The 56,136-nt window shown below is 71.7% G+C and carries 53 protein-coding genes (2 of these 53 cut by a window edge); 24 read left to right on the top strand and 29 right to left on the bottom strand.

Annotated elements, in window-relative coordinates; translation table 11 throughout:
- The 8 genes from OKJ99_RS33590 to OKJ99_RS33555 all read left to right on the top strand — a co-directional run.
- Positions 1 to 461, top strand: partial view of an SDR family oxidoreductase gene (locus OKJ99_RS33590; RefSeq protein WP_326021921.1) — the 3' portion only. It extends 274 nt beyond the left edge of the window; only the last 461 of its 735 coding nucleotides appear in the window; its start codon lies off the left edge, out of view; it ends in the stop codon at positions 459 to 461.
- 29 nt (positions 462 to 490) lie between these two features.
- Positions 491 to 1,030 carry a GNAT family N-acetyltransferase gene (locus OKJ99_RS33585; protein ID WP_326021920.1) on the top strand — a complete coding sequence of 180 codons (540 nt, stop codon included), beginning with the start codon at positions 491 to 493 and terminating at the stop codon, positions 1,028 to 1,030.
- A 127-nt stretch (positions 1,031 to 1,157) separates the two neighbouring features.
- A complete protein-coding gene (locus tag OKJ99_RS33580) occupies positions 1,158 to 2,441 on the top strand; it encodes an ABC transporter substrate-binding protein (protein WP_326021918.1) in 1,284 nt (427 codons plus the stop codon).
- An 85-nt stretch (positions 2,442 to 2,526) separates the two neighbouring features.
- Positions 2,527 to 3,462, top strand: coding sequence for a carbohydrate ABC transporter permease (locus OKJ99_RS33575; protein WP_326021916.1), 936 nt, complete (start codon positions 2,527 to 2,529; stop codon positions 3,460 to 3,462).
- 28 nt (positions 3,463 to 3,490) lie between these two features.
- A complete protein-coding gene (locus tag OKJ99_RS33570) occupies positions 3,491 to 4,333 on the top strand; it encodes a carbohydrate ABC transporter permease (RefSeq protein ID WP_326021915.1) in 843 nt (280 codons plus the stop codon).
- A 2-nt stretch (positions 4,334 to 4,335) separates the two neighbouring features.
- Entirely contained in the window at positions 4,336 to 5,352 is a 1,017-nt protein-coding gene (locus tag OKJ99_RS33565; RefSeq protein WP_326021914.1) for a LacI family DNA-binding transcriptional regulator, read from the top strand.
- A 51-nt stretch (positions 5,353 to 5,403) separates the two neighbouring features.
- Positions 5,404 to 7,332: a cellulase family glycosylhydrolase gene (locus OKJ99_RS33560; RefSeq protein WP_326021912.1), complete on the top strand. Its 1,929-nt coding sequence runs from the start codon at positions 5,404 to 5,406 to the stop codon at positions 7,330 to 7,332.
- A gap of 3 nt (positions 7,333 to 7,335) precedes the next feature.
- Positions 7,336 to 9,573, top strand: a complete 2,238-nt coding sequence (locus tag OKJ99_RS33555) for a glycoside hydrolase family 3 N-terminal domain-containing protein (RefSeq protein WP_326021911.1) — start codon at positions 7,336 to 7,338, stop codon at positions 9,571 to 9,573.
- Between the two features lie 42 nt (positions 9,574 to 9,615).
- Here OKJ99_RS33555 and OKJ99_RS33550 read toward each other — a convergent pair whose 3' ends face one another.
- Positions 9,616 to 10,569, bottom strand: a complete 954-nt coding sequence (locus OKJ99_RS33550) for a LysR family transcriptional regulator (protein ID WP_326021909.1) — start codon at positions 10,567 to 10,569, stop codon at positions 9,616 to 9,618.
- A gap of 139 nt (positions 10,570 to 10,708) precedes the next feature.
- Here OKJ99_RS33550 and OKJ99_RS33545 point away from each other — a divergent pair, with 139 nt between their 5' ends.
- Complete coding sequence (locus tag OKJ99_RS33545; protein ID WP_326021908.1) at positions 10,709 to 11,830, top strand: PrpF domain-containing protein; 1,122 nt, start codon at positions 10,709 to 10,711, stop codon at positions 11,828 to 11,830.
- A 77-nt stretch (positions 11,831 to 11,907) separates the two neighbouring features.
- Positions 11,908 to 13,161, top strand: coding sequence for an SLC13 family permease (locus OKJ99_RS33540; RefSeq protein WP_326021906.1), 1,254 nt, complete (start codon positions 11,908 to 11,910; stop codon positions 13,159 to 13,161).
- Here the strand turns inward: OKJ99_RS33540 and OKJ99_RS33535 are convergent.
- Positions 13,156 to 13,866 carry a 3-keto-5-aminohexanoate cleavage protein gene (locus tag OKJ99_RS33535; RefSeq protein ID WP_326021905.1) on the bottom strand — a complete coding sequence of 237 codons (711 nt, stop codon included), beginning with the start codon at positions 13,864 to 13,866 and terminating at the stop codon, positions 13,156 to 13,158. The two genes, OKJ99_RS33540 and OKJ99_RS33535, sit on opposite strands and share 6 nt — an antisense overlap.
- 161 nt (positions 13,867 to 14,027) lie before the next feature.
- On the opposite strand from OKJ99_RS33535, the gene OKJ99_RS33530 reads away from it, so the two are divergent.
- On the top strand, positions 14,028 to 14,921 hold the full coding sequence (locus OKJ99_RS33530; protein WP_326021904.1) for a hypothetical protein: 894 nt from the start codon (positions 14,028 to 14,030) through the stop codon (positions 14,919 to 14,921).
- 102 nt (positions 14,922 to 15,023) lie between these two features.
- Here the strand turns inward: OKJ99_RS33530 and OKJ99_RS33525 are convergent, their stop codons facing one another.
- Positions 15,024 to 15,695 (bottom strand): DUF4097 family beta strand repeat-containing protein, encoded by a 672-nt coding sequence (locus OKJ99_RS33525; RefSeq protein ID WP_326021903.1) that lies wholly within the window; start codon positions 15,693 to 15,695, stop codon positions 15,024 to 15,026.
- Between the two features lie 260 nt (positions 15,696 to 15,955).
- Between OKJ99_RS33525 and OKJ99_RS33520 the strand changes: the two genes are divergently transcribed.
- The 4 genes from OKJ99_RS33520 to OKJ99_RS33505 all read left to right on the top strand — a co-directional run bounded on the left by OKJ99_RS33520 (position 15,956) and on the right by OKJ99_RS33505 (position 18,763).
- A complete protein-coding gene (locus tag OKJ99_RS33520) occupies positions 15,956 to 16,690 on the top strand; it encodes a GbsR/MarR family transcriptional regulator (protein WP_326021902.1) in 735 nt (244 codons plus the stop codon).
- A 53-nt stretch (positions 16,691 to 16,743) separates the two neighbouring features.
- Positions 16,744 to 17,751 carry an ornithine cyclodeaminase family protein gene (locus tag OKJ99_RS33515; protein WP_326021901.1) on the top strand — a complete coding sequence of 336 codons (1,008 nt, stop codon included), beginning with the start codon at positions 16,744 to 16,746 and terminating at the stop codon, positions 17,749 to 17,751.
- Between the two features lie 125 nt (positions 17,752 to 17,876).
- A complete protein-coding gene (locus tag OKJ99_RS33510; protein WP_326021899.1) occupies positions 17,877 to 17,999 on the top strand; it encodes a hypothetical protein in 123 nt (40 codons plus the stop codon).
- Complete coding sequence (locus OKJ99_RS33505) at positions 17,996 to 18,763, top strand: class I SAM-dependent methyltransferase (protein ID WP_326021897.1); 768 nt, start codon at positions 17,996 to 17,998, stop codon at positions 18,761 to 18,763. The genes OKJ99_RS33510 and OKJ99_RS33505 overlap by 4 nt, the downstream gene beginning before the upstream one ends.
- Here the strand turns inward: OKJ99_RS33505 and OKJ99_RS33500 are convergent.
- The 7 genes from OKJ99_RS33500 to OKJ99_RS33470 are packed head-to-tail and all read right to left on the bottom strand — an operon-like array spanning position 18,745 to position 26,334.
- Complete coding sequence (locus tag OKJ99_RS33500; RefSeq protein WP_326021895.1) at positions 18,745 to 19,539, bottom strand: SDR family NAD(P)-dependent oxidoreductase; 795 nt, start codon at positions 19,537 to 19,539, stop codon at positions 18,745 to 18,747. The genes OKJ99_RS33505 and OKJ99_RS33500 overlap by 19 nt on opposite strands.
- 4 nt (positions 19,540 to 19,543) lie before the next feature.
- Positions 19,544 to 21,040: an aldehyde dehydrogenase family protein gene (locus OKJ99_RS33495; RefSeq protein WP_326021894.1), complete on the bottom strand. Its 1,497-nt coding sequence runs from the start codon at positions 21,038 to 21,040 to the stop codon at positions 19,544 to 19,546.
- On the bottom strand, positions 21,037 to 21,885 hold the full coding sequence (locus OKJ99_RS33490; protein ID WP_326021892.1) for an ATP-binding cassette domain-containing protein: 849 nt from the start codon (positions 21,883 to 21,885) through the stop codon (positions 21,037 to 21,039). Before OKJ99_RS33490 ends, OKJ99_RS33495 begins: the two co-directional genes overlap by 4 nt.
- Positions 21,878 to 22,945 (bottom strand): ABC transporter ATP-binding protein, encoded by a 1,068-nt coding sequence (locus tag OKJ99_RS33485; protein WP_326021890.1) that lies wholly within the window; start codon positions 22,943 to 22,945, stop codon positions 21,878 to 21,880. The genes OKJ99_RS33490 and OKJ99_RS33485 overlap by 8 nt, the downstream gene beginning before the upstream one ends.
- On the bottom strand, positions 22,942 to 23,820 hold the full coding sequence (locus OKJ99_RS33480; protein ID WP_326021888.1) for an ABC transporter permease: 879 nt from the start codon (positions 23,818 to 23,820) through the stop codon (positions 22,942 to 22,944). Before OKJ99_RS33480 ends, OKJ99_RS33485 begins: the two co-directional genes overlap by 4 nt.
- A complete protein-coding gene (locus tag OKJ99_RS33475; RefSeq protein WP_326021887.1) occupies positions 23,820 to 24,767 on the bottom strand; it encodes an ABC transporter permease in 948 nt (315 codons plus the stop codon). Before OKJ99_RS33475 ends, OKJ99_RS33480 begins: the two co-directional genes overlap by 1 nt.
- Positions 24,768 to 24,783: 16 nt before the next feature.
- Positions 24,784 to 26,334, bottom strand: coding sequence for an ABC transporter substrate-binding protein (locus tag OKJ99_RS33470; protein ID WP_326021885.1), 1,551 nt, complete (start codon positions 26,332 to 26,334; stop codon positions 24,784 to 24,786).
- A gap of 122 nt (positions 26,335 to 26,456) precedes the next feature.
- Between OKJ99_RS33470 and OKJ99_RS33465 the strand changes: the two genes are divergently transcribed.
- The 4 genes from OKJ99_RS33465 (at position 26,457) to OKJ99_RS33450 (ending at position 31,114) form a co-directional block, all read left to right on the top strand.
- Positions 26,457 to 27,887 (top strand): amidase, encoded by a 1,431-nt coding sequence (locus OKJ99_RS33465; protein WP_326021884.1) that lies wholly within the window; start codon positions 26,457 to 26,459, stop codon positions 27,885 to 27,887.
- Positions 27,884 to 28,654: a FadR/GntR family transcriptional regulator gene (locus OKJ99_RS33460; RefSeq protein ID WP_326021883.1), complete on the top strand. Its 771-nt coding sequence runs from the start codon at positions 27,884 to 27,886 to the stop codon at positions 28,652 to 28,654. Before OKJ99_RS33465 ends, OKJ99_RS33460 begins: the two co-directional genes overlap by 4 nt.
- Before the next feature lie 5 nt (positions 28,655 to 28,659).
- Positions 28,660 to 29,775: an NAD(P)/FAD-dependent oxidoreductase gene (locus tag OKJ99_RS33455; protein ID WP_326021881.1), complete on the top strand. Its 1,116-nt coding sequence runs from the start codon at positions 28,660 to 28,662 to the stop codon at positions 29,773 to 29,775.
- Positions 29,776 to 29,923: 148 nt separating this feature from the next.
- A complete protein-coding gene (locus tag OKJ99_RS33450; RefSeq protein ID WP_326021880.1) occupies positions 29,924 to 31,114 on the top strand; it encodes an acyl-CoA dehydrogenase family protein in 1,191 nt (396 codons plus the stop codon).
- Positions 31,115 to 31,117: 3 nt separating this feature from the next.
- Here the strand turns inward: OKJ99_RS33450 and OKJ99_RS33445 are convergent, their stop codons facing one another.
- From OKJ99_RS33445 to OKJ99_RS33415, 7 genes are all read right to left on the bottom strand, one after another.
- Positions 31,118 to 31,690, bottom strand: coding sequence for a GAF domain-containing protein (locus OKJ99_RS33445; protein ID WP_326021879.1), 573 nt, complete (start codon positions 31,688 to 31,690; stop codon positions 31,118 to 31,120).
- Positions 31,691 to 31,706: 16 nt separating this feature from the next.
- On the bottom strand, positions 31,707 to 32,306 hold the full coding sequence (locus OKJ99_RS33440; RefSeq protein WP_326021878.1) for a GTP-binding protein: 600 nt from the start codon (positions 32,304 to 32,306) through the stop codon (positions 31,707 to 31,709).
- Positions 32,284 to 32,661, bottom strand: coding sequence for a DUF742 domain-containing protein (locus OKJ99_RS33435; protein WP_326021877.1), 378 nt, complete (start codon positions 32,659 to 32,661; stop codon positions 32,284 to 32,286). Before OKJ99_RS33435 ends, OKJ99_RS33440 begins: the two co-directional genes overlap by 23 nt.
- A 3-nt stretch (positions 32,662 to 32,664) precedes the next feature.
- Positions 32,665 to 33,090, bottom strand: a complete 426-nt coding sequence (locus tag OKJ99_RS33430) for a roadblock/LC7 domain-containing protein (protein ID WP_326021876.1) — start codon at positions 33,088 to 33,090, stop codon at positions 32,665 to 32,667.
- Positions 33,091 to 33,093: 3 nt separating this feature from the next.
- Positions 33,094 to 34,998, bottom strand: coding sequence for a sensor histidine kinase (locus tag OKJ99_RS33425; protein WP_326021875.1), 1,905 nt, complete (start codon positions 34,996 to 34,998; stop codon positions 33,094 to 33,096).
- A 93-nt stretch (positions 34,999 to 35,091) separates the two neighbouring features.
- On the bottom strand, positions 35,092 to 36,657 hold the full coding sequence (locus tag OKJ99_RS33420; protein WP_326021874.1) for a hypothetical protein: 1,566 nt from the start codon (positions 36,655 to 36,657) through the stop codon (positions 35,092 to 35,094).
- Positions 36,658 to 36,877: 220 nt separating this feature from the next.
- On the bottom strand, positions 36,878 to 38,806 hold the full coding sequence (locus tag OKJ99_RS33415) for a primary-amine oxidase (RefSeq protein WP_326021873.1): 1,929 nt from the start codon (positions 38,804 to 38,806) through the stop codon (positions 36,878 to 36,880).
- A 201-nt stretch (positions 38,807 to 39,007) separates the two neighbouring features.
- On the opposite strand from OKJ99_RS33415, the gene OKJ99_RS33410 reads away from it, so the two are divergent.
- Positions 39,008 to 40,573 (top strand): aldehyde dehydrogenase, encoded by a 1,566-nt coding sequence (locus tag OKJ99_RS33410; protein WP_326021872.1) that lies wholly within the window; start codon positions 39,008 to 39,010, stop codon positions 40,571 to 40,573.
- Here OKJ99_RS33410 and OKJ99_RS33405 read toward each other — a convergent pair.
- The 6 genes from OKJ99_RS33405 to OKJ99_RS33380 form a co-directional block, all read right to left on the bottom strand.
- Positions 40,563 to 41,327 carry an SDR family NAD(P)-dependent oxidoreductase gene (locus OKJ99_RS33405; protein ID WP_326021870.1) on the bottom strand — a complete coding sequence of 255 codons (765 nt, stop codon included), beginning with the start codon at positions 41,325 to 41,327 and terminating at the stop codon, positions 40,563 to 40,565. The genes OKJ99_RS33410 and OKJ99_RS33405 overlap by 11 nt on opposite strands.
- Before the next feature lie 11 nt (positions 41,328 to 41,338).
- Positions 41,339 to 41,701 carry a hypothetical protein gene (locus OKJ99_RS33400; RefSeq protein WP_326021869.1) on the bottom strand — a complete coding sequence of 121 codons (363 nt, stop codon included), beginning with the start codon at positions 41,699 to 41,701 and terminating at the stop codon, positions 41,339 to 41,341.
- 75 nt (positions 41,702 to 41,776) lie between these two features.
- On the bottom strand, positions 41,777 to 42,922 hold the full coding sequence (locus tag OKJ99_RS33395) for an acyl-CoA dehydrogenase family protein (protein ID WP_326021867.1): 1,146 nt from the start codon (positions 42,920 to 42,922) through the stop codon (positions 41,777 to 41,779).
- Between the two features lie 126 nt (positions 42,923 to 43,048).
- Complete coding sequence (locus tag OKJ99_RS33390) at positions 43,049 to 44,551, bottom strand: PAS domain-containing sensor histidine kinase (protein ID WP_326021865.1); 1,503 nt, start codon at positions 44,549 to 44,551, stop codon at positions 43,049 to 43,051.
- 6 nt (positions 44,552 to 44,557) lie between these two features.
- On the bottom strand, positions 44,558 to 45,190 hold the full coding sequence (locus OKJ99_RS33385) for a response regulator transcription factor (RefSeq protein WP_326021863.1): 633 nt from the start codon (positions 45,188 to 45,190) through the stop codon (positions 44,558 to 44,560).
- Positions 45,187 to 46,680 carry an APC family permease gene (locus OKJ99_RS33380; RefSeq protein ID WP_326021861.1) on the bottom strand — a complete coding sequence of 498 codons (1,494 nt, stop codon included), beginning with the start codon at positions 46,678 to 46,680 and terminating at the stop codon, positions 45,187 to 45,189. The genes OKJ99_RS33385 and OKJ99_RS33380 overlap by 4 nt, the downstream gene beginning before the upstream one ends.
- A gap of 155 nt (positions 46,681 to 46,835) precedes the next feature.
- Here OKJ99_RS33380 and OKJ99_RS33375 point away from each other — a divergent pair, with 155 nt between their 5' ends.
- Entirely contained in the window at positions 46,836 to 47,846 is a 1,011-nt protein-coding gene (locus OKJ99_RS33375; protein ID WP_326021859.1) for an AraC-like ligand-binding domain-containing protein, read from the top strand.
- A 28-nt stretch (positions 47,847 to 47,874) separates the two neighbouring features.
- Here the strand turns inward: OKJ99_RS33375 and OKJ99_RS33370 are convergent, their stop codons facing one another.
- Entirely contained in the window at positions 47,875 to 48,414 is a 540-nt protein-coding gene (locus OKJ99_RS33370) for a flavin reductase (protein ID WP_326021856.1), read from the bottom strand.
- A gap of 210 nt (positions 48,415 to 48,624) precedes the next feature.
- Between OKJ99_RS33370 and OKJ99_RS33365 the strand changes: the two genes are divergently transcribed.
- Positions 48,625 to 49,143 (top strand): hypothetical protein, encoded by a 519-nt coding sequence (locus OKJ99_RS33365; protein WP_326021855.1) that lies wholly within the window; start codon positions 48,625 to 48,627, stop codon positions 49,141 to 49,143.
- A gap of 8 nt (positions 49,144 to 49,151) precedes the next feature.
- Here OKJ99_RS33365 and OKJ99_RS33360 read toward each other — a convergent pair whose 3' ends face one another.
- The 5 genes from OKJ99_RS33360 to OKJ99_RS33340 form a co-directional block, all read right to left on the bottom strand.
- A complete protein-coding gene (locus OKJ99_RS33360; RefSeq protein ID WP_326021853.1) occupies positions 49,152 to 50,531 on the bottom strand; it encodes a C1 family peptidase in 1,380 nt (459 codons plus the stop codon).
- Positions 50,532 to 50,666: 135 nt separating this feature from the next.
- Positions 50,667 to 51,053, bottom strand: coding sequence for a VOC family protein (locus OKJ99_RS33355; protein WP_326021851.1), 387 nt, complete (start codon positions 51,051 to 51,053; stop codon positions 50,667 to 50,669).
- A gap of 111 nt (positions 51,054 to 51,164) precedes the next feature.
- Positions 51,165 to 52,703, bottom strand: a complete 1,539-nt coding sequence (locus tag OKJ99_RS33350) for a tripartite tricarboxylate transporter permease (protein WP_326021849.1) — start codon at positions 52,701 to 52,703, stop codon at positions 51,165 to 51,167.
- Positions 52,704 to 52,706: 3 nt separating this feature from the next.
- A complete protein-coding gene (locus OKJ99_RS33345) occupies positions 52,707 to 53,522 on the bottom strand; it encodes a tripartite tricarboxylate transporter TctB family protein (RefSeq protein ID WP_326021847.1) in 816 nt (271 codons plus the stop codon).
- On the bottom strand, positions 53,519 to 54,565 hold the full coding sequence (locus OKJ99_RS33340; RefSeq protein ID WP_326021845.1) for a tripartite tricarboxylate transporter substrate binding protein: 1,047 nt from the start codon (positions 54,563 to 54,565) through the stop codon (positions 53,519 to 53,521). The genes OKJ99_RS33345 and OKJ99_RS33340 overlap by 4 nt, the downstream gene beginning before the upstream one ends.
- A gap of 243 nt (positions 54,566 to 54,808) precedes the next feature.
- Here OKJ99_RS33340 and OKJ99_RS33335 point away from each other — a divergent pair, with 243 nt between their 5' ends.
- Both OKJ99_RS33335 and OKJ99_RS33330 read left to right on the top strand, forming a co-directional pair.
- Entirely contained in the window at positions 54,809 to 55,879 is a 1,071-nt protein-coding gene (locus OKJ99_RS33335) for an ArsR/SmtB family transcription factor (protein ID WP_326021843.1), read from the top strand.
- 162 nt (positions 55,880 to 56,041) lie between these two features.
- Positions 56,042 to 56,136, top strand: partial view of a PHB depolymerase family esterase gene (locus tag OKJ99_RS33330; RefSeq protein ID WP_326021842.1) — the 5' end (the start) only. Its footprint extends 763 nt past the window's final position; 95 of the gene's 858 nt are visible here — the first part of the coding sequence; its start codon is at positions 56,042 to 56,044; its stop codon lies off the right edge, out of view.

The raw sequence follows: 56,136 nt of genomic DNA, 5'->3' as shown, positions 1-56,136 counted from the left end.
GGATCGGACCGATCTCCCCGCTGGACGACCTGCGCGTCGAGGACTGGGAGAACATGATCGACGTCAACTTCAAGGGTGTCCTGTACGGGATCGCGGCCGCGCTGCCGGTCTTCCGAGAGCAGGGCTCGGGCCACTTCGTCAACGTCGTCTCCACCGCCGGGCTGCGGATCGTCCCGACGCAGGCGGTGTACGCGGCCACCAAGAACGCCGTGCGCACCCTCTCCGAGGGCCTGCGCCAGGAGGCCGGTGACAGTCTGCGGGTGACGGTCGTCTCGCCGGGCGTCACCCGCACCGAATTCTCCGACCACATCGCGCCCGAGGTACGGGACCGGCTCACCTCGTCCATGGGCGACATCGGCATCCCGCCGGAGTCCATCGCGCACGCCATCGCCTTCGCCGTCGAGCAGCCGGCCCATGTCGACGTGGGCGACATCGTCGTACGGCCCACGGCACAGGGGTAGTTGGCGCAGCTGCCTGTTAGCGTGCGCCGATGGAAGAACTGGGACTCACCGGCTGGCCGCCGGAGCCGGTCAGGACCGAGAGGCTCGTGCTTCGCGGGTCCGAGGCCCGGGACCGTGCCGCGTTCGTCGAGTTGCTCGCCTCGCCGGAGGTGCACACCTACCTCGGCGGGGCCCGGCCGCGTGCGGCGCTGGAGCGCGAGTTGCCCGGGGTGCCCGAGCGGTGGCCCGGGAGCTTCGTCGTCGAGCTCGACGGGGCGATGATCGGCCAGATTCTGCTCCGGAGGGCCCCGGCACACCAACGTCCGGCCGCCGCGGGGAAGGCCGATCTCGGCTATCTGTTCCTGCCGCGGGCCTGGGGTCTCGGTTACGCGTCCGAAGCGTGCGCGGCGGCACTGGACTGGCTCGACGGCGCCCTTCCCGGCGAACCCGTGGTGCTCACCACCCAGAGCGCCAACACCGGCTCGATGCGTCTCGCGGCGAAGCTGGGGTTCGTCGAGGTCGAGCGGTTCGAGGCCTGGGGCGCCGAGCAGTGGCTCGGCATGCGGGCCCCGGTCGCGCCGTCCGGCTGAAACCTCCCCGACCCACCCACGTAACTCCTCCTCCGCGCCAAAGGGTTGACCGCGCTCCGCTTCCTGCTTACGGTGCTCGCACCCCGAAGGTATATCGATATACCAACGCGACAGGAGGCCTCCCGCCTTGCGCTCCCCGATGAATCGACGCGGCTTCATGGCTCTGGGTGCGGGCCTTGCGGCGGTGCCCGCGCTCAGTGCGTGCGGCGCCTTCTCCGGCTATGGCTCCGACCCCGACACCCTGGTGATCCACAGCCAGATGGGCGGGAACGCGCCCGGCTCCCCCACGTTCCGCGCGGTCGTGAACCAGTTCCGCAAGGAAAACCCGGACATCACCGTGAAGAACCTGATCAACGGCGATGACCTCGGGCAGGTCTACGAGACCTCACGGCTCGCGCGCGCCGAGGCCGATGTCGTGATGGTCAACCTCTACGACAAGACCCTGTCGTGGACCGAGGTCGGCGCGACCGTTCCAGTCGGCGGCTATCTCGACGGCTGGGGGCTGCGCGAGCGCGTCATCCCGAAGGCCGTCACCGAGTGGACCGACACCGAGGGCCGGCTGCGCGCCTTCCCCTACATCGGGACGAACTGGCCGATCGCCTTCAACCACGCCCTCCTTGAGCGCGCCGGTGTCGACGCCCCGCCGACCACGTCCGACGAACTCGTCGCCGCCGCGCGGAAGTTGAGGGGCAAGGGCATCACGCCGTTCACGGTGGGCGGCAACGACTGGACGGGACAGAAGCTGCTCGCCCAGATCATCCAGACGTTTCTGACCCCGGCCGAGGCCCGACACCTGTACCGCGAGGGTGACTTCAGCGGCTCGCGCGGCGCGCAGGAGGGCATCGCGTACTTCGTGGATCTGCGCGACGCCGGAGTGTTCGCCGACAAGGCGCAGGGTCTGACGTCGGACGCGATGACGACGCAGTTCAACACCGGTCACGCGGCCATGCAGTCGGCGATGTCCTCCGCCCTCGCCAGCGTCCCCGACAACGTTGTCAAGACCACCTCCGTAGGCGGCTTCCCGCTCACCGACGGCGCCGCGCAGAAGAAGCCGACGATCCTGCGCACGTACACCGTCTCCGGCTTCTGGATCAGCCCGAACGGCACGAAGAAGCTCAAGACGGTGGAGCGGTTCATCCGGTTCATGTACCGGCCCGAGGTCGTGGACCGGTTCGTCACCGAGGGCGGCCGCGACATGTCGGTGGTCACGGACGCGCTCAGCACGGACTTCCCGCTGGTGGCGAAGGCGCAGCAACTCAACGACTCGGTCGGCCAGGTGGTGCTGCCGGACCAGTACATCCCGGCCGCCGCCGCGCAGCCGCTGATCCAGGCCACCTCGACCGCCTTCACCCCCGGTACCTCCGCGCGCACCATCCGCACGGCGCTGGAATCCGCGTACCGCTCCGCCTGAGCCCGCCCGTCGAGAACGCCGTGAACACCGTGAACACCGTGAACACCGAGAGCGCCAAGAACGCCGAGAACGGAAGTCGCCCCCGATGACGATCACAACGCCTCGGCCCGCCGCCACCACGGGCCGGGCCCCCTCCCCCGTAAAGCCCGGCAGCAGCCGCAAGGGCGGTCGGGGCAGCACGATCCTCGCGCTGCCCGCGCTCGTCTGGTACCTGCTGTTCATGGTCGGCCCGATGGTCGCTATCTTCGTGATCGCGGCCCTGCACTGGCCGGGCATGCTCCAGCCGGTGTCCTTCGCGGGGCTCGACAACTTCCGTACGGTCTTCGCCGATCCGGCCTTCTGGGCGGCCGTGCGCAACACGGCGGTCCAGTTGGTGATCGCGCTGCCGGTGATGATCGTGTGCGCGTACATGATCGGCTACTACGTGGCGCAGCGGCCGCCGGGCCATCGCGTCATCCGGTATCTGCTGTTCGTGCCCGGCCTGATCTCGACGCCGGCGAAGGCGATGGTCTTCTACGCCGCCCTCTCCCCCGACGGACTGCTCAACGGCGCCCTGTCGGGGCTCGGCCTCGACTCGCTCACCGACGCGTGGCTGGCCAGCCCCTCGACGGCCCTCTACTGCCTGATCGCCATGGACATCTGGGCGGGCATCGGCTTCACCGCCGTGCTGTTCGCTGCGCGCCTGTCCAGCGTTCCCGAGGACCTCGGTGAGGCCGCGCAGTTGGACGGGGCGGGGCACTGGCGGACCATGTGGCGCATCCACTTCCCGGTCGTGCGGGACTACGTGGGTGTGGTGACGATGCTCCAGCTCCTGTGGACGCTGTTCGGTTCGGCGCAACACGTGCTGCTGCTCACCCAGGGCGGCCCCGGCACCTCGTCGACGACGCTGTCCTTCCTCGTCTACCAGAAGGCGTTCATCGAGGCGGATCTCGGATACAGCCAGGCCGTGGGCGTGATCCTTTTCCTGTCCGGGCTCGTGGGCCTGCTGACCGTCCGCCGTGTCTTCCGCGCCAGCCACTGAAGCCTGAGCCGATCGGAGCTGTTTCCCCATGAACAAGAGCCATGCGAAGTTCGGCCGGTCGTGGTGGCCCGCGCACATCCTGGTGTGGGGGTACGCGGTGCTGCTCGCGGTGCCGCTGTACTACTTCGTCGCCTCCTCCTTCAAGTCCAATGACGCGATCTTCGGCAGCCCGCTGGCGCCGCCGACCTCGTTCGGCCTCGACAACTTCACGACGGCCTTCAGGACCGCGGGCCTGGGCACCGCGGTGGTCAACTCGGCGCTGGTGACCGTGGTGGCCCTGGCGTTGACGCTCGGGCTCGCGGTCCCGGCGGCGTTCGCGCTCGCCCGTTCCGAGGGCCGGGCGGCGTCGGTGATCGAGAAGGTGTTCTCGCTCGGGTTCCTGATCCCGAGGTTCGCCGCCCTGTTCCCGACCTTCCTGCTCGCGGCCGCCGCGGGCCTGTTCCACACCCGTACGTTCATGGTGCTGCTGCTCCCGGCGACCGCGCTGCCGCTGTCGGTGGTGATCCTGGTGCAGTTCATGCGGACCATCCCGAAGGAGATGGAGGAGGCGGCACGGATGGACGGTGCCTCGACCTTCGCGGTGCTGCGCCACATCTATACGCCGATGTGTCTGCCCGGCATCGCCACGGTGCTCCTCCTCAACTTCCTGAGCTTCTGGAACGAGTACCTGTACTCCCTCGTCCTCATCGGCCCGGACCCGGACCTGCGCACGATCCAAGTCGCCCTGCCCACCCTGAAGTCGGTGACCGGCACGGACTACGGTGTGCTGACGGCGGGCACGGTACTCACCCTGGTGCCCGTATGGATCGTCTACACCATGCTCCAGAAGCGCATGCAGACGGCCCTCGTCAGTGGCGCGGTGAAGATGTGAGCGTGCCGAACAGGAGCAGGCGCCCCACCATCAAGGACGTGGCGGCCGAGGCCGGGGTGTCTCCGGCCGCGGTGTCGAAGGCGTTCAACGGCACGGGCCGGATCTCCGAGCAGACCCGACTCCGTATCCAGGAGGCGGCCACCGGCCTCGGCTGGTCGCCGAACGCGGCGGCGAGCGCCCTGCGCCGCTCCCGCAGCCACACCATCGCCCTCGTGGTGCGCCGCCCCAGCGATGTCCTGGGCACGGACCCGCACTTCAGCGAGCTGATCAACGGTCTGGAGAGCGAGCTCGCGCCGCGCGGCTACGGTCTGCTCCTCCACCTCGTCGCGGACGGTGACGAGGAGGGCCGGCTGTACGAGCGGCTCGCCGCCGAGGGCCGGGTGGACGGCGCGGTGCTCACGGAGAGCCGTATCGACGACCCGCGCCCCGTTCAACTGCGGCGCCTGGGGCTGCCGTTCGTGCTGCTGGGCGGCCCCGACGGGGTGATGCTCAGCCATCAGGAGACCGGTGTCACGGAGGCCGTGGAGCATCTGCTCGCCCTCGGCCACCGGCGGATCGGCTATGTGTCCGGGCCGCCGGAGCTGGTCCACTCGCGCTTCAGGCAGGGCGTGTTCACCGATGTGCTCGACCGGTCCGGGCTCGCGCCGGTCGCCGTGATCCCCACGGACTTCGGCGCCGAGGCCGCGATCGCCGCCACGGAGCGGCTCCTCGCCCTGTCCCCCCGCCCCACGGCGATCGTGTACGCCAACGACTCGATGGCGATGTGCGGCATCGGCGCCGCCCAGCGCGCGGGCCTGTCGGTTCCGGGCGAGCTGTCCGTCATCGGCTACGACGACCTGCCGCTCGGTCGCTGGCTGCATCCACGGCTGACCACCGTCGACCAGCGGGTGACCGTGGTGGGCGCGGCGGCCGCGCGGGTGCTGCTCGCGGAGGTCGGCGAGGAGCGCGTGCCCGCGCCCGAGCTGGCGGAGAGCCCCCGGCTCGTCGTCCGGGAGTCGACGGGACCGGCCTCCCCGTAGCCCCAACTCCCCTTACGTTTCCACCTTTTCGGCACCGTCTTCTGGAGCACCATGCGTCGCCACAGCGCCCAGCTGTCCCACCACCCGTCCGTACTCCCCTGGCTCGGCACCAACTACTGGTCGCGCACAGGTGGCCCGCTCATGTGGCGGAACTACGACCCCGCCGTCGTACGCGAGGAACTCACGATCCTCCGCGACCACGGCCTGAACATGACCCGGTCGTTCTTCTACTGGCCCGACTTCCACCCGGAGCCGCACCGGATCGACGAGCAACTCTGCGACCGCTTCCGGGACTTCCTCGACGCGCACGAGGAGCTCGGCATGGGGTCCGTGCCCACCTTCATCGTCGGGCACATGTCCGGCGAGAACTGGGACCCGGCCTGGCGCGGCAATCGCGACCTGTACGAGGACGTGTGGATGGTCGGCCGGCAGGCCTGGTTCGCGAGTGAGATGACGCGCCGGTTCAAGGACCACCCGGCGGTGACCGGCTGGCTGATCACCAACGAGATGCCGGGGTACGGCCGGATCTACCAGGTCGACCCGCCGTCATCCGACGTGGTGACGGCCTGGGCGCAGTTCATGTGTCAGGCCGTGGTGGCGGCCGGGGCCACGCAGCCGGTGTCGCTCGGCGACGGCGCGTGGGGCATCGAGGTCACCGGCAAGGACAACGGCTTCTCGCTGCGCGACACCGACGCCTACGTGGACTTCGTCGGCCCGCACGTCTACCGCTCGGACACGGACCGGCCGCGCCAGCACTACCGGGCGGCGTTCGAGTGCGAGCTGGCGGCGGTCACCGGGAAGCCGGTGATCCTGGAGGAGTTCGGCGTGTCCACGGACACGGTGTCCGCGCGCAACGCGGGCGTCTACTACCGCCAGACGCTGCACAACTCGCTGCTCGGCGGCGCGACCGGCTGGATGGCGTGGAACAACACGGACTACGACGACCTGTGGGAGCAGTCGCCGTACGACCACCACCCCTTCGAGATGCACTTCGGGATCACGGACAGCGCGGGCCGACCGAAGGAGCCGCTGCGTGAACTCGCAGCGTTCGCCGATGTGTTGAGGACCGTGGACTTCCCGCGCTGCCGGCGCACGGACGCGGGCGCGGCGCTCGTCGTCCCGGCGTTCCTGGAGAAGGGCTACCCGTACAGCCGCCCCGCCGACCGGCCGCTGATCTTCACTTCGCTGCACCAGGGTTACGTCGCCGCGCGCGGCGCGGACCTCCCGGTGGGGATCGTCCGCGAGGTCGACGGGCTGCCGGAGGACGGTGACGTACAGCTGTATCTGCTGCCGTCCACACGGCAGTTGACGACGCGTACGCGGCGTGGTCTGGAGCAGCGGGCGCGCGAGGGGGCGACGGTGTATCTGTCGTTCTGCTCGGGCGAGCACCCGGGCACGCGCGGGCCGTGGTTCCACGACCTGGACGGCCTGTTCGGGGTCGAGATGCAGCTGTCGTACGGGGTGGCGGAGCCGATCGAGGACGACGAGCTGGCGATGACGTTCACCGAGGACTTCGGCGGTGTGCGGGCCGGTGAGACGTTGCGCTTCCCCGTCGCGGGGAACGAGGACAGCCGTGCGTGGCTGCCCGTCGTCCCGGACGGCGCGCGGGTCGTCGCGACGGACGCGCACGGCCGTCCGGCGCTGCTCGTCAACGAGATCGGCGCGGGCCGGGCGGTCCTCGCCACGTATCCGCTGGAGCACATGGCCGCGCGGACCGCACATGTGAACCCGGAGCAGACGCACCGGCTGTACGCGGCGCTCGCCGAGGTCGCGGGCGCGGCCCGGCCTGTGACCGTGGACACGCCGCTGGTCAGCGCGGACACCCTCGTGCACGAGGACGGGCAGCGGTTCCTGTGGCTGGTCAGCCAGGCGGACGAGGAGCTGACGGTGCGGCCCGTGGACCGTCTGGGCAAGCCGCTCGACGAGGTCACCCTCGCACCGTACGGGGTGCGGGTCCTCGAACTGGACACGGAGGCCTGACCCATGGAGCTGTACCAGGACGCGGACGCGCCGGTCGCCGACCGGGTGCGTGACCTGCTCGCCCGGATGACACTCACCGAGAAGGTCGGCCAGGTCAACCAGCGGATGTACGGCTGGGACGCGTACGAGCGCACGGCACAGGGGCATCGACTCACGGACGCCTTCCGCGAGGAGGTGGCACGGTTCGAAGGGATGGGCGCGCTGTACGGGTTGCAGCGGGCCGACCCGTGGTCCGGTGTCACCTTCGGCGACGGCATCACGGCGGCGGACGGGGCGCGCGTCGCGGACGCGGTGCAGCGGCATGTCATCGAGAACACGCGGCTCGGCATCCCCGTCCTGATGGTGGAGGAGGTGCCGCACGGCCACCAGGCCCTCGACGGCACCGTGCTGCCGGTGAATCTCGCGGTCGGCGCCACCTGGGACCCGGACCTGTACCGGGAGGCGGCGGCCGCAGCGGCGGCCGAACTCCGGGCCCGTGGCGGGCACATCGCGCTCGTCTCGGCGCTCGACCTGGTGCGGGATCCGCGCTGGGGCCGCGCGGAGGAGTGCTTCGGCGAGGACCCGTACCTGGCGGCGCGGCTCACCGAGGCGCTGGTCGAGGGGATGCAGGGCACGGGTGAGGCCTTCGGTGCGGACCGGGTGGCCGTCGTGCTCAAGCACTTTGCGGGGCAAGGGAGTTCGGTGGGCGGGCGGAACAGCGCCGCCACCGAGATCGGCGCCCGCGAGCTGCACGAGATCCATCTCCCGGCGGCCCTCGCGGGGGTGCGGGCGGGGGCGGCGGGCGTGATGGCCGCGTACAACGAGTTCGACGGCCTGCCGTGCGCGGCCTCGCACGACCTGCTCTCCGGGCTGCTCCGCGAGCGCTGGGGCTTCGAGGGCCTGGTGATGGCGGACGGTTGCGCGCTCGACCGCCTCGTGCGGCTGGCCGGCGACCGGCCGTCCGCGGCGGCGCTCGCGCTGTCGGCGGGCACGGATCTGAGCCTGTGGGACGGGGTGTTCCCGGAGCTGGGGACGGCGGTGGAGCGCGGTCTCGTCCCGACCGGTGTGCTGGACACGGCGGTGGCCCGCGTCCTGACGCTGAAGTTCCGACTCGGCCTCTTCGAGCGGCCATACGTGGCTGAAGGCCCCGAACGGGCCGCCCACACAAGGGAGTTGAGCGAGCGGATCGCCCGCGCGTCGATCACCCTCCTGCACAACGACGCGGCGGTGCTCCCCCTCGCCCCCGAGGCTAAGCGCATCGCCGTCATCGGCCCGAACGCCGACTCGATCCCGCAGCAGATCGGCGACTACACGGCGCCGCAGCGGCCGGACAGTGGTGTCTCGGTGCTCGCCGGGCTGCGGGAGGCCGGTGCGGACGTGACGTACGCGCGCGGCTGCGACCTGGTGGGCGACGACCGTTCGGGGATCGCGGAGGCCGTTGCCCTGGCCGCCGCGTCCGATGTCGCGGTGCTCGTGCTCGGCGGCTCCAGCGCACGCGAACACGACACACGCTTCGACGACAACGGTGCCGCGATCATCGCCACCGGCAACCCGACGGAGATGACCTGCGGCGAGGGCGTCGACCTCGCCGACGTCCGGCTCGGCGCCGGGCAGCGGGCGCTCGCCGAGGCGGTGGCGGCGACCGGCACACCGTGCGTCGCGGTGCTGATCCAGGGCCGTCCGCACGCGGTGTCCGAACTCGCGGAGCAGGCAGGGGCGTTGGTGAGCGCCTGGTATCCGGGGCCGTGGGGCGGCCGGGCCGTCGCGGACGTGCTGCTCGGCGCCTGCGAGCCGAGCGGACGGCTGCCCGTCTCGGTGCCGCGCTCCTCCGGCCAGCTCCCCGTCTTCTACAACTCCAAGGACCACGGCTTCCGCGGCTACGTCGACGAACCGGGCACGCCCCTGTACCCCTTCGGCCACGGACTGTCGTACACCACCACCGAGTTCGGCTCGCCGCACGTGTCCGACGGGGTGTGCGAGGTCGAGGTCACCAACACCGGCGACCGGCCGGTCCGCGAGACCGTGCAGCTCTACGTGCGCCGGGTCGGCGGCGCGACGTCCTGGCCGCGCGTCCGTGAGCTGCGCGGTTTCCGGCGCGTGGACCTGGCGCCCGGCGAGAGGGCCACGGTCGCCTTCCCCCTCGACGACACGGTCCTGGCCTCGGTCACCCGCTCCCTCGACCTGGCCGTGGAACCGGGCACGTACGAGATCGAGACGGGCCGCTCGTCGGACTCCACGCAGTCCGTGACACTCACCATCTGACCGCCCTCTGCGCGCAGGAGTCCGCCCCGGCTCCTGCGCGCCTCAGCCGCGGCGCACCGCTCCGAGCTGCGCCCGGTCGAGGCCCGGCGCCGCGAACCGCCGCGCCACCGTACGCAGGACGCGGGCCATCGCCTGCGCGGGCGGCGTCGCGGGCCGGGAGGTGGAGCGGGCGAGGAGGATGCGGCGGGTCGGCGCGGCGACGTCGGAGGCGAAGGGCAGGAGCCGGACGTCGCTGCGGCGGCTGGTGAGGGCGAGCCGGGGCGCCAGGGCGATGCCGAGTCCGGCCGCGACCATGGCCTGCGCCTCCTGGTAGTCGTGCGAGGCGTAGGCGATCCGTGGTTCGAAGCCCGCCTGCCGGCAGCTGCGGCGCAGCACGTCCGCGACCGGGTGGTTGTCCGCGCGGATGATCCACTCCTGGTCGGCGAGGCCGCCGAGGTGCACGGGCGAGTGGGCGCGCAGCGGGGAGTCGGCGGGGACGACAAGCACCGTGGGGTCGTCGAGGAGATGGGTGAGGGCGAGGGCCGGATCGTCGACCCGGTTCCACTCGTAGTCCCACAGCAGCGCCTGCTCCACCTCGCCCGTGTGCAGCATCTCCCGGAGTTCGGCGAGCACGCCCGCCCGTACCTCGATGCGGATGCCGGTGTGGCTGCGGCGGAACTTGGTGAGCGCCAGCGGCAGCAGCGACGCGCTCGCCGTGGGGAACGATCCGAGTTGCAGCGTGCCCTGGTCGAGGGCGGCGAACGAGTGCAGGTCGGCCTCGGCGGCGCGCAGTTCGCGGCGTACCGCGCGGCCGCGCTCGGCCAGCGCGGCGCCCGCGGGGGTGGGCCGGATGCCGCGGGGCAGCCGCTCCACGAGGGGCTGCCCCGCCTCCTGCTCAAGGAGCGACATCTGCTGGGAGGCGGCGGATGTGGTCATGCCCAGCTCCTCCGCGGCCGCGGTGAGCGAGCCACGCTCGGCGGCCTCGGTGAGGAGCAGCAGGCGGCGCACGTTCAGCATGGGTGTCACTTTAGCGCAGCTTAACCCGAGTGAAGTGAACTGCCATTGTCCCCAAGTCGCGGCTCTGCGATGGTCGTGGCAATCGCCGGAACGGCCCGTTCCGCCGGCGTTCCCTCCTGATCAAGGAAGAGCCTCAGACGTGCACATCCCTGCGACTTTGGTGCGTGGCGGCACCAGCAAGTGCTGGTTGTTCCACCAGGTCCATGTCCCCGCGGATCGCGGCGAGTTGGCGCGGATGCTGGTCGCCGCGTACGGCGCGGCGGACCCCGTGGAACTGGACGGGGTCGGCGGCGCCACCCCCACCACCTCCAAGGCGGCGATCGTCAGCGCCTCGCCCGCGCCGGGCGTCGACATCGACTATCTCTTCGCCCAGGTCGGCATCGGCGACGCCACCGTGGAGTGGACCAGCAACTGCGGCAACTGCGCCACGGGCGTCGCCCTGTACGCGGTGGCGAAGGGGATGGTGCCGATCGCGGGCGACCGGACCCGCGTGGTGATGCGCAACACCAACACCGGCGCCGTCCTTGAGGGGATCGTGGACACCACGGGCGGCGTGGTGCAGCACTTCGGACGGCAGACCGTTCCGGGCACGCGTGCCGGTGGTGTCGCCGTCGACCTCACGTTCCGCGACCCGGCGGGCGGCACCACGGGAGCCCTGCTCCCGACCGGGCAGGCCGCACAGAAGCTGCCGGTCCACGACGCCGAACCGGTCCTCGTGAGCATGGTGGACGCCGGAGCCCCGGTGGTCCTCGTCGACGCCGACGGGGCGGGGCGCGGCGGCTCCGAAACCCTGGACCAGGTGCGGGCCGATGTGCCGTGGCTGCGCGCCGTCCGGCATGCGGCGGCGCCGTTGATGGGTCTGGTCGAGCCGGGGCATGCGCCCGGTGACGCGGTGCCGAAGGTGGGCCTCGTCGGGCCTCCGGTGCCGTACACCACGACGCTCGGCGAACAGGTCGCGGCCGAGGACTACGACGTCTCGGTACGCATGCTCTCCATGAACGCGCCGCACCCGGCGATCGGCCTGACCTCGGCCGTCGCCCTCGCCGCGGCGGGCCTCGTGAAGGACTCCGTGGTCCACGGGATCGCGGCCGCCCGGGACGACGGCTGGCTGCGGCTCGGCACCCCGGCGGGCGTGGTGGCGGTCCGCTGCTCCGACGTGCGGGACGGCCGACCCGGCCGGGTCACCGTACGGCGGGCGGCGCGACTGCTCGCCGACGCCCGGATCTACGTACCCGACACCGGCGAGCAGCGCGCCGCCTGACCGGGACGCCCGCACGCGCACCCTCGTACTGCCACCCCCCGACCGTCCGCCCTGTCCCCACCGCACCAAGGACAATGATGTCTGCTGAAGTGATATCCATAGGCGCCCTGTTGGTGATGTTCGTGGTCGGCACCGTGCTGCCGATCAACCTGGGCATCCTCGCCTTCGTCGCGACCTTCCTGGTCGGCACCGTCTCGCTCGGCCTCACCCAGGAGGAGATCTTCGAAGGGTTCCCCGTGGATCTCTTCGTGACGATCGTCGGGGTCACCTATCTGTTCTCCGTGGCCCGCCGCAACGGCACCATCGACTGGCTCGTCACCGCGGGCGTGCGGCTGGTGCGCGGAAAGGTGGCGCTCATTCCGTGGGTGCTGTTCCTGGTCGCGGCGCTGCTGACGGCCTTCGGCACGTTCACCCCGGCCGCGGTCGCGCTCCTGGTTCCGATCGGCATGAACTTCGCCCACCGTTACAAGCTGAACCCGCTGGTCGTGGGAATGATGGTGATCAGCGGCGGACACGCGGGGGCGTTCTCGCCGCTCGCCGTCTCCGGGGCGCTGGTGCTGGGGGTCGTCGACAAGACCACGCTGCACGTCTCCCCCGTGACCCTGTTCACCGCCAGTTTCGTGATCAACCTGGTGCTGTCGGCGGTGACCTACGCGGTCTTCTCGAAGCGCCCCGCTCCGCTGGCCGAGGACGCCGAAGTGACGTCCGAGGACGAGGACCTGGCCGTCTCGGGCATGCCGGACTGGCGTCAGTGGCTCACCCTCGGCGCCCTGGTCGTCCTGGTCGTCGGCGCGCTCGGCTTCCATCTGGAGATCGGGCTGCTGGCACTCGCGGCGGGCGCGCTGCTCGCCCTGGTGGACATGAAGCGGCAGGAGAAGGCCGTGGACGGGATCAGCTGGTCGACGCTGCTGCTGGTCGCGGGGATGATGACGTACATCGCCATGCTGGAGAAGGCCGGCATCATCGAGGAGATCTCCGAACACGCGGCGGGCCTGGGCGCCCCGCTCCTCGTCGCCCTGCTGCTGTGCTTCACCGTGGCCGTCACCTCGGCCTTCGCGTCCTCCACGGCGATCATCACCGCGATCATCCCCGTGGCCGTACCGCTACTGCTGTCCAGCCACCTCAACGCCGCCGGTCTGATCGCCGCGCTCGCCGTCTCGACGACGATCGTCGACACGTCCCCCTTCTCCACGAACGGCGCGCTGGTCCTGAGCAACGCCCGCGGCGTCGACCCCCGCCGCTTCTACCGCCAGGTCATCAGCTACACCGGCGGCATCGTGGCCCTCGGCCCCGTCGTCGCCTGGGGCGCGCTGGTGCTGCCCTGGTCATAGGGTGCGGGCCGCCTGAACGAGCCGCGCGTTACCGACTGCCGGTGTGCCGTCCGGCAGTTGGAGTACGTCTTCCAGGCCGATCCGTGTGTCCAGGTTCCGGGAGACGGCGAGTCGGAGGACCGGCCAGGCCGACCCGTCCTCGCCGTGCAGGAGGATGCGGGAGGTCGCGGCCGCGGGGCCGAGTTCGTCCAGCAACTCGTCCGCCGCGCCCAGCGCGGCCTGCGGGTCGGTTTCCGTTACCTCGGCCAGGACGCGCAGCACCCGGTGGGACAGGGGCCAGTCGAGGAAGCGTCGCGCCGCGTCGGTTCCGGAGTAGATGCCCGCTTCGACTCCGATGCCCCGGTCCAGGAGGACGGCGGCCACTTCGGTGGCGCCGTCCTCGTGCCAGTTCACCGAGGCGTGGTCGGGCAGCACGGTCCAGGACCGGACCTGAGCGGCACGGGCCTCGGGATCCGGTGAGGTCCAGGCTCCCGTCGTGACGCCGACGGGGACGGCCGGGACCGCGGCCCTGACCGCCTCGACGGCCGCGGCGACGGTGCCGGGGTCGAGGGTGTCCTCGCCGTCGCGGTTCTTGGGGTGGAGGTGGATGTCCCGGGCCCCGGCGGCGACGGCCCCACGGGCGGCCTCCGCCAGCTCCCGTGGGCTCACGGGGACATGAGCGCACTCGGCACGGGTTCGGGCACCGTTCAGGCAGACCTGCAACATGCCGCGATCGTCCCAGGCGGGTCTGACAATCGCCGCTGTTCAGTCGACGGCACCGCCCAGCGGCCGGCTCGGCCGGCTCGGCCGGTGAACCCAATCCGGCTCTGCCGCGTCACAGGGCCACAGGAGTCGGCCGTGGGCCCGGGTGTCGTTCAGGAGGTCATATGGGTATCGGGGCGGTTCGCACCGGCAGGCCGCTGGCGGCGGGCATCGCCCTGTCCGTCGTCGGGCTTGTCGCCGCGGCCGGTTGCGGCAGCGAGAAGATGGCGGAGGACGGCGGGGACGCGCTCGCCGAGCGGGCCCGGCAGGTGGCCGACGCCTGGGACGGTTCGTCCGCGGCCACCGCGTGGCGGGCCGGGTATCACCCCACCGGGGAGGCGGTCCGGCTTCCGCGCGGCGGGCTGCACGACGGCGCCGACCAACAGGCGTACGAGCGACGGAACTTCAAGGTGCGGGGTACGTTGCCGGACGCCGGGCCCAAGGACGGCACGGTGAGCTGGGCGGCGGGTCATTCCGTCACGCGCCCACTGGTGGGGGCGAAGGAGGCGTACGACACCCTGGCGGGGCCGCGCGCCGAAGGGAAGCCGCAACTCGCGGTGATCGGCGTGGAGTTGGGGCGGATGCGGATGTCGACCAGTCGCGGACCGGCGTCGGTCCCCGCCTGGGTCTTCACGCTCGACGGCTACGCCTCCCCGCTCAAGCAGGCCGCCGCCGTCCCGTCGAAGACCCCCCGGTCCCCGGTCAAGGCGGCCCACGATCTCCCGGACCCCCCGCTCAACCGCCTGCTCAAGGTCTCCGCCGACGGACGCGCGGTGACGGTCGTCGCCCTGCACGGCGTCTGCGACGACGGGCCCACGGTGGACGCTCTGGAGACCCGCGGCAGTGTCGTGCTGTCCGCCTCCGTCACGGGCCGGGACCCCGGCCGCATCTGCACGAAGCAGGCAAAGCTGGAGCGGGTCGAGGTGCGGCTGCGGGAGCCCCTGGGTGACCGCGTCCTGCTCGACGCACACTCCGGGAAGCCCGTTCCCTACCGGTGGACGAACGGGCTCGCCCCCTGATCACCGGATCGCGCGTTCGGTGGTCGGGGGGCGGTACGCGCGGGACCCGCGGCCAGTGGGCGGGTCCCGCGCGGAGGTGTGCCGTCGTGCGGTGGTGCGAGGTCACAGGCTGCGGGCGGTGATGTCCCCGTGGCCGGTGGTCGCGTGGATGGTGAGCGGGGCCTTCGCGCCTTCGGCGTTCGTCAGCGAGTTGTGGATCCGGCCGTAACCGGTGCCCGCGTCGAGGGTGGCGGAGACACCGTGGGCGGCGTCGACCGTCACCTGGCCCATCTGGGTGTTCAGTTCGAGCGCGCCCGATGTGGCCTCGGCGATGCGAATGTCGCCCTTCTGCACCTTGATGTCGGCGGGGCCCGTCAGCCGGCCGAGCGTGACATCACCGGCGTAGGAGGACAGCCGCACGCTCGCGGCCTCGTCGATCTTCACGGCGCCGTGCGCGCCCTCGCAGACGAGCTCGCCGAGCCGCCCGACGCCGCGGAACTCGACTGCGGCCGAGATGGCCTCGACGCCGGATCCTGCGGGCAGTTGAACGGTCACCTCGATGGCGCCGGACGCGCCGAGGAGCTGGTTCTTCTCGGCCGGGGCGGTGACCCGCAGGACACCGTCGGCGAACTCGACGGTGGTCTGCTCGGCGGCCTTCACGTCGCGGCCCTTCGAGGAGTCGGCGGGGCGGACCTCGACGGTGGTGTCGGTGCGGTCGGCGGCGATGACCTGGACACGGCCGGCGGGGAGGCGCAGGACGGCGGAGATGGCGGCGGGGGTGTCGAACTTCTGCATCGTGCTCTCCTTGAGCTGTCGGTGTTTCGGTGTTTCGGTGTTTCCGATGAGTGAAAAGCTACGTTGCGTTTCATGATCAATCAACGCACTTGTTGCACTCCAAGAGTCAACTCGCAGGCCAGAGCGGCAATTTCGTTGCAACCGATATAGAACTAACGCAACAGAACCCGCAGTTCCGTTGCAACGAGCTGGCGGTGAACGCTACGCTGACGCGGGTTCGGGTCCACGCGGAAGAAGCGGAAGAAGGAGAGGTGCTCGCGATGCCGGGAGGCCGACTCACCCAGCAGGAACGTCAGCAGATCTCGCTCGGGCTCGCCGACGGGCTCGCCTACGCCGAGATCGCCCGCCGCCTGGAGCGCCCCACCTCGACCGTCACCCGCGAGGTGATGCGCAACGGCGGACCCACCTCCTACCGCGCCGACCTCGCCCACCGCGCCACCGAACGCCGCGCGCACCGCCGCAAGCAGGCCGCTCCGCGGGCGCCCGCGAGCCCTTCCGGGCGGGACGACGAGGCGGTGCGCGAGTACGAGGAGACGTTCACGACCCTCCTCATGCAGCAGGGTCTGCCCAAGATGACGGCGCGCGTGCTGACATGCCTGTTCACCAGCGACGCCGGGAGCGTCACCGCGGCCGAGCTGGTGCAGCGCCTGGACGTCAGCCCGGCGTCCGTCTCGAAGTCCATGGCGTTCCTCGAGGAGCAGGGCCTGATCCGGCGCGAGCGGGACGCCGGGCGCCGCGAGCGCTATCTCGTCGACGACGACGTCTGGTACCAGTCGACGGTCGCGAGCGCCCGCGGCACCGCGCAGCTCGCCGAGGTCGCACGCCAGGGCGTCGGGATCCTCGGCCGCGGCTCCGCGGCCGCCGCGCGGCTCGAGAACATCGCCCGCTTCAGCGAGTTCATCAGCGAGAGCATGCTGCGCGCCGCCGACCAGGTGCGCGAGATCCTGCACACGAAGCCGGAGGCGGGCGAGGACGCGGCGGGCTCGGCCGACTGACCCGTCGGGGATACGGTGATCAACCGCCCTCGCCCACGCGAACAGGAGCACAGGTGCAGAAGGCACAGAACGATCGACCGCCGAGGATCGAGTACATCGGCGCCGACGAGCTGACGAAACTGCTGCCGCCCCGCGAGGCCGTCGCCGCGATCCGCGAGGCACTCATCGGCGGCCTCGACCCGACGGCCGCGGGTCCGCCCCGCTCGATCCTCGAACTCCCCGACTCCCAGGGCCAGTTGCTCGCCATGCCGGCCGCGTCCGAGTTCGGCGTCGGAGTGAAGGCGATCTCGGCCGTCCCCGCCAATGCCGACCGCGGCCTGCCCCGCATCCAGGGCGTCCACCTCGTCTTCCGCCCGCCGTCGTACGCACCCGCCGCGGTCGTCGACGGCGCGGCACTGACCACACTGCGTACGCCTGCCGTGTCGGTGGCGGCGGTGCTGCCGCTGGTGACCCGGCCGGGGCGGCGGTGGCGGGTCGTCGTGTTCGGCGCGGGGCCTCAAGGGGCCGGTCATGTACGGACGTTGCGGGACGTCGGCGCCGAACTGGCCGAGGTGACCTACGTCGTACGGGACCCGTCGCGGGTGGATCCGGCGCTGGTCGGGGACGACGGGGTGGTGGCGACGGCGGACGCCGAGGCGTACCTGCGGCGCGCCGACCTCGTGGTGTGCGCGACGCCCTCCCCCACCCCGCTCTTCGACTCGGCCCTCCTCGGCGACGACGCCGTCGTGCTGGCCGTCGGTTCGCACGACGCCGACGCCCGCGAGGTGGACTCGGCCCTCACGGCCCGCGCCCAGGTGATCGTGGAGGACGTGGACACGGCGCTGCGGGAGTGCGGCGACCTCGTGATCCCCGTGGCAGAGGGCGTGTTGCCGGCCGAACGGCTGCTGCCCATGGCACGGGTCGTACGCGACGAGTCTCCCTACGCCACGGACCGGCCCGTGCTGTTCAAGGGCTCGGGCATGGCCTGGCAGGACGCGGTGGTCGCGGACGCGGCGGTGCGGGCTTCGTACGCCGTCGACGGCGACGGCGACGGCGACGTCAGTTCCGCACGTCGAACTTGAGGTCTCCTCTCGTCGCCGTGCGGATGTTCCCGCTCGCGAGCATGTCGAGGGTGCGGGCGCCGACGATCGGTGCGGTCACGCCCGGGCTCCGCAGCGTCCGCACGGAATTCACAGAAAGGCACGTCTTGATCACTCTGGAAGACGTCGAGTCGGCGGCCCTGCGCATCGGCGCGCGTGTGCGGCGCACCCTGCGCGTGGCGGACCGGGGCCTGCTGACGGGCGAGGTTCCGGCGGAGCCGGTCGGATGACTGACGCATGCTTCGGGGACTCTCGGCTCGCCCCGCTCTACGACCCGCTCGACCCCGACCGCGGCGATCTCGACGCCTACCTCCGGATCGCGGAGGAGTTCGAGGCGCGCCGGGTGCTCGACATCGGATGCGGCACCGGGGTCTTCGCGCTGCTCCTGGCGGATCGCGGGATCGAGGTCGTCGGGGTCGACCCCGCCTCGGCGTCCCTGGACGTCGCCCGCGGCAAGCCGGGCGGCGAGCGGGTGCGGTGGATCGACGGCGACGTCACGACCCTCCCGCCCCTCCGGGTCGACCTCGCGACCATGACGGCCAACGTCGCCCAGGCGATCGCCGACCCACAGGCGTGGCGGAGCACCTTGCGGGGCGCGTACGAGGCCCTGCGCCCCGGCGGGCACCTCGTCTTCGAGACCCGTGATCCGGCCCGCCGCGCCTGGGAGGAGTGGACGCGTGACCACACCCACCAGGTGACGGACGTCCCCGGCGTCGGTCCGGTCGAGACGTGGATCCAACTGACCGGGGTGGACGGCCCGTTGGTGTCCTTCCGGGAGACCTTTGTGTTCGCCGCGGACGGACAGACCCTGACCTCGGACTCGACGCTGCGCTTCCGCGACCGGGAGGAGGTCGAGCGTGACCTCCTCGCGCACGGCTACGTGGTCACGGATGTCTGCGGGGCGCCCGACCGCCCGGGAAGGGAGTTCGTCTTCGTGGCGCGGCGCCCGCTCCAGGCTCCGCTCCAGGAACCGGGTCAGCTCGGCGGCGTATAGCGGCCGTCGATGGCCGTCCAGCCGCCGTCCACGAACAGTTGACTGCCCGTCACGAAGGACGAGGCGTCGGACGCCAAGTAGACGACCGCGCCCGCCAGTTCGTCGGGGCGGGACCAGCGGCCGAGCGCGCTCTTGTCGGCGTACGCGGCGGACCACTCGGGGACCGCCCGGATCTGTGCGGTCAGCGGGGTCGCCACGACACCCGGCGCGATGGTGTTCACGCGTACGCCGGACGGGCCCAGTTCGGCCGCCGCCGTCCGCGCGAGCTGGACGAGGCCGGCCTTGGTCGCCGCGTACACGCCCTGGCCCGGCTCCACCGTCACGGCGCGGATCGAGCTGAAGCCGATGATGCTGCCCCGGCCGCGCTCCGCCATGCCGCGGCCGAACGCCCGCACCAGGTCGAAGGAGGCGCGCAGGTTGAGGGCGACGACCCGGTCGAACTCCTCCGACGTGTAGTCGAGGAGGCGCTTGCGGACGTTGGTCGCGGCGGTGAACACGAGGATGTCGACCGGGCCGAGGTCCGCTGCCGCGCGGTCGACCGCTTCGGCGTCGAGCACGTCGAGCGCGTACGCCGACAGGCCGGGGGCCAGCGAGGCCGACTCCTCGGCCGCCTTCAGGTCGCGGTCCGCGCACACCACGTGCGCGCCGTGGGCGGCAAGGGCCAGCGCGCTCTCGCGGCCGATGCCGCCGCCCCCGCCGACCACGACCGCCCTGCGCCCGTCGAGGCGGAACAGGCCCGCGTAGTCGGTGGGTTGAGTCGGTTCCTGGGTCGTCACCGTGTCACCGGTCCTTCTTCGTCGTCGGGCGGATCACTGCCATGCGGGTCACCGTCAGTTCGTCGATCGCGAACCTCGGCCCCTCGCGGCCCGCCCCGGAGTCCTTCACGCCGCCGTACGGCATCGTGTCGGAGCGGAAGCCGGGGACCTCGTTGACGACCACGCCGCCCGCCTCCAGGCGCTCCACGGCGGCGAACGCCGTGTCGAGGGAAGCGGTGTAGACGCTGGCGTGGAGCCCGTAGCGCGAGTCGTTGGCGAGCGCGAAGGCCGCGTCCATGTCGGGGACCGAGCGCAGGCACACCACCGGGCCGAAGATCTCCTCGCTCCAGACGGGCAGCGCGGGGTCCGGGTCCAGGAGCAGCGCGGGCCCGATGACGCCGCCCGTGATGTCTCCGCCCGCGGCCAGTACCGCGCCCGACTTCACCGCTTCCTCGACCCACGTACGGACACGGTTCGTCGAGCCCTCGTCGATCAGGGCCGACACACGTGTCTCGGGGTCCCTCGGATCACCCGTCGTGATGTCCGGGACGCGCTGCTTCAGGAGTGCCACGAACTCCTCGCGCACCGCCGCCTCCACGATGACCCGCTGCACGCTGATGCAGGCCTGTCCGGACGCGTAGTAGCCGCCGCGTACGACGGCGTCCGCGGCGGCGTCGAGGTCGGCGTCGGCTGCGACCAACAGGGCGGCGTTGGAGCCGAGTTCGAGGAGCGCCTTGGTGGGGGCCGCGTCCTTGGCGATGCGGTGGCCGACGGCGGCGGAGCCGGTGAAGGAGACCGCGCCGATCCGGCGGTCCGTGGTGAGCACCTCGCCCACCCCGGGGCCTCCGGTGACCAGTTGCACCGCCGCCCGCGGCGCCCCGGCCTCGTGCAGTGCCTCGCGCAGCAGGTGGACGAGGCACAGTGTGGCCAGCGGTGTGTGCGGGGCGGGCTTGGCGATGACCGGGCAGCCGGCCGCGACGGACGGCGCGAGCTTGTGCGCGGCGAGGAGCAGCGGGTAGTTGAAGCCGGCGATGCCGACGACGACGCCGATGGGCTTGCGGGTCCAGAAGCCGAGCAGTCCCTCGCCCGAGGGCAGCAGGTCGAGCGGCACCGTCTCGCCGTGCAGCCGGGCCACTTCCTCGGCGGAGGTACGCAGCGTCAGGAGCGTGCGGTCGACTTCCACGCGGCAGTCGACCAGGGGCTTTCCCGTTTCCAGGACGAGGAGGCGCTCGAAGTCGGCGCGGCGGGCGGCGATCGCGTCGTGCGTCGACTGGAGGGCCGTGCTGCGGATGTGCGAGGGCAGTGCGCCGACGCGGGTACGGACCGCGACCGCCTCGTCAAGCGCACGCCGGGCCAGCGCGGTGTCGCCGACGGGCGCGCGGCCGATGACCGTCCCGTCGTACGGGAAGCGCACGTCGTCGCTCGCGGGCGCCGGAAGCCAGGTGTCGCCGATGGGCAGGCCCTCGGGGAGCTCCGCCGTCAACGAGTCCGCCGTTGCCGCCGGTTCAGGGTGTGCGTTCACGAGGGGTGCTCCTGGTTGAGGTCGGCCGCGGTCACTCCGGAGAGGGCCTTCTCCAGTGTGGGCACGGCGGCGATCAGCCTGCGGGTGTACGGGTGCTGCGGGTTCTCGTAGAGCTCCTCGGTCGGCCCGCTCTCGACGATCTCGCCCGCCTGCATGACGGCGACGTGGTCGCACACGTGCCGCACGACGGACAGGTCGTGGGAGACGAAGACGAGGGTGAGGTTCAGCTCGTCGACGAGGTCGGCGATGAGGTTGAGGACCTGGGCGCGCACGGACACGTCCAGGGCGCTGACGGGCTCGTCCGCCACGATGATGCTCGGGCGCGGGGCCAGGGCGCGGGCGATGGAGATGCGTTGGCGCTGGCCGCCGGAGAACTGGTGGGGGTAGCGTCGCGCGGCGTCGGCTCCGAGTCCGACGGATTCGAGGAGTTCGGCCACCCGTTCCTTGCGGTTCCCGAGGCCCTGAGCGACGAGTGGCTCCGCCACGATGTCGCCCACCTTCATCCGCGGGTCGAGCGAGCTCATCGGGTCCTGGAAGACGAGTTGGAGGCGTTCGCGGACGAACCGGAGTTGCCGCTCCCGAAGCCGCGTGATGTCCCGTCCTTCGACCTCGACGGTGCCGCTCGTCGGCTTGTCGAGCCCCGCCAGGATCCGCAGCAGGGTCGACTTTCCGCACCCCGACTCCCCCACGATGCCGAAGCGTTGGCCGTGCGGCACGGAGAGGCTGACGCCGCGCAGCGCGTGCACGGGTGGTGCGGGCGTGCGCAGGGAGGCGCGCGGCCGGTGGTAGTCGCGGGTGACGTCGGTGACGCGGAGGGCGTCGCCGCGTGTCTGCTGCTCAGCCACGGCGGGCCTCCTGCTGGTCGGGGGTGTCCACATCCGTGCCCGGGTCGCGCACGCCGCCGTGGCCTCTCGGCACGGGGTGGAAGCACGCGTAGCCGGAGTCGGGGCCCGTCGGGGTCCACGCGGGGCGGGTCGCGCACAGGTCGGTGGCCTTGGTGCACCGGTTGCGGAAGACGCATCCTTCGGGGAAGGCGCCGGCCGGCGGCACCGATCCGCCGATGGTGGCGAGTCGGCCGCGCTCGTCTACGGCCGTCAGGTCGGACGCGCCGATCAGGCCCTGGGTGTAGCGGTGTCTGGGGCGGGTGAACACCTCGCGTACGGGGCCGGATTCGACGACCCGGCCGCCGTACATCACCATGACGCGTTCGCAGGCGGTGGCGACGACGGCCAGGTCGTGCGTGATGAGCAGGAGTGCCGAGCCACGGTCCTTCACCCCGCGCACGATGAGGTCGAGGACGCGGGCCTGCACGGTGACGTCGAGCGCGGTGGTGGGTTCGTCGCAGACCAGCAGGGCGGGGTCGTTGGCCAGCGCGATGGCGAGGAGGACGCGTTGGCGCTGGCCGCCGGAGAATTGGTGCGGGTAGGCGCGCGCGGCGGCCGCCGGGTCTGGCAGCCCCACCTGGTCGAGGAGTTCCACGGCCGCGGCCCGCGCGGCGGCGCGGTCGGTCCTGGTGCGGTGGATGAGGAGCACCTCGGCGATCTGGCGGCCGATCCGCATCGTGGGGTTCAGCGCGGTCATGGGCTCCTGGAACACCATGGCCATGTCCTTGCCCCGTACGCGGGACATCCGCGCCTCGTTCGCCCCGATCAGGTCGTGGTCGACCCCGGCGAGCCGCACCGAGCCGGTGGCGCGCAGTCCTTCGGGGAGCAGGCCCATGAGGCTCAGCGACGTCAGTGACTTGCCGGAGCCGGATTCGCCGATGAGGCCGACGCGTTCACCGGAGCGGATGGTGAAGTCGACGTCCTGGACGAGCGTACGGTCGCTCGCGCGCACCCCGAGCCCGCTCACGGTCAGCACGTCGTCCGGTGAAGCGTCCGGTGGGGTCTCCACTGCGGCGGTCATCGGGATTCCTCCACCTTGGGGTCGAAGCGGTCGCGCAGCCCGTCGCCGAGCAGGTTGAATCCGAGGACGGCCACCGCGATCGCGAGGCCGGGGAAGACGGCGAGCCGGGGTGCGGTACCGAGCAGTTCCTGGCTCTCCTGGAGCATCCGGCCCCAGGACGGGGTGGGCGGCGGGGTGCCGAACCCGAGGAAGGACAGCGCGGCCTCGGCGAGCACGGCGAGGGCGAAGCCGACCGAGGCCTGCACGATGACGAGGCTGCTGACGTTGGGCAGTACGTGCCGCACCGCGATGGCGAGCGGCCTGCGCCCTGCCGCGCGTGCGGCCAGTACGTACTCCGTGCTCATGACCTGGAGGGTGCCGCCGCGGATCAGGCGGGCGAAGCTGGGGATGGAGGCGATGCCGATGGCGACCATGGCGACGCCCGTCCCCGCGCCGTAGACGGCGGCGAACATGATGGCGAGCAGCAGGGCGGGGAACGCGAGGATCAGGTCGTTGCCGCGCATGAGGAGTTCGCCGAGCCGGCGCGAGCCCATCCCGGCGAGGATGCCCAGCGGCACACCGATGACCGCGGCGACGCCGACCGCGACCAGCCCGACGTAGAGCGTGGTCCGCGAGCCGATCATGATCTGGCTGAAGACGTCGCGCCCGAACTTGTCGGTGCCGAACCAGTATTCGGCGGACGGCTCCTGCATCCGTACGGCGGGGTCCACCAGCGTCGGGTCGTGCGGCGTCCAGACGAAGGACAGCAGTGCCACGGCGACCACGAGCGCGACGACGATCCCGCCGACGAGGAGGGAGCCGGGCAGGGGCCTGCGGCGGCGACGGGCCGGGGCGCCGGCGCCGGCGCCGGTGTCCAAGGCGTTCGAAGCAGTCATCAGCCACGCACCCTGAGTCGGGGATCGATCAGCAGATAGGCCAGGTCGACGAGGAAGTTCACGAGCAGCACCGCCGCCGCGACGATCATGACGACGTCCTGCACCACGATGAGGTCCCGGCCGGCGACGCTGTCGAGCAGCAGGCTGCCGAGTCCCGGGATCACGAAGACCCGCTCGATGACGACGGCGCCCACGAGGAGCGTCGCCAGTTGCAGCGCCAGGACGGTCACCACCGGCACGGACGCGTTGCGAAGACCGTGCCGTACGAGTGCCTTCATCGGGCGGAGTCCCTTGGCGCGGGCGGTGCGCAGGTAGTCCTCGCGCAGTACGTCGAGCACGGAGCTGCGGACGTAGCGGGTGAGGACCGCGGCCTGCACGAGGCCGAGGGAGAGCGCGGGCATCAGCAGCTGTTTGACGAAGAGCACCGGGTCGTCGGCCGGTGGTGTCCAGCCGTTCGCCGGCAGCCAGCCGAGTCCCACCGCGAACACGGTGATCATGAGGATGCCCGCGAGGAACGCCGGTACGGCGACGCCCACTTGGGACAGTGCCGACAGGACGAGCCCGGACGGTTTGCGGTGCCGCACCGCCATCAGCGTGCCCAGCGGCACCGCCACGAGGCACGCGATCACCATGCCCGTCCCCACGAGCCACAGGGTGACCAGGAGGCGGTCGGCGAGCTGCGGCCCGATCGGCGTGTGCGAGATGTACGAGTCACCTAGGTCGAAGGTGACCAGGTCGTGCAGCCAGCTCAGGTACTGGTCGACGAGGGAGCGGTCGAGGCCGAACTGCTCGCGCAGTTGGGAGACCGCGGAGTCGGACGCGCCGGTCCCGAGGGCGACGCGCGCGGGGTCACCCGGCAGCACCGCCATGAACGCGAACACCACGACGGAGCTCACGAACAGGCTCGCCACCAGAATCGCGATCCGCTGCACCAGACGGACGATCATCGGTTCAGACCGCCTTTCAGGACCCGTCGGTCCGGCCGGACCGGCTCAGGCCGGTGAGGTCCAGGGATTCGGTGACGCTGTTGACCGGCAGTCCTGTGATGTCCGCGTCCGACACCATCAGGTTCGGCAGCAGGAACAGCCAGTCGGCGGCGGCGTCCTTGGAGAGTGTCCGGGCGGCCGCGCGCATCTTGGCGGTCTGCTCCTTCTGGCTGCCGGTGTCCGCCTTCGCCAACAGCTCGCGGAAGGCGGGGTTGTCGTAGCGGGTGTAGTAGTTCTTGTCGCCGAACACCGCGGGCATGTCGCGGGGTTCGACATGGGACATGATCGTCATGTCGTAGTCGGCGTTCTTGAACACCGTCGACAGCCACGCCGCGGGGAACTCCAGCTGGCTCAACTCGACCTTGAATCCCGCCTGTTCGAGCTGGCTCTTGACGACGGTGCCGCAGGCGGCGGCGTACGGCAGCGTCGGAATCCGCAACCGTAGGGTGCGCCCGCCCTCGCCCGACTCCTTGAGGAGCCTGCGCGCCTTGTCGCGGTCGTACGGGTACAGGTCGGTGAGGTCCTGGTACCAGGGGTCGGTCGGCGGCACCATGCTCCCGATGAGCTTGCCGCGCCCGCCCCAGCAGGTGTCCACGAGGGCCTGGTGGTCGATGGCGTAACGGACCGCCTGCCGGGCCTTCCTGCTCTTCATGGGGCCTGACCCATTGTTCAGCGAGAGCATCACCTCGCCGTTGGTCGAGCCCTCGATGACGCGGTACTTGGGGTTGTTCTCGAAGCGGTAGAGGGAGTCCGGTGACTGCATCGCGCCGATGACATCGATGGTGCCCGTGAGCAGCGCGTTGTTCATCGCCGTCGGGTCCTTGAAGTACTTGAGCGTCACGGTGTCGAAGTGTGGTGCCGGTCCCCAGTAGTCCGGGCGGCGGGCGAGGGTGAGGGAGTCGCCGCGGTTCCACCTCTTCAGTTCGTACGGTCCGGTGCCGACGGGGTCGGTGGCCAGCTTGTCGACGCCGGTGCGGCTGAACATCGCGCCCGTGCGGGTGGTCATCCGGTACAGCCAGTCGTTGCTCGGCCGCTTCAGCGACACCTTCAACTCGTCGCGGGAGACGGCCCGTACGCGGTCCACGACGCTCATCTGGGCCTTGAGTGCCACGGTCCACTTGGGCACGACGCGCTCGATGGAGAACTTGGCGTCCTCGGCGGTGAACGGTGCGCCGTTGCTGAACTTCGCGTCCTTGGTGAGGTGGAAGGTGTACGTCCTGCGGTCCTTCGACAGCTCCCACGACCTGGCGAGCGCGGGCCTGATCCTGCCGTGCTGGTCGAGCTTCACGAGGTTCTCGTAGACGTTGTAGAGCAGCGCCTGGGGGATGGCGGCGCCGTCGGTCTTCGTGAAGTCGAGGTTGGCGGGTTCGGCGGTGACGCCGATCGCGAGGGAGTCGCCGGGGCCCTCGGGGCGGGATCCCGCGGCGGTGGAACCGGCGGAGCAGGCCGTGGCCATCAGCAGGAGACAGCAGGCCAGCAGGGAGGCGGCCGTCCGGGCGGGACGTCCGCCTCGTCGGTCCTTGCTCATGCACGACACCTTCCGCCGTAACTGGCCTGACCAGTAAGCTCACTTGACAGGTACCGTGACGACTGAGGCGGTACCTGTCAAGAGGGTGGTACCTGTCCACCGGCATGAAGGAGAGGGTGCGGATGTACAGCGAACAGGGCCTGGCCACCATGTCCGCCGTCGAGATGACCGCCCATTTCGCCGATCGCACGGTGTCACCGGTCGAGGTGCACGACGCGGTGCAGTCGGTGATCGAGGCGCGCGAGGGCGTGCTCAACGCGTTCTGGGTGCGGGATCCCGCCGAGTCCCGCAAGGCGGCAGCGGCGAGCGAGGCCCGTTGGGCGGCCAGGGAGCCGCTGGGGCCGATCGACGGCGTGCCGGTGACCCTCAAGGAGAACATCGCCCGCAGAGGCGTCCCGATGCCCTCGGGCAACGCGGGAGTGGAACCGGTGGTCCCCGAGCGGGACGCGCCGATCACGGAACGGGTCCTGGAGTCGGGCGGATCGATCCTCGGCTCGACCGTCATGCCGGACTGGGGCATGCTCTCCTCCGGTGTCTCCAGCCGGCACGGCATCACCCGCAGCGCCTGGAACCCCGGCTGGACGACGGGTGGTTCGAGCTCCGGGGCGGGCGCGGCGGCCGCGGGCGGGTACGGGCCGCTGCACGTCGGCTCGGACATCGGCGGCTCGATCCGGCTTCCGGGGACGTGGCTGGGCCTGGCCACCCTCAAGCCGAGCGACGGCCGCGTCCCCCTGGACACGCCGTACTTGGGGCGGGCCGCGGGGCCCATGGCGCGCACGGTCGCGGACCTGGCCCTGCTGATGCGGGTCCTGAGCAGGCCGGACGCGCGCGACTGGACGAGCCTTCCGGCGCAGGACATCGACTGGTCGCGGCCGGCCGGTGAGGTGCGGGGGCTGCGGGTCGGCCTGCACCTGGACGCGGGCTGCGGAGGCCCGCGCGACCCGGAGGTGGTGGAGGCGGTGCGCCGGGCGGCGGACGTCTTCGCGTCGGCGGGGGCGACGGTCGAGCCGGTGGAGCCGTTCATGTCCCAGGAACTCCTGGACGACCTGGACCTGTTCTGGCGGGTGCGGTCCTGGAACGACCTCCGCAAGCTGTCCCCCGAGGCCGCGCTGCGCGTCCACCCGTACATCATGGGCTGGTGCCGCGAGGGCGCCGACGTGCCCGGCACCCGGGTGCTCCAGTGCTACCAGCAGATCATGCGGATCCAGGCCCTGACGGTGGCGGCGACGCTCCCGTACGACATCGTGCTGTCGCCGGTGGCGCCCGTGGCGGCGTTCGCGGCGGAGCAGCCGATGCCGTTCATGGAACCGGGCAAGACCATGTCGCACATCGGGTTCACCGCCCCGTACAACATGTCGGGACAGCCCGCCGCGACGGTCAACTGCGCCTTCACGGCGGACGGCCGGCCCATCGGCGTACAGATCTCGGGGCGCCGCTTCGACGACCTGGGCGTCCTCCAAGCGGCGGCCTGGTACGAGGACAACCGCCCGGCCGAGTCGGTCCCGCGGTGGCCGGACGACGCGCTCCTGAGCCAGGAGGGGCAGACGCCGTGACGGCGGACGGGGCACGGTTCCAGCGGGTCGCACCGGTACGGCTCTACCAGCGCATCGTCGAACAGATCGAGCAGGCGATTGCCTCCGGCGACCTGAAGCCGGGCCAACGCCTGCCGAGCGAACGCGAATTGGTGAACCAGTTCGGCGCGAGCCGCCCCACCGTGCGGGAGGCGCTGCGCGTGCTGGAGAGCGACGGCCTCATCCGCTCCCGCCACGGCGACCCGCACGGTCCGGAGATCCTGCCGTTCACCACGGCTGGCCTGGCCAAGGAGATGACCCGGCTGGCCCGCTTCGAGCGCCTCTCGATGGCCGAGCTGATCTCGTTCCGCATGATCCTCGACGGCTCGGCCAGCCAGCTCGCGGCGCGTCTGCGCACGGACGACGAACTGGCCGCGATGGAGGGGACGGTGACGGCGATGACGCACGCCATCGACGCGGGCGACGAGGAGTTCAGCAAGGCGGACGTGGCGTTCCACGAGGCGGTGGCGCGGGCCAGCCGCAACGCGCTGATAGAGGTCTCCAACCTGGTCGTACGCGGAGCGGTCCGCACCCTGATCACCGACAAGGTGGCCCACGCGGACAACCGCCGGGCCCTCATGCGCACGTCGCTCCGCCACCACCAGGAGGTCCTGGAGGCCATCCGCACCCGCGACGGCCTGGCGGCGGCGCGTATCTCGCGGCGGACGTTGTACGACTACTACGCGGGGTATGTGGCGGAGGAGGAGCGGGGGCCGTTGCTGGCGCTGGTGGAGGGAGAGGGGGCCTGAGAGCGGTGTCACCGGAACGTGTCGCAGTCATCGGCGTGGGCGTCGTGGGCGCCTGCGTGGGCTGGAACCTGGCCCGCCGCGGGGCCCACGTCGTCCTCGTGGACGCGGGGCGGCCCGGCGAAGGGGTCAGCGACTGGTCCTTTTCCTGGGTCAACGCCAGCAACAAGACGGTCAGCAGGGCCTACTTCGACCTGAATGTCGCGGGGGTCGCCGCGCACCGCGAGCTGGCCGGGGTGCTGGGCGCGGACCCGTGGTGGCATCCCACGGGTCACCTTCGCTGGGCGGACGAGGACGCGGCGGAGGCGAAGCTCGTCGGGACGGCGGAGCTGCTGGAGAGGTGGGGCTATCGGGTCGAGGCGTGCACGGGTGCCGAGGTGCGGCGCCGTTTCGAGCCCTCGGTCACGATTCCCGACGGGGCCCGCGTGCTGTTCTACCCCGACGAGGCCTGGGTGCACGGGCGGCGGCTCGTCGGCCGACTGGTCGAGGAGGCCGTCGCGTCCGGTGCCGAGGTCCGGACCGGAACCGCCGTGCGTGACATCCGCACCGGTGCGGACGGAGGCGTCCGGACGCTGGACCTCTCCGACGGGAGCGCCCTCGACGTCGATGCCGTCGTGAACGCCGCGGGCCCCGATGCCACCCACGTCGCCCGGCTCGTCGGTCGCGACTTGCCGATGCGCCGGGAGCCCGGCGCCGTCACCCGGCTGGACTGCGCCGAGGTCCCGGTCCGCCGGGCCATGCACACACCGCACATCGAGATCCGCCCCGACGGGGACGCGTCCGTGGTGCTCCACAGCCGCGAGATCGACGCGCTCATCGACGCGGCCGAGGGCCCCGAGGATCCGGACGGACTCGGGCGGCTGCTCCACGCGTCCGCACAGCGCGTCGTCCCCGCGCTCGGAGCCGCCCGCATCGCACGGACACGCGTCGTCAACCGGCCCGTCCCCGCCGACGGATTCCCCTCCGTAGGGGCCCTGCCGTCCATTCCCGGGTACTACGAAGCCGTCACCCACAGCGGCATCACGCTCGGCCCCGTCATCGGCCGGCTGCTCGCCTCTGAGCTCCTCGGCGGGAGGGGCGACGCGCTGCTCGCGGGTTTCCGGCCCGCGCGGTTTCCTGTGTGACGGTGGCCGTGCGACGGCCAGTGCGCCACGCCGTTCAATGCGAAACGACCCCCGAACGACCCTGGCGTGCTGGTGTTTTCCCGGTCGCAGGTGGTCAGTGTAGGAAGCGGAATGATGATCACCGGCTGCACGGAGGAGAGGCTGCACCATGGACGCCTATGTCATGACAGAACGTCATGAGGAACTGCGGGCGGAGGTGCGGTCGTTCGCCGAGGAGAAGATCGCTCCCCGGGTCGCGGACATGGAGGCCTCCCGGGCCGTCGAGTTCGAGCTGGCGCGGCTCATCGCGCGACAGGGGTGGATCGGGGTCACCGTCGACGCCGAGTTCGGCGGCATGGGGCTCGGGCATCTCGCGAAGACGATCGTCATCGAGGAACTCTCGCGGGTCAGCGGGGCCATGGGGGCGATGGCGCAGGCCTCCCAGCTGGGCGTCGCGAAGATCATCCACTTCGGCGATGCCGTCCAGCAGCGCGCATGGCTGCCGCGCATAGCCGCCGGCGACTGCCTCCCGACGATCGCGGTGACCGAGCCCGAGTCCGGTGGGCATGTCCTCGGCATGGAGTCGACCGCCCGCAGGGACGGGGACGACTACATCCTCAACGGCCGCAAGGTGTACGTCGGCAACAGTCATGTGGGCGATCTGCACGGTGTCGTGGTGCGGACCGGCGAGGGCTCGCGTGGGCTCTCGGCGTTCCTCGTCGAGTCCGACCGCCCCGGCTTCAGCGTGGCCCCGCACACCCCGGCGATGGGCCTGCACGGCTTCAGCTTCGGTGAGCTGCGCTTCGACAACTGCCGTGTCCCCGCGGCCAACCTGCTCGCCGGCGAGGGCCGCGGCCTGGACGTCGCGTACTCCTCCAGCATTCTGTACGGGCGCCCGAACCTCACCGCCGTCTCCCTCGGCATCCACCAGGCGATCGTCGAGGAGACGGTCCGCTTCCTGAACGAACGCGAGCGGTACGGCAAGCCGCTCAGCGCCCAGCCGAACGTGCGCCAGAAACTCGGCGCGATGCAGTCCGGCCTGATGACGGCCCGGCTCCTCGCCTACAACGCCGCGCACCTGCTCGACAGCGGTGCGTCGTGCGACGCGGAGCTGATGAACGCCAAGTACGTGGGCGTGGAGTCGGCGATCACCGCGGGCCGCACCGCCATGGAGATCCACGCGGCGGCGGGCCTGTTCCCCGACCGGCCGATCGAACGGTTCGTCCGGGACGCCATGCACATCTACTCCCCCGCGGGCACCTCCGACATCCAGGTGCTGCGCCTCGCCGAGGTCGCTCTGGGTGTCTCCCGCAGCCGCTGGTCCGAGCAGCTCGCCCGGCCCGTAGGGGTGGGTGCGTAGGTTCTACGGAAGCCGCTCCCCCGCCCGTTCGTAGATCAGCCGCATCGCGTCGTCCCGCACCTGCTTGATGAGCTGAAGGCTGTTGTGGCCGCTGTCGAGGGAGCGGGGCTCCGTGCCGACCGCGCAGACCGTGCCCAGGACGAGGTCGGTCTGCGGGTCGATCAGCGGGGCGCCGAGGTAGACGCGGATGCCCAGTTCGTCGACGACGGGGTTGCCTGCGAAGCGCGGCGCCGCGTACACGTCGGGCAGCACCAAAGGCTTCCGGCGGGAGAGGACCTCGGGGCAGTAGCCGTGGTCGCGGGACATCACACGGCCGACCTCGCTGGCGGTGTGGTCCTGCGGCACCATGGTGTGCCGGGTCCCCTCGGGGGTGTGCAGGCCGACGAAGAACTGCTGGTCGGTGATGAGGTTGACCATCGCGTACGGGGTGTCGGCGGCATTGGCCAGTTCGGTGGCGAGCCGGTCGAAGTGGGCGTCGGGCTCGCCGAGGCCGAGCTGCTTCAACCGCTCGGCGCGGGCCGCAAGTTCGGGGTCTGCGGCCGGGTTGTGGAAGCCGGTGAGGGCGTCGTAGGGCATGGTCGCTCCAGCTGGATCAACGGATCGCGGGCGTACGGTGGCGCCGGCTGAGGGTCAGGGCGTATTCGACGAGGGCGATGAGGACATGGCGGCCGGTGTCGGCGCGCCGGGCGTCGAAGAGAACGACGGGCACCTCCGGGTCGAGCTCCAGAGCGGAGCGGACCTCGGTGGACGTGTAGCTGTGGTGCGCGGTGTCGAACTCGTTGACGGCCACGATGAACGGCAGCCCGCGGTCCTCGAAGTACTCGATCGCCGCGAAGCTGTCGGCGATGCGCCGGGTGTCGACCATGACGACGGCCCCGATCGCGCCGAGCGCCAGGTCGTCCCACATGAACCAGAAGCGGTCCTGGCCCGGCGTGCCGAACAGCAGGATCTGCAGCTGCTGTTGCCACAGGGTGATGCGGCCGAAGTCCATGCTGACCGTGGTGGTGGTCTTGTTCTCCACCCCGTCGAGCCGGTCGAGCCCGGCGCTTGCCGAGGTGAGGATCGCCTCCGTGGTGAGCGGTTCGATCTCGCTGACGGCGCAGACCAGCGTGGTCTTGCCGACGCCGAATCCGCCCGCCACGAGTATCTTCAGCGCGGTCAGCGGGATGTCAGAGGCTGCGTAGGCCGACAAGGACTGCCTCCAAGAGGTTGGGGTCGCCGCCGTCGGCGTCGCGGGGCGGGACGGTCGGGGCCAGGACGTGGGAGTCGATGAGGTCGGACAGGATGACCTTGGTGACCTGAACGGGCAGGCGCAGCCGGGCCGCGAGCTCGGCGACGGAGCGCGGTTCGAGCCGGCACAGGGTGAGCACCTGGGCGCCCTCCGGCTGCAGGAGCAGACCGGGGCGCTCGATGTCGACACGCAGGTGCGAGCCCAGGCCGAGCGGGTGGTCGGGACGGGTGCGCCCGCCGGTCAGGGCGTAGGGGCGGGTGGTGGCGGTGTCCTCGGCGAGCCACGCGTTCCCCTCGGAGATCGGGTCGCGGTCCACCGGTCACTGCGCCCAGTCGGGCGAGGGCGCCGGACTGAGACGGGTGGGCGTGCCGAGGTGTCCGCGGACGCTCCTGACGAGCATGGTGATCTCGTAGCCGACGACGCCGACCTCCGCCTCGCGCGCGGCGAGGACGCCGAGCACTCCGTTGAGCCCGGCCTTCGAGACGAACAGATAGCCTCCCGCGCACTCCACGATGACCTGTTCCACCCCGGCCATCGGCTGGTGGATGGTGCTGAGGCCGGTGCCGAGCGAGCACATTCCCGTGGCGATCGCGCTGAGCCGGTCCGCCGAGGCGTCGTCGAAGCCGTGCCGGTAGCGGGTGACGCCGTCGCTGGAGGCGAGCACGGCACCCAGGACGTGGGGCACCCGGGCCGAGAAGTCGGCGAGGAGCCAGTCGAGGTCCTCTGAAGGCGCCTGCGTGGTCATGTGTCAGTTCTCCTGGTGTTCGTCGGACCTGGGCGGCTGCGAGGCGTCGGGCCGGGATGTCTCCCGGCGGGCCGCCTGTACCCCGCCGCTGTAGCGGGCGAGGAGCCCGCCGTCGAGTTCGTTGTGCTGCTGCGGGAGTTCCTCGTCCGCGGCGGCGCCGTGCCGCAGTTCGGGCACGAGGTGGCTGGAGCCACGTCGCGTCCGCTGCGTCAGGGGCGGGCGCTGGGCGGGATCACCGCCACCGTTCTGCGGGCTCTCCGGCGTGGGGGTGGGCCGGGACGCCTGTCCCGTCGTGTGGGACGTGGGGCCCGGTTGCGGCATCGGGCCGGGCGGGCTGCCGGGTGCCGGGTACGGCGACGGGCCCGCGGTGGTGGCCGTCGGGATGCGGCCGGTGGTCGAGCGGGCGGGGACCCGGCGCGGCAGGGTGGCCGCGCGGGGCGCCGCCCCGGCCTCCGGCTCCCGCCTGGCCGGGGTCTCCTGCCTGACCGGGGTCTCCTGCCTGGCCGGGGTCTCCTGGGGCAGCTCCGCCCGCCGCTCCCCGTGCCGCGCGCCCGCCTGGACGACCGGTCCCACCGGGCCGACCGACACGGCCTCGGGCAGGGGTTGCTGTTCGGGCAGCGAAGTCGCCACTGCCACGGGCGCGTTCGCGTCGGGGTGGGGCGCGTACGACGGGGTGGCTGCGGGGGCCGCGGCGGGCGCGGCGTCGTCCGAAGGGGTGTGCAGCACCGCGTGCGGCAGGATCACGATCGCCTGCGTACCCAAGTACATGTTGGCTTCCAGGCGGACCGTGAGGCCGCGCCTTGAGGCGATCTTCGCGGCGACGAACAGACCGGTGCGGCCGTCCTTGAGCTGCTGCTCGACGTCGTACTGCTCGGGGTGGGCGAGGAGTTCGTTCATCCGGCGCCGGTCCTCGTCCGACATGCCGAGCCCCCGGTCCTCGACCTCGATCACCATGCCGGAGCCGGCCATCGCGGAGCGGATCAGGACCTGGCTGGTGGGCGGCGAGAACCGCGTGGCGTTCTCCGCGAGTTCGGCGATCAGGTGGATCGTCTCGACGGCGGCGTGCCCACGCACCTGAACGCCGCCCGCCACGGGCATCACCCGCACCCGCGGGTACTGCTCGATCTCGGCGATGGACTGGCGCAGCACGGTCGCCAGCGGTACCGGGTGGCGGATCTCGCGCGGGACGGCGCCGCCGAGGACGGCGATGCTCTCGACGGACCGCTGGATCCGGGTGATCAAGTGGTCGATGCCGAACAGGGTGTTGAGCAGCTCGGGGTCCTCCACGATCCGCTCGGCGTCGTCGAGGCTCTTGAGCGCGCGGACGACCAGCGTCTGCAGCCGGCGGGCGATGGTGGTGAACGCGTCGAGCTGGCGGCGCGTCGCGGCTTGCAGGACCGCGTTGTGCGTGGCGTGCAGCCCGTGGTGCAGCTCGTGTTCGAGCACGGCGAGCGGATGGGAGTCGATCATGTGGGGCGGCGCGGCGACGGGCGAGCCCGCGGGCTCGCCCCGCTGGATCCGCTCCGCCGCCCGCTGGATCCCGTCGATGCGCTCCGTCAGCGTCGCCCGCAGGCGCGCCGACCGCTCGGCGACACTTGCTTCCTGGGCGGCGTGCGCGGTGTGCAGGGTGCGGGCGGTGGCGCGGGCCGCGCGCCAGGCGAGGCCGATGGCCGATCCGCAGAGCACCGTGGCCCCGGCGCCCGCGCTCCAGGCCACCGCGGCGGAGTCCGAGCCGACGCACGCCGCGTACGCGCCCGCGGCCGCGACGGTGACGGACGCGGTCGGGGCGACGGCGAGCAGGGTCAGGCGCTGCCGCAGCCCCTTCTCGGAGAGCAGCGTCGACGCGGGCTTGCCGCGGTGCAGACCGCGGCCGCCCACGGCGGCACCGTCCGCGGAGTAGTCAGGCATGGGGGTTCCTCGGTAGAGAAGCGAGCGGCGCACGGTGCGTGTGGCGGGCCACCAGGCCGGCACCTCGGACAACAGCCGCATCAAGATCTTGAACTACCCTGATGCTTCAGGGGCGTTCGGGGCTACTTCAGCCCAGGGTCGTTTCAGGGTCGTTCCGTCTTCGGCCGGTGTGCCGTCTGGTCGTTCGGGTCCGCCGAGCTTGCCCGCGAAGGCCAGCACCGCGTCGAGGGACTCGATGTCGACGAGCCGGCTGCGGGGCCGCAGCAGTCCCCCGGCGCCGAATGCCGCCAGCTCGCCGCAGCGCCGCGTCAGCCACTCCCAGTCCACGTCGAGGTGGTCGGCGAGCGAGCGCAGCCGTTCCTCGGGGCTCGCGCCGCGGGTCACCGCGTCGGCGCGGGCCCGGTCGAGCAGTGCGGCGCACGCCCGGACGTCAGCCGGCGCGTCACTGGTGTCGACGTGCCAGATCCCGTGCTCCGCCATCCAGTTGGTGACGATCACCTTGTCGTCGGGGACCAGGACGAAGGCGTCGGTGCGGGCGAAGCCCGGGTCGGCGTACACCCGCACCTCCAGGCCGTGCAGCTCCATCAGGGCCACGACGAGCCACAGCAGGACGCGTTCATGGGGCGCGGCGTCGCGCAGGACGCCCTCCGGGACGTACAGGGCCCGCTCGGAGGGGGCCGCGCCCGCGCCGTCCTGGATGTCGCGCAGGTACTCGGGCCAGCACGCGAAGAACAGCCAGGCCGCGGCGTCCTCGGCGGAGGGCAGCGGCGTCCAGAACAGCGGGGGTGCGCTGGTGCCCGCGAGTTGGCGGGTGATGTGCCGGGCGCAGACGTGCATGCCGAGCCAGGCCGCGCCCACGTTGGTGAGTTCCGGCATCGCCTCGCGGGCCATGGCCGAGCGTCGCTGGTCCAGGAACGGGCCGAGCCGCTGCTGCTCCGCGTGGAGCACGGCGTCGTCGGCCTGGAGGCTGTCGTCCAGGTTGGTCATCGCCCACAGCAGCGCGTACGTGAGCTGATCGACCCGGTAGGCGGACGGGATGGTTAGCATGTCGCCGCCGGTGACCAGGCCGCGCTTCGCGTACGCGGCGTCCAGGGCGTACGCGCTCCCCCGGGATTCGGCGAGGATGAGGGCCCGTCTGGTGGGGCGGATGAAGTGCCGGATGTGCGGCTGGTCCGCGGCGCCGATGATGACGAGTCCGGCGTGTTCGTCGGCCTCGTAGATCTGCACCGGCAGTTGGGCGCCGTCGAAGCGGTGCCGTCCGGTCAGGTGCCACAGTCCTTCGAGTCCCGAGGGCGCGTCCGACAGCCTGAGCGAGGAGCCGCCGAACGCGTCGTCGAGCGCCCGCGCGGTGTCGCGGACCACCTCCGCGCCGGTCCGTGGCCGGGGGCCGTCCTGGGCGTCGGCCACCGGCCGCAGCAGCGCCGCGACCTCGGCGCCGAGCCAGTGCTCCAGCACCTTCGCGGTGTCCGCGCGCGGTACCTGCTCACCGCTGAGCCACCGCTTCCACGTCGCCTGCGAGGCCGTCACCGCGGCGAGCCCGGGGCGCCCCAGGTCCCGCGCGGCGGCCGCGGCCGCGCGCCCGAACTCCGCGTCGAAGACCGCGTATCCGTGGCAGCCGCGTTCCTCCAGCAGGACCCGCAGCAGCGTCCGCCGGGCCATCAGCGCCTCGCCCCCGCGCTCCCGGCGTCCGGCGAGCGGACCCCTAACTCCCGTCGACCGGCCGGTATGTGACGGTGCGCATGCCGAAGGCATGTGCGGTTGCGGAGATCCATAGCCGCGATTATGTCTACGTCAGGTACTACTGAGGCGATGAATCTGTGAAGATCGTTTGTAGACACCCGCACCGGGCGGCAGAAGAGAGGATCCTGCCGCGCGTCGCTCACCCATGACAGTGGGCGGATCCCGGACGCGGCACGTCCAGCGTCGGGTTGCGGTCGAAGAAGCCGAACGGCTTGAGGGTGAAGCCCGTGCGGTCGACGGGCATGATCGGCCAGTCCTCGGGACGTGGGGCGTGGGTGAGGCCGAAGGTGTGCCACAGGGTCAGGGGTTGTCCGTCGAGGTCACGGTCCGCGGCGGCGTACGCGGGCAGGCCGGCCCCGCCGGGGTGCTGGTTGACGAAGTCGCCTGCCGGATAGCGCTCGGCGGCGTCGGAGCGGGTCACCCAGAGGTGCCTCGTGGCGAACGCGGCGCGCGCGGCGACCGAGGACTCCGGGTCGGCGAGCAGGGTCGGCCTCCCCTCAGGGAACAGGGCGTAACCGACGGGCCGGCCAAGGTGGTTGAGGGATTCCGGGTTGGTGATGTGCCATGTGCGGTCGGCGGCCGGGGCGGCGTCGCGCTGGGCCGCGCGCTCGGTGAGCAGCGGGGTGCGGCGCAGCGTGAAGGCGTTGCCCCGCGGGTTGTCGGGGCCGACCGGGACGCGGACGGCGTCGACCTCTTCGACGCGGTTGGTGACTCCGTCGACGGCCATGTCGAGGCGTGCGCAGAACAGGTGTTGGTGGAAGGGGGCGCCGAGCCCCGGCGCGATCTCGGCCCGGAACCGGTCGTCGCCCTCGTAGGCGGCGGTGAAGACGACTCCGGTCGCCTTGGCCTCGAAGGCGATGGTGCCGTCGAGGTACAGGTACCAGTAGAAGCCGTAGTCGTAGTTGCCGATGGTGGTGAAGAAGGAGAGCACCATGCGGCGCTGGCGCCGGGTCTCGGCGGAGCCCGCCCACAGGTCGGTGTGTTTCCAGAGGATCCCGTCGTCCTCCTCGTGCAGGCAGATCGCGTTGCGCAGGGTCCGCGGCTCGCCCTGCTCGTCGGCGATCACCGCGTCGAGGTAGGTGATGTCTCCGACGCAGTCGCAGCCCAGTTCAAGGGAGTTGGCGCAGCGGCCGATCAGATACTCGCCGGTGTCGAAGTAGTTCTGCCAGGAGCGGACCGGGGACGGGTCGGCGTAGGGCACGACCATTTCCGCGATGGAGGCGCGGTGCACGATCGGGCGGGTGCGTCCGGTGTCCCGGTCGGCGAAGGCGACGCGGTGCAGGACGAGGCCCTCGCGGACGTCGAAGCCGATGTCAAGCGACCAGTTCTCCCACGTCAGGCGGTGGCCGTCGAGGGCGAAGCTCGGTCCTTCGGGCTGGGTGATCTCGATGGGGCGCTGGGTGGTGCGCGGCGGGCCCGCGACCTCCGGGTCGTCGAAGTTGCCTGAGCCGGCGGGGACCGGGACGGGGCCGAGGTCGATGACCTGATCGACGGTGCGGTGGGTGACATCGACGTAGCCGACGAGCCCGTCGACCGGGTGTGCCCAGGCGTGGTCCACCTCGTGGTCCTGCACGAAGGCGAGGCCGCGCAGGATGCGCCGCCCGCTCTCCTGCGGGTACTCGTCGGCGTACACACCGGCGGACAGGGGTGCGACCCGCACCTTCCGCACATCGAGGCCCCGGCTCTCCAGGGCGGCGAGCCACCGCTCGTCCTTGGCGAGCAGCTCCTCGACGGCACCGAACTCCTCTTCCAATACGGGGAGTTGCCCGTCCGTCACCGGGTCGAGCCGCCGGTCCGACACCACGCGCCGGTCCGTCAGGGACACCACCACGTCGCGGGCGGGCGCCCCGGCCGTGTCCTGGAGCAGGACCCGCACCCGGCGCCAGTCCGCTGCCTCCGTACCGCCTTCGAACAGCGCCTCCTTCGCGGGCTCTTCGAGCCCCAGGTAGGCGAACCGGGTCGAGTCGGCGAGCAGGCCCGCGGTGCTCAGGATGTCCCGGGCCGCCCGGATCTCCTCGGCGGTCACCGGTGCGAGCGGGTCGTGATCGTGATCGTGCAGGTCACTCATGAGACGCTCCCGAAGCTCTTTCCCCTACGTCCGTGTCACCGCGAGCGTAGGCCGGTGAACTCCCGCCTGTGCGGCAGCGCGTGCACGCGGAGGCGCCATTGCGTGCACCCAGTGGTGTCCCGCGCCGCGCGCGAAGGGTCAGGGTCGCAGCATGCCGTCCCGCCGGGAACGGTCCACCGAGCGACCTACGGAGTACGTCACATGGACTCTCGCCATGACCACCTTTACATCGGCGGAGCGTGGGTGCGCCCCAGCACCGAGCGGCGCCTCGCGCCCGTCGACCCGAGCACGGAGCTGTCGCTCGGCTCGGTCCCCGAGGCGGTGGAGGCGGATGTCGACGCGGCGGTGGGCGCCGCCCGTGCCGCCTTCGACTCCCCTGGTGGCTGGGCGAGTTGGGAGCCGTCGCGGCGCGGCGAGGTGATGGAGCGGTTCGCGGCGGAACTGGACGCGCGGGCGCGGGACATCGCGGCACTGGTCAGCGCCCAGAACGGGATGCCCGTGAACATCGCCCGGCAGCTGGAGGTCGGCTACCCCGGCGCGGTGCTGCGCTACTACGCGGGTCTGGCCCGCGAGACCGGGTTCAGCGAGGTGCGTGCCGGGCTGCTCGGCGGCTCGGTGGAGGTGCGGCGACTGCCGGTGGGGGTCGTGGCGGCGATCGTGCCGTGGAACTATCCGCAGGTCCTGTCCATGTTCAAGATCGCGCCCGCGATGGCGGCGGGCTGCACGGTGGTCCTCAAACCGTCCCCGGAGACCGTGCTCGACTCCTACCTGGTCGCCGAGGCCGCGCAGGCCGCCGGGGTGCCGGCGGGGGTGCTGAACATCGTGCCGGGCGGGCGCGCGGCGGGCGCCCACCTGGTGGCGCATCCGGGCGTGGACAAGGTCGCGTTCACCGGCTCGACGGCCGCGGGCCGCGCCATCGGCGAGACCTGTGGGCGCCTGCTGCGGCCCGTGACACTGGAGTTGGGCGGCAAGTCGGCCGGCATCGTCCTCGACGACGCCGAGCTCGACCCGGCGGTCATCGGCCAGGACCTCGTCGCGGCGACGCTCACGAACAACGGGCAGACCTGCTTCCTCAGCACCCGCATCCTTGCCCCGCGCGGCCGCTACGCCGAGGTCGTCGACCTCGTCACGGACCTGGCCCGCTCCCTGCCCGTCGGCAACGCCCTGGACGAGCAGACCCTCGTCGGCCCGCTGGTCAGCGCCGCACAGCGCGAACGGGTCGAGGGGCATGTGGCCAAGGGCCTCGCCGAGGGCGCCCGGCTCACCACGGGCGGCCGCCGCCCCGCCGACCTCGACCGCGGCTGGTTCCTGGAGCCGACCGTCCTCGCCGACGTCGACAACTCCTGGACCGTGGCCCGCGAGGAGATCTTCGGCCCGGTCCTGTGCGTCATCCCCTACGAGGACTCCAAGGACGCCGCGGACGCCGTCCGCATCGCCAACGACTCCGACTTCGGGCTCGGCGGCACCGTGTGGACCGCCGACCCGGAGCGCGGCGCGGCCGTCGCCCGCCGCGTGCACACCAGCACGATCGGCGTGAACGGCTATCTGCCGGACCCCGTCGCCCCGTTCGGCGGCACAAAGGCCAGCGGCCTGGGCAGCGAGCTGGGCCCCGAGGGACTCGCCGCGTATCTGCGATTCCAGAGCGTGTACCAGTCAAGCCCCGCAGACGGACGAGAGCCAGCGGGGTCCGGGGCAGAGCCCCGAGACGCGGGGGCGGCCCACCAGCACACGCCGATGACCGCCACCACGACGACGCTCACCGCATGAACAACCCCCCGTTGGCATCCCAGCACGCCCCGGTCACCGTGTCCGCGTGCTCGGCGGAGAGCAGGACGACCATGTCGGCGATGAACTGCGGGCGACCCAGGCGGCCCACCGGGATCATCGCCTCGGTCTGCGCCAGCTTCTCCGGGTCCACGGTGCGGCGCACGACGGGGAGGTCCTGCGGGCCCGGCGAGACCGCGTTGACGGTGACGCCGCGCGGGCCGAGGTCGCGGGCGAAGATCTTGGTGAGCGTGGCGACGCCGCCCTTGGCCGCCGCGTAGTGGGCGCCGGTCGCCGTGCCGCCGTTCTGGCCCGCGAGCGAGCCGAGGTTGACGATGCGTCCGTAGCCGCGCTCGGCGAAGTACGAGCCGAAGACCTGGCAGCCGAAGAAGGTGCCGTGCATGTTGGTCTCCACCACGGCGGCGAAGCTCTCCGGGGTGATGTCCATGAGCGACTCGACCTTGGAGTGCCCGGCGTTGTTCACAAGGACGTGCACCGCGCCCCACCGTTCGACGAGCCGGTCGCGGGCGCGGGCGAAGGCGTCCTTGTCGCGGACGTCGAGGGCGAGGCCGACGGCGTTCTCGCCGGTGGGGTCGAGTTCGGCCGCCGCCTTGGTGGCGGCCTCCTCGTCCAGGTCGGTCAGGGCGACCCGGTACCCGTGGTCGTAGAAGCGCGCGGCGATGCAGCCGCCGAGGCCGCCGGCGGCCCCGGTGACCAGGACCACCCGGTGCGTGTCGTCCTCCCAGCGCTCCCCCACGCCCTCCGGGCTCACTTCGTCACGTCCGGCAGCGGACGGCCGACGCGGGCCTCGATCTTCATGTAGCGCCACAGGCCGTGCTCGCCGACCTGCACGGTGCGGAAGAGGTTGCAGGCCGCGGCGACGGTCGGCTGGTCGACGACGTCGGCGAGGACATAGCTGGTCCACGGCCAGGAGCCGGAGGGGCCGACCATGTGCTGGTCGTCGTCGATGGTGCCGATGACATTGAGGCCCGGCAGTTCGTGCAGCTGGCGCAGCATGCTGGTGAAGCCGTCCCAGACCGCCTTGCCCTGCCCGGTCGGCAGGTCGAAGAAGTTCTGGTTGACGCCGATGCAGAACAGCACCCGCAGGGGTGCCTGGGGGGAAGTGGTCATGGTGATGTCACCTTTCGTGAACCGTGAACCGTGAATCGTGAATCGTGAACAGGGTGGGGAGCGGCCGGACCGGGATCAGATATAGCCGGGGAACGGGTCGACGCCCATGAGCACCGCCCCCGCCCCGTCGTACAGGCCCTCTTGAAGGAACGCGTGCTGTGGCACGACGGAGGCGTCCCGCAGGTAGCGCTGCATCGGGCTGCCGTCCGCGATGGCCCGGATGCCCGCGAGCTGGTAGGCGGTGCGGGCGACGTCGAAGGACTCCTGCGCGAGGGCGGTGGAGGCAAGGCGCAGCAGGCTCGCCTGGTGGGCGGTGGCCGGATCGCCGCTCAGTACGGTCTCCCACACCTCTTCGGTGATCTCGTAGAAGAAGGCGCGCGCCGAGCGCAGCCGGGCCTCGGCGCGGCCCACCGCGATCCGGTACGCGGCGCGGTCCGCGGCGACGGGCCCTCCGGTGTAACTGGCGCGCCCGCCCTCCGTGATGACCTGGTCGAGCGCGGCACGCGCCACGCCGAGGCCGACGACGGCGAGGACCTGCGCCGCGTACGGCACGGCCGGGTAGCGGTACAGCGGTTCGTCGACGGTCGGTTCGCCGCCGCGGACGAAGGTCCACTCCTCGGGGACGACGACGCCGTCGACGGCGAGGTCGTGGCTGCCGGTGCCGCGCATCCCGATGACGTCCCAGTTCTCGACGATCTCGACGTCCTCGGGGCGCAGCACCGCGGTGCGCGGCCGGCCTGCCCGGTCCTCGCCCACCTTGATGCCGACGCCGAGGACGTCGGCGCCCTTGCAGCCGCTCGCGAACTTCCAGCGGCCCGAGACCCGGTAGCCGCCGTCGACCTGTTCGGCGCTCTGGACGGGGAAGAGGCCGCCGGCGAAGGCGATGTCGGGCCCGTCCGCGTACAGCCGCTCCTGGGTCTCAAGGGGCAGCGCCGCGAGGTAGATGAGGGAGGAGCCGAAACTCGCGACCCAGCCGGCCGATCCGTCGACCCGCGATATCCGCTCGATCAGGCGCAGGAATGCGGCCGGTGGCAGCGGTTCGCCGCCGAAACGCCGGGGCGCGCTGGCCCGGTAGAGGCCCGCCTTCTTGAATTCGGCGATCATGTCGCGCGGCACGTGCCGCGCGGTCTCGAATTCCGCCCTGCGCTCGGCCACCAGGTCAAGCACGTGCTCGAAAGCCGCGTCGGTGGAGGTCGAGAGCGGATCCAGCGTCTGCGTCATGAGTAATTCCCCTGCCTGGGCTGCGAGTTGATTGCTCGAACTCGATGCACCCATCACGCTATGCGCGGTCACGGTGCGCCAACAATTGGGAATGGCTGGCGGAACGTAGGGGATTTCCCTGATCGTTTACGCGTCCGCGCCCCGCAGCGGCAGCCGGAACCGGAAGACGGTGCCGCGCGGGGAGTTCGGGAACGCCTCGATCTCGCCGCCGTGGCGGGTGATGATGCGGTGGCTCAGGGCGAGGCCGATGCCGTGGCCGTTGCCCTTCGAGGTGAACACCCCGTCGAAGATCCGCCCGTCCGAGGACGCCGGGAGTCCGCCGCCGGTGTCGCGCACCTCGACCTCCGCGCAGTCGGTGCCCCTGCGGGTGGCGATGGTGACCTCCCCGGGTCGGTCGGGCCAACGGGCCATCTCCTCCAGGGCGTTGAAGGCGAGGTTCATGACGACCTGCCCGATGAGCACCTGCTCGCAGCTGACGGGCAGGTCCGCAGCCGTGCGTTCCCAGCACACGGCGACCTGGTGCTCCCTGGCCCGTACGTCGACGAAGTACGCGCAGTCGGCCACGATGTCGCCCAGGTCGACGGAGCGTTTCGCGTCCGCCAGGCGCACGACGTAGGCGCGCAGGCTCGACAGGATCGAGGTGGCGCGCTCCAGTTGGCGGGTGGCGTGGTCGAGGCCCCAGCGCAGCGAGGCCGGTTCCGGGGTGTCGCCGATGCGGCCGAGGGCGCCGGCGACGAAGTTGTGGGCGGCCGCGATGGGCTGGCTGACCTCGTGGGCGATGGCCATCGCCATGTCGCCCATGGCGTTGTAGCGGGCCAGGTGGTTGAGGTACTCGGCGTCGCGCCGGTGTTCCTCCTCGGTGTGCACCGTGTCGGTGATGTCATGGAAGAGGAGGAGCAGGCCCCGCAGGTCGTTCTCGATGTCGATGTACTGGCTGCGCGCCGCGAACCAGCGGTCGGGGCCACCACCGGCACCGTCGGAGACCGACAGCCGGTAGCGGGCGTCGGTGGGCCGGCCGCCGCGCGAGGTGTCCTTCAGTACGCCGCGCAGGACGGCGCCGGAATCGGCCGCGAGGAACGCGGTGAAGTCCGTGCCGAGCAGGCCGTCGGGGTCCCGGTCGAGCAGGATGCCGGCCGATTCGCCCGCGAAGGCGATCCGGCCGTCGTCGTCGAGGACGACGATGCCCTCATCGAGGTTGCGCAGGAACGCCTGGAGCCGGGCCTCGGTGCGGGTCAGATCACGCCGTGTGGCCTTCTCCTCGGCGATGTCGCGGAACTGCACCATGACGACGGGTCCGACCGACAGCTCCACGCGCACGGCGAGCGCCTCGCTGAGGATGTCGGTGCCGGACTTCGACCGGTAGCACCACTCGATGCGGCTGCGGCCCTCGTCCGCGGCCCGCTGGAGCCAGGCGACGCCGATGTGGCGCGCGTACTGCGCCGCGTTGGAGCTCATGTCGGGGGCCTTGAGCGGCTTGAGCTCGTCGAGCGTGAAACCGAGCGCGGTGCGCGCGGCGGGGTTGGCCCACAGGATGTCATTGGTGTGTGCGTCGTGCACCAGGACGCAGTGGTCGATGACCTCGAAGAGGCGGGCCAGGTCGGGGCATCCGAGGTCGGCGGTGGCGGGCATCGGGTGTCACACCTCCTCGGGGCGCAGGCCGCAGCGCATCATGTCGCCGATGAGCGCGCCGAGGGTGTCGGCGTCCGTCTTCTCGCGGATCCGCGCCCGGTGGGCGTCGACCGTCTTCAGGCTGATGCCGAGCTGCCGGGCGATCACCTTGCTGGGGATGCCCTCGACGACCTGGCGCAGGATCTCGCGTTCGCGCGGGCTGAGATGGGTGATCCGCTCGCGCAGGGAGCGCTGCTCGGCGCGGAGCGCGTAGCGCTCACCGGCCACCCGCAGGGCGTTCTGCAGGATGTCGAGCAGCCGCTGGGGATCGTAGGGCTTCTCCAGGAAGTCGACGGCTCCGGCTTGCAGGGCGCGCACCGACATGGGGATGTCTCCGTGCGCGGACACGAACACGATGGGCAGTGCGGCGCCCCGGGCGTTGAGGAGTTCCTGTACGTGGAATCCGCCGATGCCCGGCATGCGTACGTCGAGGACGAGGCAGGCCGGGCGGTCCGGGTCGAAGGCGTCGAGGAAGGCGTCGGCGTCGGTGAACCACTCGGTCCTGATGTGCACGGACTCCAGCAACCAGGCCAGGGAGAGGCACAGTTGCTCGTCGTCGTCGAGCACATAGACGAGGTCGGCCGCCGGTTCACCTGTCATGGTTCCTCGCTTCCTTCGTACGTACATGCCTCCGCGCCGCCCGGCCGCAGGAGGCCGAGGACCACGCCCCCGGCGAACACCGCGACCACGGTCAGCTCCAGGACCAGCGCCGTGGTGCCGGACGCGGAGACCAGGGTCGTGAAGTTGCGCAGTGCCAGTACCGTCGCGCCGCACAGCAAGGCGATCGCGAGCAGCGGGGCGAGCACGGTGTGCCAGATCCTTTCATCGAGCCGGGTCCTGCGGAAGAACACGATCACGGACACCGAGGTGAGCAGGTACAGCAGCATCAGCGCGAGCACGCTGACGCCACCGCCCCAGGTCAGCAGCGTGAGCACCGGGTCGGCCCCGGCGACGGCGAACGGCACGACGAGGACGGCGGCGAGCACCGTCTGCGCCAGGCTCGCCGCGTAGGGCGCCCCGTGCCGGTTGGTGCGGGCGAGCCCGCGGGGCAGCACCCCGGCCCGGCCGAGGGAGTGGAAGTAGCGGTTGATCCCGTTATGGAAGGCGACGACGCCCGCGAGCAGCGAACTGGCCAGCAGGAACTGCGTGACATCACCGGCCCAGCCGCCCAGCGTGTGCGTGAGGGGGGTGAGGACGACGGAGGTGGCATCGCCCTCGCGCAGCGCGTCGAGCGCGGCGCCCTGTACCCGGTCCGCGCCGTAGTAGCTCACGATCATCCATGAGACGAAGGCGAAGAACAGCGAGATCGCCGCGACCGACACATAGGTGGCGCGGGGCACCGTGCGCGCGGGGTCCCGTGCCTCCTTCGCGTACAGGGCGGTCGACTCGAACCCGAGGAGACAGCCGATCGCGAAGGTCAGCGCCACGCCGGGCGCGCCGGTGAAGAAGGCGGAGGGGGCGAACGACCCGGCGATGTCGAGGCCGTGCGGGCCGCCGCCGCTGAGGAGTTCGTACCCGGCGAACAGCAGCAGCACCGAGGTCTCGGCGACGACGAGCACGGCGAGCAGCCGCGCCCCGAGCTCGATGTTGAGGGAGCCGAGCGCCTGCACGAGGAGCATCGTGGCGAGCGTCCACACCCACCACGGCAGATCGAGCGAGAGGTAGCGCTGAGCGAGTCCCTGCACCACCACGCCGTACAGGCCGTAGAGCGCGGCCTGCGTCGCGCTGTAGCAGAGGATCGCCGCCTGCGAGGCACCGACGCCGAGCGGCCGGCCGAGGCCGCGGGACACGTACGCGTAGAAGGCGCCGGCGTCGGTCACGTGCCGGCTCATCGCGATGAACCCGACGGCGAACAGGCCCACCATGACGCCGACCACGAGATAGACGGCGGGCGCCGCGCCGCCGTTGCCGAGGCCGAGCGGGATGGGCAGGGTCCCCGCGACGCCGGTCAGGGGCGCCTGCGCGGACAGCACGAAGAACACCATCCCGGCCACGCCCACGGCGCCCTTGCGCAGCCGGGTGCGGGGCTGCGGTCCTGTGTCCGGTGACGTGTCCGGTGACGTGTCCGGTCCTGCGGACTGCTCGATCACGCGGTCTCCCTGGGGCCGGAGTTCGGTGGGGTCGGGACGTACTGTGCGCGCGGCGGGCGGTCCCGGAGTGCGGGCGCGTGCATCCGTTACCGCCTTTGCATGCACGCACGCGCGGGCTACGTTGATCGAAAGTCCCCCGGCGGGTGGAGCGCGGCATGCCTTCGTACGTGAGCACCGAGTACGTGACCACCGACGGCGTCGCCCGGGACGACCGCTTCGACCACTGGGCCAAGGAGATGTCGCAGGTGTTCGGCGGGCTCGACACCCGGCCGGTCGCGGCGGGCGCCTTCCACGGCACGGCCACCTGCGACGCGCTGGGGCAGCTCCTGCTCGGCTCCATCAGCGCGGGGCCGCTGCGGGTGCGGCGCACCGAGCGGCTGGCGGCGCGGAGCGAGGACGACCACTACAAGGTGGCACTTCAGGTCGCGGGCACATGTGTCGTCGAACAGGACGGCGTGTACGGGGCGTTGGGCCCCGGCGACCTCGTGATCTGCGACACCACGCGCCCGTACGCGTTCCGCTACGACACCGCCTTCCGCACCGTGCTGATGCTGGTGCCGCGGGCGATGCTGCCGGTGCGGCCCGAGGCGGTGCGCGGTCTCACGGCGCGGCCGCTGACCGGGGAGAGCGGAGTGGCGGCCGTGGTGGGGCCCTTCCTGCGCTCGCTCGGGGAGCAGGCGCGTACCTGCGCGGGGCCCGCGGCTTCGGGGCTCGCGGACGGGGCGGCGTCGCTGATGACGGCGCTGGTGTCGGAGCGGCTCGACCGTGCGGCGCCCGCGGAGCCGGGACACGCGATGATGCTGCGGATCCGCGCGCACATCGACAGCCGCCTCCCGGACCCGGGGCTCACCCCGGACTCGATCGCCGAGGCGCACGGGATCTCCCGCCGCTATCTGTTCAAGCTGTTCGCCGCCGAGGACCTCACCGTCGCGGGCTGGATCCGGACGCGCCGCCTGGAGCGGTGCGCGCGGGATCTGTCGAGTCCGGCGGCGGTGCGGCAGTCCATCGGCATGATCGCCGCGCGCTGGGGGCTGCTGGACGGCCGCCACTTCAGCCGGGTGTTCAAGACGGCGTACGGCTGCACGCCACGCGATTTCCGCCGCCGCGCGTTCGCACTCGCGGAACAGGCCCCTCACGGCCGAATCGGCACGCGGACGGACGGGTAACTCCCCACGCGTGCGCGGGCAGCGCCCGTCACGCGGTCAGTGACGTCGGGATCGCGTGGAACTGCCGGCGGAAGTAGACCAGCGCGCCCGCCCCGTCCTCGCCGACGAGCACCCGCTCCGCCTCGATGAACATCACGGTGTGCGAACCGCGTTCGGCGGTGCCGGTGACGCGCCCGACGATCGAGGCGGCGGAGCCCTTGAGCACGGGCACGTCGGCGAGCGTGTGGTCCCATACGTCGCCGCAGGCCGCGAAGCGCTCCTCGGCGGGTACGCCGCCGGCGAAGGCCTTCGCGACGTCGGCGTGGTCGGGGCCGAGGACGTTGACGCAGACCCGCCCGTTCTCCGTGAACAGGTCGTGGCTGCGGCTGGACTGGTTGATGCAGACGAGCATGGTGGGCGGGTCGTCGGTGACGGAGCAGGCCGCGCTCACCGTGATGCCGGCGCGACCGCGCGGTCCGTCCGTGGTGACGATGTTGACGCCTGCGGAGAGGTTCGCCATCGCGTCACGGAACGATCGTTGGTTCGAGGTGAGTTGGTCCACCGCTGCCCTGCGTGTCACGGGTGTCATGGCTGCCACGGTAGGGCGCGGCGGGTGCCCCGCGATATCGAGAGTTCCTTCGCACCCGTTAAGGATTTCCCCTATGCCGAGCGCTGGGTGCGGGGTGCCGGGCGCCGGGTGCCGGGTGCCGGGTGCCGGGTGCCGGGTGCCGGGTGCCGGGTGCCGGGTGAGCGTCACCGCATACTGCACGGGTGACGATGTCTTCGCTTCCCGCAGGGCTTGCTGCCCGCCGGGTACGAGCGGTACCTACGTGTGCTGCATCCGGCCGGGTGCGACGAGGACGACGAGCCGTGCGGGCCGGGCGAGGGTACGTTGCCGGGCCCGCTGGCCGCGCCGTTGGCATCGGTTCTGGAAGGCTGTACGACCACGCCGGACGACTGCTACTTCGGGGTGTGGGAAGGGTGCGGCTACCTGGAGGACGACCGGAGTTCGGTCGACGTCACCGGCGCGCCCCGCCTCGGACTGCCCCACCGCGGGTACCCCGTGTTCCATGGCCCGGTCGGCACGGTGACCCTCCTGGCCATGGCCGTCGCGGGTGAGCTCGGGGAGGGCGGCGACGTGGACAACGCCCTCGTACCCGACCTGTGGTGGCCCGCCGACCGCTCCTGGTTCGTGCACGGGGACACCGATCTCACCGCGACGTGGATCGCCTGCTCCGCCGCCGCGGCGGAGCAGGTCCTCGCACACCCGGGCCTGGAGGCCGTGGTCATGTCCCCGGACTCGCCGGTGCTCCCCTGACGGTCGGATCAGTCGGCGAGCGCGCCCATCGGGTCCCAGGCGGGCAGCACGATCGGCGGCTCGTCGAGGGCGGCGGAGAGCTCCGGCGGGAGGGCGGAGCGGCGGACGGCGACCTCGAAGACGTACTCGCCGAACCACGAGTCGTTCATGGTCCAGAAGCCCTTGTCGGCCTTCTCTTCGCCCCAGCTGTTCTCGACCCGCCAGCGGCGCGGCGCTCCGTCCACGACATCGACGCCGGTGAAGAGCATCGCGTGGGTCATCTGGGTCTCGTGGTGGAGCAGCCGGTCCGCCTTGTCGAGCTCGAACGACGCGTCGTAGACGGCCTCGTAGTCGAAGAGTTCCGCGTCCCAGATGCCGAGGTCGGCGCGCATCTGCTGGCCGACGTCGCAGCCGAACCAGACCGGCTCGCCGCCCACGACGGCCTCCATGGTGAGGCGCTTGAGCAGGTCGATGTCCGCGTTGAGGTAGACCACGGGCGGCGCCTCGACGATGTTGCCCAGGTGCTCGACGGTGAAGGTGCGGCCGGCCGGGCTGGACTCGCGCGGATCGTGGACGAGGCACACGTACTCGTCGAGGGGTATTCGCACATACGCCTCGGCGAACTCGGTCGGCGTCGTCCAGCCGTCGCGGTGGAACTCCTGGTCGCTGTCCCGCCACTGCCACAGGAACGACTGCGGTGGTGTGCCGAGGTGGATGCTGAGCACGCGGTGGACGGCGCCGAGCACCTCCGCCTTGCGGGCGCGCTGCGCCTCCACGCCCTCGGCCGCGGCGCGCCGCAGATCACGGGCGCCCTGCCGCAGCAGGCTCATCAGGGCCCGGTTCATCGGCCCGGTCGCCGACGAGCTCTCGGTCTCCGGCATCGCCGACTTGGGCACCAGGCCGTGCTTGGCGACCAGCGCCACGAACATGTTCCACTGCCCGCCGTCGCTGATCGGATCGCCGAGCAGATGCGCCACCGTACGGTCGTCGACATCGCGGTCGGAGGTGTCGATGACACTCTCCAGGAAGTGGTTCGCGCGCTCGAACTTGTCCCACCACAGCACGTAGTTCTGGGAGAACTCGAAGTCCTTCACACCAAGCTTCTCCGCGGCGCCCACGCGCAGCAGATTGAGTCCGGCGAACATCCAACAGCGGCCGCTGCGCTTCTGGTTGGTGACCTTCCAGTCGTCCAGGTGGTGCGAGACGGTGTGGTCGATGGCGGTGACGATCCGCCGGTCCAGGGCGATGTCGTCCACCGTCGTCTGCGTCACGGCGTTCTGCATCAGCCGGTTCGCGGGACGGGCGGCGAACTCCTTCTCGTAGGCCTCGAGTTGTGCCGGAGTGAGACTGCGGTCGCTGTCGTCCGGAGCGTCGGTGGGCTGAGAGGTGTGGGTGTGTCCGAGCGTCACGGTATCCGCTTCCCATTCTCGAATCGGCCCGTGCTCGCGCGGGGCCTGGCAGGTAAAAAGGGCAACGCGTTCTCACCGTCGCACGGCCGTTCTAGCCAGTCAACGGACCGGTGTTCATGATCGTCGGTCCAGGACTCAGCCCTCGGCGTCCTGCGGATACCACCGGAGTTCGACGGTGTTCCCGTCCGGGTCCTTGACGTACACGGACTGTGCCTGCCCCCGCGCGCCCCAGCGCGGCACCGGGCCCTCCAGGACCTCGAACGCCCCCGAGTCGATGACCTCCTGCCAGTCCAGGGGGTCGACGACGAGGCAGAAGTGGTCGACGTTGGACTCGGTCCGTGCCGTGGCGAACAGGTCGATGACCGTGCTGTCGTCGATCCGGACGGACGGGAACGGGACCTTCCCGGCCCGCCACTCCTCCACCCGCTCGGGCGCGAGTCCCAGTCGGCCGGTGTAGAACTCCAGCGACTTGTCGACGTCGGCCACGTTCAACACCAGGTGATCGAGAGCTTTGACTCGCATGGGTAGGGTCCCCGTCCTGTCGGTTGCACTGTCATGGACTGCCTAGTCCAGCAGCAGCGCGGCGGCAAGGGCTATTCCCCGGCGCGCCCCTTCACATCCTCGACCTCCTCGCTACGGGGCGTTGACGGGGTGGGTCGGCGCGGAGTCCTCCGCCTGAGCGCGCGCGGACGGTCCCCTGCGGCGTACCAGCATCGGTCCGATCAGGGCCAGCGCCGCCAGGGCCAGGATCGCCGCCGACACCGGTCGCGTGACGAAGACGGTCCAGTCGCCCTCGGCGAGGGTGAGGGCACGGCGGAACTGGGTTTCGGTCATGGGGCCGAGCACCGCGCCCAGGACCAGCGGGGCCAGGGGGTAACCGGTGCGGCGCAGCAGGAAGCCGAGGACGCCGAAGGCCAGGGCGACCGCGAGGTCGAAGGGGTTCTGCGCCAGGGCGTAGACGCCGAGGGTGGCGAAGACGAGGATCCCTGCGGTGAGCAGCGGACGGTCGATCTTCAGGAGCTTCACCCAGAGCGGGATCAGGGGAAGGTTGAGGAGGAGCAGGACCACATTGCCGATGTAGAGGCTGGCGATGAGGGTCCACACCAAGGTGGGCTGCGTCTCGAACAGTTGCGGTCCCGGCTGCACGTTGTACATCTGGAACGCGATGAGCAGCATCGACGCGGTCGCCGACGTGGGGATGCCGAGGGTGAGCAGCGGCACCAGGACGCCGGAGAACGCGGCGTTGTTGGCGGCCTCCGGGCCTGCGACGCCCTCGATGGCACCCTTGCCGAACTGTTCGGGGTGCTTGGTCAGGCGCCGTTCCAGGTTGTAGCTGAGGAAGGTGGGGATCTCCGCGCCGCCGGCCGGCAGTGCGCCTATGGGCATGCCGAGGGCGGTGCCGCGCAGCCACGGCTTCCACGAGCGGCGCCAGTCCTGCCGCGTCATGCCGATCCGGCCGCGCAGCGGCAGCGGTTCGGGATCCGGGGCGCGCCGCAGCCGGGCCGCGGTGTACAGCGCCTCGGCGATCGCGAAGAGTCCGACCGCGATGGCGACGAGAGCGATGCCATCGAAGAGTTCGGGAACACCGAACGTGTAACGGGCCTGCCCGGTAAGGCTGTCGATGCCGACGAGGCCGATGGCGAGGCCCAGGAAGAGGCTGCACAGTCCACGCACCGGCGCGTCGGCGACGACCGCGGTGACGGTGGCGAAGGCCAGCACCAGGATCGCGAAGTACTCGGCGGGCTGGATGTGTTCGGCGATCGAGGAGAAGGCGGGGCCCGCGAACGTCACGCCCAGCGTGGACAGGGTTCCCGCCACGAAGGAGCCGATGGCGGCCGTGGCGAGCGCCGCGCCGCCGCGGCCCGCGCGGGCCATCGGATGCCCCTCCAGGGTGGTGGGCACGGAGGCCGTCTCACCGGGAACGTTGAGCAGGATCGCGGTGGTCGAACCGCCGTACATGCCGCCGTAGTAGATGCCCGCGAAGAGGACGAGCGCGCCGACCGGGTCGACGACGGAGGTGAGCGGGAGGAGCAGCGCCACCGTGGTGGCGGGGCCGAGTCCGGGCAGCACACCGACCAGTGAGCCGAGCACGCAGCCGCCGAGCGCGAGCAGCAGATGCAGCGGGCTGAACGCGTGGGCGAACCCCTCGCCCAGATGGGAGAGCACATCCATGGGTTACAGGTCCCATCGCAGATAGCCGGGCGGGAGGTGGATGCCGAGCAACTGGTCGAAGAGCAGATACGTCGCGAGCGCGAGGGCGAGACCGACCAGCAGGTCGCGTCCGCTGCGGCGGCTTCCGAGGATCCGGGCGACGGCGGCGAAGAGCACCGCGGTGGTCTGCCAGTAGCCGAGGAACTCCAGCATGAGGACGTACCCGGCCAGGGTCACCAGGAGCAGCGCCACCGGACGCCATTCGGTGACGCGGGCCTCCTCGCGGGCCTGTTCGTCATGGGCGGGGTCGCTGCCGCGGAAGCACTGGACGGCGTTGATCGCGGCGGTGATCGTGAGGCCCGCACCGATGAGGAGCGGGAAGGCGCGCGGCCCGACATCGGTGCCCTCGGCGAGCGCCGGGGTGGGAATCGCGAACGCGAGGGCGAGGATGGTGACACCGGCGGCGAGGAAGGCGAGCGCGGCGACGCGGGGAGCGAGGGGGCGTCCTGCGGCCGGGGCGTGCGCCACTGGGCCGTGCGGGATTCCGCCGTGCGGGACCCGGTCGTGCGCGGTCCGGTCATGCGGAGTCCGGTCCTGCGCGGTCCGGTCCTGCGGGCTCCGGTCCTGCGCGGTCCGATCCTGCGCGGTCCGATCCTGCGCGGTCCGATCCTGCGCGGTCCGGTCCTGCGCGGTCCGGCCCTGCGCGGTCCGGCCCTGCGCGGTCCGGCCCTGCGCGGTCCGGCCCTGCGCGGCCCGGTCCTGCGCGGTCCGGTCCTGCGGGACCCGGCCGTGCGGGCTCCGGTCCTGCGGGCTCCGGTCGAGCGGGCTCTGGTCGCTCATCCGAGACCGACCTCCTTCAGCACGGCACCGACCTGCTTCTGCTGCCGGGCGATGAGCGCCCCGAACTTCCGTCCTGGGAGCCAGACTTGGTCCCAGTCGTTCTCACGAAGAGTCTTCTTCCAGCAACTCGTGCGCCGCATCTTGTCGATGAGCCGGACAACGGTGCGCTGTTCGGCGGCGTTCAGGCCGGGCGGCGCCATGACACCGCCGATGGCGTCCACGGCGTCGTCTCCGTACCCGAGTTCGTCGAGCGTGGGCGGGGAGCCGAGGTCCTTCGGCGACCTGCCGCCGGAGACCGCGAGGATGCGCAGCTTGCCCGCCTCCACTTGGGGGCGGATCTCGGAGAGGGTGGAGAGCCCGGCCGTGGCGACACCACTGAGCAGCATGTTGAGGACCTCTCCCCCACCGCCGGTGGGTACGTAGGTGAGTCGGTCCGGGGCCAGGTGCACACGCTGGGCGAGCGAGGCCACGGTGATGTGGTCGGGGCCGCCGAGGGAACCACCGACCCACTTGGTGGCGCGGGGCTTCTTCGCGGTGGCGCGCATCAGCGAACGCAGGTCGCGGTAGCGGGACTTGGCGGGGACGACGATGGCGGTGGTGGACACGGTGAGTCCGGCGATCGGCGTGAGTCGGGTGAGGGAGACCGGCGAGTGGTTCTGGATCCCGCCGCCGAGCAGGGTCACCGTGTCCATGGTCATCAGCTGGTACGGGTCGTCGACGCGGCCCGCCAACCGGGCCAGGCCGATGGTGCCCGCGGCGCCGGGCGCGTTGCTGACGGTGACGTCCTCGTCGATGACACCACAGCCGGTGAGCGCCGCGCCGATCCCCCGGGCGCGGGAGTCGAAGCCCCCGCCCACGCTGCCGGGGGCGAGGATCGCGAGGCCGCGGGAGGGGTAGCCGACGACGGCGGCACCGGACTCGACCGGCCCGATCGCACACCCACCGAGACCGGTACTGAGCACGGTCGCCAGCAGCACACCGAGGGCGATGCGCCCACGCCGGGGCGGATCCGGTGGCCGGGGGCGGCGGGAGAGCAGGGACATGAAAGGGACTCCAGCGCGGCGACGAGGGGCGTGAACGGACGGACGGCGTGAGCGGACGGCCGGTGTGAGCGGACGGCCGGTGTGAGCGGACGGATGGCGTGAGCGGACGGACGGCGTGCACGGACGGCGTGCACGAACCACTGGCGTGGATATGCAGGGCGCAAGTGGCCTGGATCTTCCGTGCCCCGCCGTCGCGGCGGCAAGGGGATTGACACCAAACCATCAATCCTCCAGGGTCGGCGGATGCCCGTCGTGATCGAACTCGGCCCGGTGGCGAGCCGGTTCGTGGTCCCCAGGGTCTCCCCGCTCGCCGAACTCTGCGCCTGCCTGCACGCCTTGCAGACACCGGGCCACCATCCGGCCTCGCGCCGCTGGGCGGACGCGGTGCGACAGGACGCCGAACCCGCCCTGCTCGACCGGGCGGCGGCCCTGTCACCGCTGTGGGGCGCGTTCAGGGCGCGCTATCTGCTGCCCCTTTCGGCGGACGGGGAACGCGAACTCGCGGTGGAGATCGCGGAGATCACGGCTCTGGACCAGGAGACGTTCACCGGGATGACGGCGCAGGCCCTGCTGGGCAAGAACACACCGCGCCCCGAGGACTCCCTGCGGGATCCGGGCCGGTTCCTCGCGCGGCTGCGGCAGCACGCGGAGGACCGGTTCACGCTGGGCGCGCGGCTGCTCTCGGACCCCGAGGGGCTGCGGGGGACGCTCACGGAGTTCCTCACCGTGGCAGGCGAGCAGTGGTTCGGGGCGGAGTGGGAGCGGGTCGCGGGTCCCCTGGGCTCCGAGGTCAGGGGCCGGTTCCAGGAGCACCGGCAGGACGGCGCCGCGGTGCTGGCCGGCTTCCCGACCGCGCGGGCGCTCACCGACCCGCCGCGGGTGGAGTTCGAGAAGCTGTACCAGGCGCGGGTGCCACTGGCCGGGACACCCTGTCTCCTCGTGCCGTCCCTGCACGTCAACCCGCATGTGGCGATCAAGCACTACCCGGGGTTCCCGATCGTCGTCCAGTACCCGGTGCGCGGCGGGGACGGCGCGGGACCGCCCTCCCTCGATGTGGTGCGGCAGCGACTGAAGGTGCTGCACGAACCACTCAGGGTCGACCTCTGCCGGACTCTGCTGCGCGAGGCGATGACCACCACCGAGCTGGCCGAGCAGTACCGGATGACGCCACCTCAGATGTCCCGGCACCTGCGACGGCTGCGGGAGTCCGGGCTCGTGGTCGCCCACCGGCGCGGCGCACGCGTCCACTACCAGCTCGACCAGGAGGCGGTCCGCACCCTCGGTGGCGACCTGCTCGCGGCGCTGCACCGCTGAACGGGCGTGGTCCGCACGGTCATTGACTCCTGCGCGGCAATCTCCTTGAGGTGACCGGACCCACCGGCGACGCTGACGACGGAACATCCCGCGCCCGTCAGGGCCCGGCGCCCACCAGGCCGTCCGCCGGGCACCGCCGCACCACGATCGAGGTCCCGCCGCATGAGCTCGCCGAGCACCGCCTCCCCCACGGGGTCCCGCACCAAGTCGACCACCGACTTCTACGTCACCGGGGCCACCACCCAGTTCGCGTCCCG

The sequence above is a fragment of the Streptomyces endophyticus genome (genome assembly GCF_035798155.1).
GTDB classification, from domain to species: Bacteria; Actinomycetota; Actinomycetes; order Streptomycetales; family Streptomycetaceae; genus Streptomyces; species Streptomyces endophyticus.
The sequence above is the reverse complement of the archived record's forward strand: the minus strand, read 5'-3'. Positions and strand labels throughout refer to the sequence as shown.

What these genes read in the sequence shown, in the direction of transcription:
- OKJ99_RS33585 (WP_326021920.1), top strand. Translation starts at nt 491, where the DNA reads ATGGAAGAACTGGGACTCACCGGCTGGCCGCCGGAGCCGGTCAGGACC.
- OKJ99_RS33575 (WP_326021916.1), top strand. Translation starts at nt 2,527, where the DNA reads ATGACGATCACAACGCCTCGGCCCGCCGCCACCACGGGCCGGGCCCCC.
- OKJ99_RS33570 (WP_326021915.1), top strand. Translation starts at nt 3,491, where the DNA reads ATGAACAAGAGCCATGCGAAGTTCGGCCGGTCGTGGTGGCCCGCGCAC.
- OKJ99_RS33560 (WP_326021912.1), top strand. Translation starts at nt 5,404, where the DNA reads ATGCGTCGCCACAGCGCCCAGCTGTCCCACCACCCGTCCGTACTCCCC.
- OKJ99_RS33555 (WP_326021911.1), top strand. Translation starts at nt 7,336, where the DNA reads ATGGAGCTGTACCAGGACGCGGACGCGCCGGTCGCCGACCGGGTGCGT.
- OKJ99_RS33550 (WP_326021909.1), bottom strand. Translation starts at nt 10,569, where the DNA reads ATGCTGAACGTGCGCCGCCTGCTGCTCCTCACCGAGGCCGCCGAGCGT.
- OKJ99_RS33540 (WP_326021906.1), top strand. Translation starts at nt 11,908, where the DNA reads ATGTCTGCTGAAGTGATATCCATAGGCGCCCTGTTGGTGATGTTCGTG.
- OKJ99_RS33535 (WP_326021905.1), bottom strand. Translation starts at nt 13,866, where the DNA reads ATGTTGCAGGTCTGCCTGAACGGTGCCCGAACCCGTGCCGAGTGCGCT.
- OKJ99_RS33530 (WP_326021904.1), top strand. Translation starts at nt 14,028, where the DNA reads ATGGGTATCGGGGCGGTTCGCACCGGCAGGCCGCTGGCGGCGGGCATC.
- OKJ99_RS33525 (WP_326021903.1), bottom strand. Translation starts at nt 15,695, where the DNA reads ATGCAGAAGTTCGACACCCCCGCCGCCATCTCCGCCGTCCTGCGCCTC.
- OKJ99_RS33520 (WP_326021902.1), top strand. Translation starts at nt 15,956, where the DNA reads ATGCCGGGAGGCCGACTCACCCAGCAGGAACGTCAGCAGATCTCGCTC.
- OKJ99_RS33505 (WP_326021897.1), top strand. Translation starts at nt 17,996, where the DNA reads ATGACTGACGCATGCTTCGGGGACTCTCGGCTCGCCCCGCTCTACGAC.
- OKJ99_RS33485 (WP_326021890.1), bottom strand. Translation starts at nt 22,945, where the DNA reads ATGACCGCCGCAGTGGAGACCCCACCGGACGCTTCACCGGACGACGTG.
- OKJ99_RS33480 (WP_326021888.1), bottom strand. Translation starts at nt 23,820, where the DNA reads ATGACTGCTTCGAACGCCTTGGACACCGGCGCCGGCGCCGGCGCCCCG.
- OKJ99_RS33475 (WP_326021887.1), bottom strand. Translation starts at nt 24,767, where the DNA reads ATGATCGTCCGTCTGGTGCAGCGGATCGCGATTCTGGTGGCGAGCCTG.
- OKJ99_RS33470 (WP_326021885.1), bottom strand. Translation starts at nt 26,334, where the DNA reads ATGAGCAAGGACCGACGAGGCGGACGTCCCGCCCGGACGGCCGCCTCC.
- OKJ99_RS33465 (WP_326021884.1), top strand. Translation starts at nt 26,457, where the DNA reads ATGTACAGCGAACAGGGCCTGGCCACCATGTCCGCCGTCGAGATGACC.
- OKJ99_RS33450 (WP_326021880.1), top strand. Translation starts at nt 29,924, where the DNA reads ATGGACGCCTATGTCATGACAGAACGTCATGAGGAACTGCGGGCGGAG.
- OKJ99_RS33445 (WP_326021879.1), bottom strand. Translation starts at nt 31,690, where the DNA reads ATGCCCTACGACGCCCTCACCGGCTTCCACAACCCGGCCGCAGACCCC.
- OKJ99_RS33430 (WP_326021876.1), bottom strand. Translation starts at nt 33,090, where the DNA reads ATGACCACGCAGGCGCCTTCAGAGGACCTCGACTGGCTCCTCGCCGAC.
- OKJ99_RS33425 (WP_326021875.1), bottom strand. Translation starts at nt 34,998, where the DNA reads ATGCCTGACTACTCCGCGGACGGTGCCGCCGTGGGCGGCCGCGGTCTG.
- OKJ99_RS33420 (WP_326021874.1), bottom strand. Translation starts at nt 36,657, where the DNA reads ATGGCCCGGCGGACGCTGCTGCGGGTCCTGCTGGAGGAACGCGGCTGC.
- OKJ99_RS33415 (WP_326021873.1), bottom strand. Translation starts at nt 38,806, where the DNA reads ATGAGTGACCTGCACGATCACGATCACGACCCGCTCGCACCGGTGACC.
- OKJ99_RS33410 (WP_326021872.1), top strand. Translation starts at nt 39,008, where the DNA reads ATGGACTCTCGCCATGACCACCTTTACATCGGCGGAGCGTGGGTGCGC.
- OKJ99_RS33400 (WP_326021869.1), bottom strand. Translation starts at nt 41,701, where the DNA reads ATGACCACTTCCCCCCAGGCACCCCTGCGGGTGCTGTTCTGCATCGGC.
- OKJ99_RS33395 (WP_326021867.1), bottom strand. Translation starts at nt 42,922, where the DNA reads ATGACGCAGACGCTGGATCCGCTCTCGACCTCCACCGACGCGGCTTTC.
- OKJ99_RS33390 (WP_326021865.1), bottom strand. Translation starts at nt 44,551, where the DNA reads ATGCCCGCCACCGCCGACCTCGGATGCCCCGACCTGGCCCGCCTCTTC.
- OKJ99_RS33385 (WP_326021863.1), bottom strand. Translation starts at nt 45,190, where the DNA reads ATGACAGGTGAACCGGCGGCCGACCTCGTCTATGTGCTCGACGACGAC.
- OKJ99_RS33375 (WP_326021859.1), top strand. Translation starts at nt 46,836, where the DNA reads ATGCCTTCGTACGTGAGCACCGAGTACGTGACCACCGACGGCGTCGCC.
- OKJ99_RS33370 (WP_326021856.1), bottom strand. Translation starts at nt 48,414, where the DNA reads ATGACACCCGTGACACGCAGGGCAGCGGTGGACCAACTCACCTCGAAC.
- OKJ99_RS33355 (WP_326021851.1), bottom strand. Translation starts at nt 51,053, where the DNA reads ATGCGAGTCAAAGCTCTCGATCACCTGGTGTTGAACGTGGCCGACGTC.
- OKJ99_RS33350 (WP_326021849.1), bottom strand. Translation starts at nt 52,703, where the DNA reads ATGGATGTGCTCTCCCATCTGGGCGAGGGGTTCGCCCACGCGTTCAGC.
- OKJ99_RS33345 (WP_326021847.1), bottom strand. Translation starts at nt 53,522, where the DNA reads ATGAGCGACCAGAGCCCGCTCGACCGGAGCCCGCAGGACCGGAGCCCG.
- OKJ99_RS33340 (WP_326021845.1), bottom strand. Translation starts at nt 54,565, where the DNA reads ATGTCCCTGCTCTCCCGCCGCCCCCGGCCACCGGATCCGCCCCGGCGT.
- OKJ99_RS33335 (WP_326021843.1), top strand. Translation starts at nt 54,809, where the DNA reads ATGCCCGTCGTGATCGAACTCGGCCCGGTGGCGAGCCGGTTCGTGGTC.